47 protein-coding genes, 1 pseudogene and 1 riboswitch are annotated in these 53,438 nt (G+C 72.6%); of the genes and pseudogenes, 29 read left to right on the forward strand and 19 right to left on the reverse strand.

Going from position 1 to position 53,438, the window contains the following annotated elements:
• A pseudogene (locus tag ABT129_RS32490) lies at positions 1-829 on the reverse strand (hypothetical protein); the annotation flags it as partial.
• Entirely contained in the window at positions 826-1,695 is an 870-nt protein-coding gene (locus ABT129_RS32495) for an AAA family ATPase (protein ID WP_351908796.1), read from the reverse strand. The pseudogene ABT129_RS32490 and the gene ABT129_RS32495, both read right to left, overlap by 4 nt.
• Positions 1,696-1,875: 180 nt before the next feature.
• Here ABT129_RS32495 and ABT129_RS32500 point away from each other — a divergent pair, with 180 nt between their 5' ends.
• The gene (locus ABT129_RS32500; RefSeq protein WP_351908798.1) at positions 1,876-3,006 is read left to right on the forward strand and encodes a PP2C family protein-serine/threonine phosphatase; all 1,131 of its coding nucleotides are present in this window, start codon (positions 1,876-1,878) and stop codon (positions 3,004-3,006) included.
• 170 nt (positions 3,007-3,176) lie between these two features.
• Positions 3,177-3,509: a luciferase domain-containing protein gene (locus ABT129_RS32505; protein ID WP_502981976.1), complete on the forward strand. Its 333-nt coding sequence runs from the start codon at positions 3,177-3,179 to the stop codon at positions 3,507-3,509.
• Between the two features lie 138 nt (positions 3,510-3,647).
• Here ABT129_RS32505 and ABT129_RS32510 read toward each other — a convergent pair whose 3' ends face one another.
• A complete protein-coding gene (locus ABT129_RS32510; protein WP_351908802.1) occupies positions 3,648-4,163 on the reverse strand; it encodes a PaaI family thioesterase in 516 nt (171 codons plus the stop codon).
• Between the two features lie 112 nt (positions 4,164-4,275).
• Here ABT129_RS32510 and ABT129_RS32515 point away from each other — a divergent pair, with 112 nt between their 5' ends.
• The 5 genes from ABT129_RS32515 to ABT129_RS32535 all read left to right on the forward strand — a co-directional run bounded on the left by ABT129_RS32515 (position 4,276) and on the right by ABT129_RS32535 (position 8,399).
• Positions 4,276-4,749, forward strand: a complete 474-nt coding sequence (locus ABT129_RS32515) for a winged helix-turn-helix transcriptional regulator (RefSeq protein WP_351908804.1) — start codon at positions 4,276-4,278, stop codon at positions 4,747-4,749.
• Positions 4,750-4,864: 115 nt separating this feature from the next.
• Positions 4,865-5,734, forward strand: a complete 870-nt coding sequence (locus ABT129_RS32520; RefSeq protein WP_351908806.1) for a YhjD/YihY/BrkB family envelope integrity protein — start codon at positions 4,865-4,867, stop codon at positions 5,732-5,734.
• A gap of 76 nt (positions 5,735-5,810) precedes the next feature.
• Complete coding sequence (locus ABT129_RS32525; RefSeq protein WP_351908808.1) at positions 5,811-7,070, forward strand: sensor histidine kinase; 1,260 nt, start codon at positions 5,811-5,813, stop codon at positions 7,068-7,070.
• On the forward strand, positions 7,067-7,747 hold the full coding sequence (locus ABT129_RS32530; protein ID WP_351908810.1) for a response regulator: 681 nt from the start codon (positions 7,067-7,069) through the stop codon (positions 7,745-7,747). The genes ABT129_RS32525 and ABT129_RS32530 overlap by 4 nt, the downstream gene beginning before the upstream one ends.
• Positions 7,748-7,895: 148 nt before the next feature.
• Positions 7,896-8,399, forward strand: a complete 504-nt coding sequence (locus ABT129_RS32535) for an NUDIX domain-containing protein (protein ID WP_351908812.1) — start codon at positions 7,896-7,898, stop codon at positions 8,397-8,399.
• Positions 8,400-8,461: 62 nt separating this feature from the next.
• Here the strand turns inward: ABT129_RS32535 and ABT129_RS32540 are convergent, their stop codons facing one another.
• Positions 8,462-8,986, reverse strand: a complete 525-nt coding sequence (locus ABT129_RS32540) for an AMIN-like domain-containing (lipo)protein (RefSeq protein WP_351908814.1) — start codon at positions 8,984-8,986, stop codon at positions 8,462-8,464.
• Between the two features lie 99 nt (positions 8,987-9,085).
• Between ABT129_RS32540 and ABT129_RS32545 the strand changes: the two genes are divergently transcribed.
• The 3 genes from ABT129_RS32545 (at position 9,086) to ABT129_RS32555 (ending at position 10,561) form a co-directional block, all read left to right on the forward strand.
• Positions 9,086-9,694, forward strand: coding sequence for a DUF6629 family protein (locus ABT129_RS32545; RefSeq protein ID WP_351908816.1), 609 nt, complete (start codon positions 9,086-9,088; stop codon positions 9,692-9,694).
• A 30-nt stretch (positions 9,695-9,724) separates the two neighbouring features.
• Positions 9,725-9,940, forward strand: a complete 216-nt coding sequence (locus ABT129_RS32550) for a hypothetical protein (protein WP_351908818.1) — start codon at positions 9,725-9,727, stop codon at positions 9,938-9,940.
• A 123-nt stretch (positions 9,941-10,063) separates the two neighbouring features.
• Entirely contained in the window at positions 10,064-10,561 is a 498-nt protein-coding gene (locus ABT129_RS32555) for a peptidylprolyl isomerase (RefSeq protein ID WP_351908820.1), read from the forward strand.
• A gap of 122 nt (positions 10,562-10,683) precedes the next feature.
• On the opposite strand, the gene ABT129_RS32560 is transcribed toward ABT129_RS32555, so the two are convergent.
• The 3 genes from ABT129_RS32560 to ABT129_RS32570 form a co-directional block, all read right to left on the reverse strand.
• Positions 10,684-11,520 (reverse strand): SDR family oxidoreductase, encoded by an 837-nt coding sequence (locus tag ABT129_RS32560; protein ID WP_351908822.1) that lies wholly within the window; start codon positions 11,518-11,520, stop codon positions 10,684-10,686.
• Positions 11,521-11,671: 151 nt separating this feature from the next.
• Positions 11,672-11,920 (reverse strand): type B 50S ribosomal protein L31, encoded by a 249-nt coding sequence (locus tag ABT129_RS32565; protein ID WP_351908824.1) that lies wholly within the window; start codon positions 11,918-11,920, stop codon positions 11,672-11,674.
• A 114-nt stretch (positions 11,921-12,034) separates the two neighbouring features.
• Complete coding sequence (locus ABT129_RS32570) at positions 12,035-14,617, reverse strand: SpoIIE family protein phosphatase (RefSeq protein WP_351908826.1); 2,583 nt, start codon at positions 14,615-14,617, stop codon at positions 12,035-12,037.
• Between the two features lie 199 nt (positions 14,618-14,816).
• Here ABT129_RS32570 and ABT129_RS32575 point away from each other — a divergent pair, with 199 nt between their 5' ends.
• From ABT129_RS32575 to ABT129_RS32585, 3 genes are all read left to right on the forward strand, one after another.
• Positions 14,817-15,581: an alpha/beta fold hydrolase gene (locus ABT129_RS32575; protein WP_351908828.1), complete on the forward strand. Its 765-nt coding sequence runs from the start codon at positions 14,817-14,819 to the stop codon at positions 15,579-15,581.
• A gap of 158 nt (positions 15,582-15,739) precedes the next feature.
• Entirely contained in the window at positions 15,740-16,336 is a 597-nt protein-coding gene (locus ABT129_RS32580) for an LURP-one-related family protein (protein ID WP_351908830.1), read from the forward strand.
• A 116-nt stretch (positions 16,337-16,452) separates the two neighbouring features.
• The gene (locus tag ABT129_RS32585; protein WP_351908832.1) at positions 16,453-17,742 is read left to right on the forward strand and encodes a phosphoribosyltransferase family protein; all 1,290 of its coding nucleotides are present in this window, start codon (positions 16,453-16,455) and stop codon (positions 17,740-17,742) included.
• Here the strand turns inward: ABT129_RS32585 and ABT129_RS32590 are convergent.
• Positions 17,736-18,599 (reverse strand): LysM peptidoglycan-binding domain-containing protein, encoded by an 864-nt coding sequence (locus ABT129_RS32590; protein ID WP_351908834.1) that lies wholly within the window; start codon positions 18,597-18,599, stop codon positions 17,736-17,738. The genes ABT129_RS32585 and ABT129_RS32590 overlap by 7 nt on opposite strands.
• A 5-nt stretch (positions 18,600-18,604) precedes the next feature.
• A riboswitch (cyclic di-AMP (ydaO/yuaA leader) is annotated at positions 18,605-18,786 on the reverse strand.
• Positions 18,787-19,131: 345 nt separating this feature from the next.
• Between ABT129_RS32590 and ABT129_RS32595 the strand changes: the two genes are divergently transcribed.
• On the forward strand, positions 19,132-19,773 hold the full coding sequence (locus tag ABT129_RS32595) for a DUF6197 family protein (RefSeq protein ID WP_351908836.1): 642 nt from the start codon (positions 19,132-19,134) through the stop codon (positions 19,771-19,773).
• 74 nt (positions 19,774-19,847) lie between these two features.
• Here the strand turns inward: ABT129_RS32595 and ABT129_RS32600 are convergent, their stop codons facing one another.
• Positions 19,848-21,872, reverse strand: coding sequence for a phosphocholine-specific phospholipase C (locus ABT129_RS32600; RefSeq protein WP_351908838.1), 2,025 nt, complete (start codon positions 21,870-21,872; stop codon positions 19,848-19,850).
• A 177-nt stretch (positions 21,873-22,049) separates the two neighbouring features.
• Positions 22,050-22,871 carry a DeoR/GlpR family DNA-binding transcription regulator gene (locus ABT129_RS32605; protein WP_351908840.1) on the reverse strand — a complete coding sequence of 274 codons (822 nt, stop codon included), beginning with the start codon at positions 22,869-22,871 and terminating at the stop codon, positions 22,050-22,052.
• A 148-nt stretch (positions 22,872-23,019) separates the two neighbouring features.
• On the opposite strand from ABT129_RS32605, the gene ABT129_RS32610 reads away from it, so the two are divergent.
• Positions 23,020-23,943: an SIS domain-containing protein gene (locus tag ABT129_RS32610; protein WP_351908842.1), complete on the forward strand. Its 924-nt coding sequence runs from the start codon at positions 23,020-23,022 to the stop codon at positions 23,941-23,943.
• A gap of 41 nt (positions 23,944-23,984) precedes the next feature.
• On the forward strand, positions 23,985-24,821 hold the full coding sequence (locus ABT129_RS32615; RefSeq protein WP_351908844.1) for a class II fructose-bisphosphate aldolase: 837 nt from the start codon (positions 23,985-23,987) through the stop codon (positions 24,819-24,821).
• Between the two features lie 26 nt (positions 24,822-24,847).
• On the opposite strand, the gene ABT129_RS32620 is transcribed toward ABT129_RS32615, so the two are convergent.
• Positions 24,848-25,726 (reverse strand): LysR family transcriptional regulator, encoded by an 879-nt coding sequence (locus tag ABT129_RS32620; RefSeq protein ID WP_351908846.1) that lies wholly within the window; start codon positions 25,724-25,726, stop codon positions 24,848-24,850.
• A gap of 72 nt (positions 25,727-25,798) precedes the next feature.
• Between ABT129_RS32620 and ABT129_RS32625 the strand changes: the two genes are divergently transcribed.
• Positions 25,799-26,728: a DMT family transporter gene (locus ABT129_RS32625; protein ID WP_351908848.1), complete on the forward strand. Its 930-nt coding sequence runs from the start codon at positions 25,799-25,801 to the stop codon at positions 26,726-26,728.
• Between the two features lie 22 nt (positions 26,729-26,750).
• Here the strand turns inward: ABT129_RS32625 and ABT129_RS32630 are convergent, their stop codons facing one another.
• Positions 26,751-27,188 carry a nitroreductase family deazaflavin-dependent oxidoreductase gene (locus tag ABT129_RS32630; RefSeq protein ID WP_351908850.1) on the reverse strand — a complete coding sequence of 146 codons (438 nt, stop codon included), beginning with the start codon at positions 27,186-27,188 and terminating at the stop codon, positions 26,751-26,753.
• A gap of 172 nt (positions 27,189-27,360) precedes the next feature.
• Here ABT129_RS32630 and ABT129_RS32635 point away from each other — a divergent pair, with 172 nt between their 5' ends.
• From ABT129_RS32635 to ABT129_RS32650, 4 genes are all read left to right on the forward strand, one after another.
• Complete coding sequence (locus tag ABT129_RS32635; protein ID WP_351908852.1) at positions 27,361-28,146, forward strand: alpha/beta fold hydrolase; 786 nt, start codon at positions 27,361-27,363, stop codon at positions 28,144-28,146.
• A gap of 227 nt (positions 28,147-28,373) precedes the next feature.
• Positions 28,374-29,588: a S8 family peptidase gene (locus ABT129_RS32640; protein WP_351908854.1), complete on the forward strand. Its 1,215-nt coding sequence runs from the start codon at positions 28,374-28,376 to the stop codon at positions 29,586-29,588.
• A 138-nt stretch (positions 29,589-29,726) separates the two neighbouring features.
• On the forward strand, positions 29,727-30,749 hold the full coding sequence (locus ABT129_RS32645; protein ID WP_351908856.1) for a serine/threonine dehydratase: 1,023 nt from the start codon (positions 29,727-29,729) through the stop codon (positions 30,747-30,749).
• A gap of 214 nt (positions 30,750-30,963) precedes the next feature.
• Positions 30,964-31,497, forward strand: coding sequence for a GNAT family N-acetyltransferase (locus ABT129_RS32650; RefSeq protein ID WP_351908858.1), 534 nt, complete (start codon positions 30,964-30,966; stop codon positions 31,495-31,497).
• A 32-nt stretch (positions 31,498-31,529) separates the two neighbouring features.
• Here the strand turns inward: ABT129_RS32650 and ABT129_RS32655 are convergent, their stop codons facing one another.
• Complete coding sequence (locus ABT129_RS32655; RefSeq protein WP_351908860.1) at positions 31,530-32,807, reverse strand: serine hydrolase domain-containing protein; 1,278 nt, start codon at positions 32,805-32,807, stop codon at positions 31,530-31,532.
• Between the two features lie 273 nt (positions 32,808-33,080).
• The gene (gene katG, locus ABT129_RS32660) at positions 33,081-35,300 is read right to left on the reverse strand and encodes a catalase/peroxidase HPI (protein WP_351908861.1); all 2,220 of its coding nucleotides are present in this window, start codon (positions 35,298-35,300) and stop codon (positions 33,081-33,083) included.
• A 176-nt stretch (positions 35,301-35,476) separates the two neighbouring features.
• Between katG and ABT129_RS32665 the strand changes: the two genes are divergently transcribed.
• Entirely contained in the window at positions 35,477-35,887 is a 411-nt protein-coding gene (locus tag ABT129_RS32665; RefSeq protein WP_351908862.1) for a Fur family transcriptional regulator, read from the forward strand.
• Positions 35,888-36,045: 158 nt separating this feature from the next.
• Here the strand turns inward: ABT129_RS32665 and tpx are convergent, their stop codons facing one another.
• Positions 36,046-36,546 (reverse strand): thiol peroxidase, encoded by a 501-nt coding sequence (gene tpx, locus ABT129_RS32670; RefSeq protein ID WP_351908864.1) that lies wholly within the window; start codon positions 36,544-36,546, stop codon positions 36,046-36,048.
• 272 nt (positions 36,547-36,818) lie between these two features.
• On the opposite strand from tpx, the gene ABT129_RS32675 reads away from it, so the two are divergent.
• The 5 genes from ABT129_RS32675 to ABT129_RS32695 all read left to right on the forward strand — a co-directional run bounded on the left by ABT129_RS32675 (position 36,819) and on the right by ABT129_RS32695 (position 42,783).
• Entirely contained in the window at positions 36,819-38,042 is a 1,224-nt protein-coding gene (locus tag ABT129_RS32675) for an alginate lyase family protein (RefSeq protein ID WP_351908866.1), read from the forward strand.
• A 148-nt stretch (positions 38,043-38,190) separates the two neighbouring features.
• A complete protein-coding gene (locus ABT129_RS32680) occupies positions 38,191-39,489 on the forward strand; it encodes a ricin-type beta-trefoil lectin domain protein (RefSeq protein WP_351908868.1) in 1,299 nt (432 codons plus the stop codon).
• Positions 39,490-39,601: 112 nt separating this feature from the next.
• Positions 39,602-40,561: a GlxA family transcriptional regulator gene (locus ABT129_RS32685; protein WP_351908870.1), complete on the forward strand. Its 960-nt coding sequence runs from the start codon at positions 39,602-39,604 to the stop codon at positions 40,559-40,561.
• A gap of 119 nt (positions 40,562-40,680) precedes the next feature.
• Positions 40,681-41,676, forward strand: coding sequence for a type I glyceraldehyde-3-phosphate dehydrogenase (gene gap / locus ABT129_RS32690; RefSeq protein WP_351908872.1), 996 nt, complete (start codon positions 40,681-40,683; stop codon positions 41,674-41,676).
• Between the two features lie 219 nt (positions 41,677-41,895).
• Positions 41,896-42,783, forward strand: a complete 888-nt coding sequence (locus ABT129_RS32695; RefSeq protein WP_351908874.1) for a poly(ethylene terephthalate) hydrolase family protein — start codon at positions 41,896-41,898, stop codon at positions 42,781-42,783.
• A gap of 22 nt (positions 42,784-42,805) precedes the next feature.
• On the opposite strand, the gene ABT129_RS32700 is transcribed toward ABT129_RS32695, so the two are convergent.
• The 4 genes from ABT129_RS32700 to ABT129_RS32715 form a co-directional block, all read right to left on the reverse strand.
• Positions 42,806-43,360 carry an HAAS signaling domain-containing protein gene (locus tag ABT129_RS32700; RefSeq protein ID WP_351908876.1) on the reverse strand — a complete coding sequence of 185 codons (555 nt, stop codon included), beginning with the start codon at positions 43,358-43,360 and terminating at the stop codon, positions 42,806-42,808.
• The gene (locus ABT129_RS32705; RefSeq protein ID WP_351908878.1) at positions 43,357-43,728 is read right to left on the reverse strand and encodes a PadR family transcriptional regulator; all 372 of its coding nucleotides are present in this window, start codon (positions 43,726-43,728) and stop codon (positions 43,357-43,359) included. Before ABT129_RS32705 ends, ABT129_RS32700 begins: the two co-directional genes overlap by 4 nt.
• A gap of 83 nt (positions 43,729-43,811) precedes the next feature.
• Positions 43,812-46,889, reverse strand: coding sequence for a glycoside hydrolase family 3 protein (locus ABT129_RS32710; RefSeq protein ID WP_351908880.1), 3,078 nt, complete (start codon positions 46,887-46,889; stop codon positions 43,812-43,814).
• 66 nt (positions 46,890-46,955) lie between these two features.
• Entirely contained in the window at positions 46,956-48,917 is a 1,962-nt protein-coding gene (locus ABT129_RS32715) for a lectin (protein WP_351908882.1), read from the reverse strand.
• 209 nt (positions 48,918-49,126) lie between these two features.
• On the opposite strand from ABT129_RS32715, the gene ABT129_RS32720 reads away from it, so the two are divergent.
• Both ABT129_RS32720 and ABT129_RS32725 read left to right on the forward strand, forming a co-directional pair.
• Entirely contained in the window at positions 49,127-50,137 is a 1,011-nt protein-coding gene (locus ABT129_RS32720; protein ID WP_351908884.1) for a LacI family DNA-binding transcriptional regulator, read from the forward strand.
• Positions 50,138-50,465: 328 nt separating this feature from the next.
• Positions 50,466-53,438: CARDB domain-containing protein (locus tag ABT129_RS32725; RefSeq protein WP_351908886.1), on the forward strand; the 2,973-nt coding region annotated here is incomplete at its 3' end.

Below are 53,438 nucleotides of genomic sequence, written 5' to 3' on the forward strand. Positions count from 1 at the left end.
TGCCCCTACCCTCCCCCGGCCCGGGGCCCCGCCCCCCCCCCCCCACCCCCCCCCCCGCCCCCCGCCCCCCCCGCCCCCCGAGCCGGGTGGCCAGCTTCCGCGCCAGCGGCCGTACCGTCCGCCGCAGCTCGTCCAGCTGCGCCCGCCCGGCCAGGAGGAAGTCGACGGAGTCCGCCGTCCCCGCGACCGCCCGGCGCGCGACCAAGTCACGGCCCTGCCGCTCGGCGACGCGCCGCCGGGCCTCCGTCCGCACCCGCTCGCGGAAGGCCTCGATCAGGCGCCGGATCTCGTCGTCGAGGAGCCGCTCGGCGAAGTCGGGTTCCGCCGCCCCGGGGGCCGCCCTCAGCCGTTCCCGTACGCGGGCGAGCAGCGTCTCGGGGCGCAGCCTGGAGAGCGTCTGGTACGAGGACCAGCCGTCCGACTCCGGCCCGGAGCCGTACCCGCCGAAGCCGCCCACCGCCTCGGCGGCCAGCCGGTCCAGAGCCGCGCCGTCACCGGCGGTGAGGGCCTCCGCGAGGCGCTCGCGGAGCGCGGCGAGATCCGCCGGGGTGTTCTCGTACGCCCCCGCCGCCCCGGTGTGACCGAGCGGGAAGTACAGGTCGAAGACCCGGTCGAACACCGGGCGCTGTCCCTCGCCGTGGAGCAGGGTCGCCGCCAGCGCCTCCCTCACCCGAGCCCGGTCCGTGAACCCCACCGCCTCCAGGGCCTGCCCGGCGTCCACGGTCTCGCCCGTCCCGATCCGGAAGCCGTGGGCGCGCAGCGCCCCCACGAGGCCGGTGAGCCGTCCGGCGGGCGCCGCCGGTGCGGCCGGGGTGCCCCCGGGGCTCACACCGCGTCCAGATCGAGCTTTGCCGCGGCCTTCACGATGTCCTCCTGGTGCTTCAGGAGGACGCCCAGGGTCTCCCGCACGACCCCTTCGTCGAGGCGGTCCGCACCGAGCGCGAGCAGGGTGCGGGCCCAGTCGATCGTCTCCGAGACGGACGGCACCTTCCGCAGGTCCATCGCACGCAGCGCCCCCACGACCCGCACGACGGACCCGGCGAGTGCGGCGTCGAGGCCGGGGACCTTGAGGGTGACGATCCGGCGCTCCAGCTCCTCCTCGGGGAAGCCGATGTGCAGGAAGAGACAGCGCCGGCGCAGCGCCTCGGAGAGTTCGCGGCTCGCGTTCGAGGTGAGCACGGTGAACGGCCGCCGGGTGGCCGTGATCGTGCCGAGCTCGGGCACCGTGATCTGGAAGTCGCCGAGGACCTCCAGGAGCAGGCCCTCGATCTCGACGTCGGCCTTGTCGGTCTCGTCGATCAGGAGCACGGTCGGCTCCTCGGAACGGATCGCGGTGAGCAGCGGCCGGGGGAGCAGGAACTCCTCGCCGAAGATGTCGGTCCGCGTCTCGTCCCAGGACTCGCCCCGGCCGGCCGTGATCCGCAGCAGCTGCTTGGCGTGGTTCCACTCGTACAGCGCGCGGGACTCGTCGACGCCCTCGTAGCACTGCAGCCGGACCAGGCGGGCGCCCGTCGCCTCGGTGACGGCCTTGGCGAGCTCGGTCTTGCCGACGCCGGCCGGGCCCTCGACGAGCAGCGGCTTGCCGAGGCGGTCGGCGAGGAAGACGGTGGTGGCGACGGCGGGTGACGCGAGGTAGCCGGTCGTGGCGAGCCGTTCGGCGACGTCGTCGACGGAGCTGAAGAATCCGGTCGTCATGGCGGTCCCCCCGGGGAGCGGAATCTCTTACTGGCCAGTAGCCTCTGCTGTACTTGATCAGATCGAGCACCGTCGCACAACCGTCCCGCGCGAGCTCCGTACCGTGCGCGGGGCGCCACCCGCTGGTGCAATGGGGGGACCGGGTACGCCACCCGGGGACCGCGCGGCGGTGGAGGTGTCGTGGCGGAACGGGACACGGAGCGGGACGAGGCCCTCCTGACCAGGGTGAGGGCCATGGAGCAGGCGATCGGCGAGATCGGCACGACGCTCGACGAGACGAGCACCTGCCGGGAACTCGCCGCCTTCGCCGCCCGCCACCTGCGCGCCTCCACGACGGTCGACCTGCTGACGACCCCGGGCACCCCGCCCCGCCGCGCGGCCCGCGCGGATCCCCCGGGCCGGGACCCCGCCCCGCCCGCCACCACCCACCGCCTCTCCGTCCCGCTCGCCGTGCACGACGGGGAGGAGCCGCTCGGGGCGGTCGGCCTCGTCCGGGCCGGCGGTGACCCCTTCTCCACCGACGAGACGGCCCTCCTCCGCCAGGCCGCCCGGCTCGCGGCCCGGCACCTCGAACACGCCCGCCGTCTCGCCGCCACCGAGGACACCGCCCTCCACCTCCAGCGCGCGCTCGTCGCCGAACCGGGCCGGCCGCACCCCAACCTGGAGATCGCCGGCGGCTACCTCCCCGCCGGCCCCCGCGCCCTCGTCGGCGGCGACTGGTTCGAGACCGTGCGGCTCCACTTCGGGCGGAGCCTCCTCGTCGTCGGCGACGTGATGGGCCACGGCCTCGACGCCGCCGTCGACATGAACGCCTACCGCACGGCCCTCCGGGAGGTCGCCGCGACCGACCTGCCGCCCCACCGGGTGCTGCGCCACCTCGACTCCGTGGTCGCCGAGGACGAGTCCCGCCGCCCCGCCACCTGTCTCCTCGTCCGGGTCGACCCGGCCCGCTCCGTCGCGACCTTCGCCAGCGCCGGGCACCTGCCGCCCGTGGTGTTCGGCGCGGACGGCTCGGCGGAACTCGTCGACCTCCCGGTGGGCCCGCCCCTGGGCACCGGGGTCGGAGGCTACGAACCGACCACCCGCCCGCTCGCCCCCGGCGACACCCTGCTGATCTTCACCGACGGGCTCGTCGAGCGGCGGGGGGAGGACATCGACGTCTCGCTCGCCCGCCTCGCCGCCCTCCGGCTCCCGCCGGACTCCGGCCCCCGTCAGGTCGTCGACGAGGTGCTCAGCCGTCTCGGCGCGCACGGAGCCGAGGACGACGTGGCCGTGCTCGCGGCCCGCATCCGCGCGCGTGCACCGCAGTGACATCGCGTCACATCGTCCCCACCCGCCGCCGTGACGAACGGTCACAGCCCCCCTGCCCGCGTCACGTTTCGGCTCTGCGCGGGATTCTTCGGCAGGATGCTTGTGCACGGGGCCCCGGGCCCGGCACGCTCCTCCGTATGAACACGGCCAGGCATGCCAGTGAACGCTTGATGAGCTGGCCCTCGCTGACCCCCGGCCGCGCCCACTGCGGCGCCGAGCTCGGACTGGGCACCGCGACGCAGGAGATCGTGCATTTCCACGGTGAACACGAGGCGGACGTCCATCTCACCCGCGCCATGGTCGCGAAGCTGCGCCCGGCGCTCCTCGGGTCGAGCGCGGTGCGCCTGCGCGCGGGTTCCGGCTGGGTGACGGTCCGCCTGGACATGGGTTCGGACATCGACCTGCTCGCGACCCTGGTGAGCGCGGCGCTCCAGGCCAACGGCGTCCCCGACGTGGCGCCGGACGGCTGCACCCGCACCCGTCCGGTCACCGGGATCCGCTGAGCCGGGATCCGCTGAGCCGCACGGTGACCGAGCCGGACGGCAGCCGAGCCGGACGGCACCGGGGGCGCCGGTCCTCCGCGCGCGCGTGCTTCCGGCGTACCCGAGCGTGAGCCCGGCGTACGCGGACGCCGCCCCGGCCTAACCGCGCGTGCTCCCGGCACCCTCCGCGGGCAGGGGGAACAGCATGCACGTGCTGGTCGCGTGGGCGAGCAGCCGGTCCTCCGCGTCGTACAGGCCCGCCTCGGCGAGCGCGGTCCTGCGCCCGCGCGACAGCACCGTGCCGATCGCGCGCACCGTGCCGGTGGCGGTGGTGACGGGCCGGAGGAAGCGGGTCGACAGGTCCAGCGAGGTGTACGCGGTGCCCTTCGGCAGCGTCGAGTGGACCGCGCAGCCGGCCGCCGAGTCGAGCAGGGTCGCGTACACACCGCCGTGCACGCTGCCGATCGGGTTGTAGTGCTCCTCGCCCGGCTCCAGGACGAACACCGCGCGCCCGTCCTCGACCTCCTCCAGTCCGAAGCCGAGCAGTGCGGCGATCGGGGGTCCGGGCAGCCGTCCCGCCACCATCTCCCGCAGGAAGTCGAGGCCCGCCATCGAACCCGCGGCCCGCGCGGTGGCTCCGGGGTCCTCCCACTCGACCGTGCGCGACCGCCCCATGACCACTCTCCGCCCGCCGAGGCCGGCTGACTCCCAGCTGGCTCTGTACGGCGAAGCTAGCCTTCGTGACAGCTGACTGTCAACGACAGAGTCAGGTGGCTACAGTGTGACGATGAAGTGGCTGGAGACGGACACGGAGAACTGCTCGGTCCGCCGCACCCTGGACCTGGTGGGCGAGAAGTGGACCCTGCTGATCCTGCGGGACGCCTTCAACGGCGTCCGCCGCTACGACGACTTCCGCCGCCACCTCGGGCTGTCCGAGGCCGTCCTCGCCGACCGGCTGCGCAAACTGGTCGCGGCCGGCGTGCTGCGGGCGGAGCCGTACCGCGAACCCGGCGCCCGGACCCGCTCCGAGTACCGGCTCACCCCCAAGGGCCTCGACCTCTGGCCCGTGCTCCTCGCCCTCAAGCAGTGGGGCGACACCCACACGGGGGACCCCGACGGCCCCGTCCTCGACATCCGGCACACCGACTGCGGAGCGCCCGTGCGCGTCGCCGTCCTGTGCGAGGGCGACGAACAGGCCACCCTGACCACCCGTGACGTCACCGTCCGCCCCGGCCCAGGAGCCCGCCCGCTCCGTCCCTGACCCTGGGGACGGCCGGGTGGCCGGGCGAGCCCCCGCCGCCCTCCGCGCCCCGCCCGGCACCCGTTCGGCGGCACCCCTGCGATGCCCCGGCGTCCGGGCGGGTACCTCACGAGGCATGCCCTCCACACCCGGTCCGCCGCACGACGGTGCCCCCACCGAACACGGCCACTGGCTCCAGCGGTGGTACGCCCAGGTCCAGGCGTCGCCCGTCGGGCTCGCCTGGAACCGGGGCCGCGCCATGGAACTCATGCACCGCGCCATGGGCTTCGCGGCACTCAGCCTGCTCACCCTCGTGCCCCTGCTCATCGTCGTCGCCGCGGCCGACCTCGCCAGCGGCCAGGGATTCGCCCGCTGGCTCGTGCAGGGCCTCGGCGTCTCCGACGTCTCCGAGGAGCAGGTCGAGCGCCTCTTCGGGCAGCCGGGCGCGGCCCTGCAGCGCACCACCGCCTTCGGTCTCGCCGCCCTCGCCGCCTTCGGCGTCACCTTCGGATCCGCCGTACAGACCGGGTACGAACGGGTCTGGGACCTTCCCACGGCCCGCTGGCACACCATGTGGCGGCACGTCGTCTGGCTCGCCGTCCTCGTCGCCTGCCTGCTCCTCTTCGTCGCCACGCCCGCCCCCGCCGACTCCCCGGCCGCGACCACCGCCCTCGTCGCGACCGCCGACCTCATCGGCACGTTCTTCTTCTTCTGGTGGTCGCAGCGCTTCCTGCTCTGCGGCCGGATCCGCTGGCGCGCCCTCGCCCCGGGCGCCGCCCTCACCGCGCTCGGACTCCTCGGACTGCGGATCTTCTCCCAGCTGGTGTTCTCCCCGCTCATCGCCTCGAACGCGGTGACGTACGGTCAGTTCGGCACCGTCCTGGTCCTCCAGTCCTGGCTGGTCGGCGTCGGCTTCGTCGTCTACGGAGGAGCCCTGGTGGGGCGTCTGGTCCACGAGCACCTCATCCGGCGCCGCCTGCGCCGCGACCGTCCGGCGGCTCTCTGACCACCCGCCCTGTCACCCCCGGTCGTACACCCCGGGTCCGATGACCGCGGCCCCGCCCTCCCTCTACGATCACCGCATGTCCGCCACCCCGTCCGTACCGTTCCTCAGGAGGGTCACCCCCGGCGGGTGGACCGCGACCGCCTGGCTCGCGGGCCTGCTCTTCACCGCCCTGCTGCGGATCCGGCTGCCCGGCCAGGAGGAGGCCGACGTCCTGCCGGGGATCGTCATCCTGCGCTGGGACGGCCTCACCATGCTGTTGCTCGCCACCGCCCTCGCCCTGCGCGGCAGCGTGCTCCTGACCCGCCGTCCGGCGGCGGCACTCCGGTACCTCCTGGTCGCCGCGGTCATCGGCAGCACCCCGCTGGGCGTCACCGCCATCCCGTTCGCCCAGTACCTCGCCGTGGACGTCGCCCTCTACACGATCGCCGCCTCCCGCCCGCCCCGGGAGGCCGGCCGCGCGCTCCTGCTCGCCCTCGGCCTCGTCGTCGTCTACCTCGCGGTCCGGCTGCTCTCGGGGTGGAGCGTCGGCACCACCGGCGCGCTGGCCGTCGCCCTCACCGCCGCCGTCGCCTGGCTGCTCGGCCGCTCGGAACAGCAGAGCCGGACGTACGCCGAACGGACCCGCGCCCAGACCGCAGCCCGGGCCGTCACCAACGAACGGCTCCGCATCGCCCGCGAGATGCACGACTCGGTCGCCCACAGCATCGGCATCGTCGCCCTCCAGGCCGGCGCCGCCCGCCGCGTCATGGAGACGCAGCCCGAGCAGGCCCGGCAGGCCCTCGTCGAGATCGAGACGGCGAGCCGCGAGACCCTCGCCGGACTGCGCCGCATGCTCGGCGCCCTGCGCACCGAGGAGTCCGGCGCCGCCGGGGCGCGTCCCGACGAGGCCGCGGGGCTCCCCGAGATGCCCGGCCTCGCCGTCCTGGACCGGCTCGCCGAGGTCACCGCCGCCGCCGGGCTCCGCGTCGCCGTCCACCGCGTCGGAGCGCCCCGCGCCCTGCCGCAGGAGATCGACCTCTCCGCCTTCCGCGTCGTCCAGGAGTCCGTCACCAACGTCCTGCGGCACTCGGGCGCCGACTCCTGCACGGTCACCGTCGACCAGCGGGACCCCGAGGCCGTCGTCGTCACCGTCGAGGACCGGGGCCCCGCCCCCGGCAGGGACCGCGAGCAGAACCACGACCGGGCCCGTTCCGGTGACGGGTCCGGCTACGGCCTCGCCGGGATGCGGGAGCGTGTCGGCCTGCTGCACGGAGAGTTCACCGCCGGGCCCCGCCCCGGTGGCGGCTACCGCGTCACCGCCCGCCTCCCCCTTCCCGCAGGAGCCACCGTCCGATGAGCGACACCACCACCGAGCGGCCCGTCCGGGTCCTCCTCGCCGACGACCAGCCGCTGGTGCGCACCGCGCTCCGGATGGTCATCACCGACCTGCCCGATCTCGTCGTCGTGGGCGAGGCGGCGGACGGCGCCGAGGCCGTCCGGCTCGTCGAGGAGACCGGCGCGGACGTCGTCGTCATGGACCTGCGCATGCCCGGCACCGACGGCATCGAGGCGACCCGCCTCATCACCGAGGGCCCCACCGGCGCCCGCGTGGTCGTCCTCACCACCTTCGACGACGACGACCACGTGTACGGCGCGCTCCACGCGGGCGCCTCCGGCTTCCTGGTCAAGGACATGGCCCTGGACGACATCCTCGCCGCCGTACGCGTCGTGGCCTCGGGGGACGCCCTCATCGCCCCCAGCGTCACCCGGCGCCTCATCAAGGAGTTCACCGACCGCCCGAGGGCCGCCCCCGCCGCCCCCGGACGCCGAACCGACGGGATCACCGACCGCGAGCGCGAGGTGCTCACCCTGGTGGGCCGGGGCCTCTCCAACACGGAGGTCGCCGCCGAACTCCACATCAGCGTCGCCACCGCCAAGACCTACGTGACCCGGCTGCTCGCCAAACTGGGCGCCCGCGACCGCGTGCACCTGGTGATCATCGCGTACGAGGCGGGTCTGGTCTCCGCCGGCTGACCGGGGCGGTCCGGACGGCGGCGGCGCCGAGGCGCCCGGCCGGGAAGTGATCACACGATCCGGTGATGCGCCCCCGAGCGGTCGGTCGCGGCCTCCCGGACCGCTTGGATGGAGACGATCCCATCGGCCCGTCGAAGGAGAGCCGCCCATGGCGAACATCTGGCTGCCGCCCGTCGAGTACGTCGCGACCCTGCCGAGAGCGACGGCGTACGCCTGCCTCTACTTCACCGATACCCGGGGCCGCCCCTTCCAGCTCCGCGCCACCTACCGCACCGAGCTGTGGCAGTGGCCCGGCGGGAACATGGACCCGGGGGAGACCCCCTGGGAGACGGCCGTGCGCGAGTGCCACGAGGAGACCGGCATCACCTTCACCGGCGAGCCGCGGCTCCTGGGCACCCACTTCGTCACCGACCGGGGCGAGGACTGGCCCGCCAACCACATCGGCTTCGTCTTCGACGGCGGAGAGCTGACGGACGTGCAGATCGCCGGTGTCGTCCTCGACCCCGAGGAGCACAGCGAGTACAGCCTGCGCACGCTCGACGAGTGGGAGCGGGAGATGGAGCCGCGGGAGTTCGCCCGCCTCGCGGGGATCGACCGGGCCCGCAGGACGGGCACGCCGCTCTACCTGGAGATCGGCTCCGAGGGCGACTGAGCAAGGGGTACGGGGGTGGGGGCCGTCCGTCCGGACGGCCCCCACCCGTCGGTCGAGGCGGTTCAGGTCCGGCAGCCCACGGGATGGGCGACGTCCACCACGAGGCGCTCCGGGGAGTGCAGCCGGAAGGTCTTGTAGGCGGGTTCGGTGTCGAAGGCGGCGCCCACGGTGACCACGCCCTCGAAGTCGCCGGTCAGCGCGACCCCCTTGAGTGCGGGCAGATGGACCTTGAGCAGCCCGGGGCCCCGGTAGACGGACCTTCCGGCCTCGTCGTGGGCGGCGGCGGGGGAGAGGCGGACCTCCAGGAAGTACTTCCCCGCCAACGGGACCTTCTGCCCCGAACCGTCGTAGTGCAGCGCGGGGACCTGGCGCACGGTGACCGGGGGCAGTGCGGCACCCCGGACGTCGATCACGATCCGGTCGAAGCCCGCGTGCCCGCCCCAACGGGCGTTCACGACCAGGGCGGTGGCCGGGCCCGACGCGCGCGTGGACGGGGCGTTCGCGGCGCCCGCCGGGATCGTGGCGCCGATACCGGCGGTCAGAAGGATGCCCGCGGCGACGGCCGCGAGGGTGTGACGGTGACGCATGACGTCCCCCGTTTCTCCGGTGCGGGGACAGTGGTGTCACTGGGAGAGACATCACCCACAACCATACGGTTCCACCCTGAATAGGATAAAAAGTTCGCTATGTGCTGGAGTGCCACGGCCGACCTCTGGGCCGGCCTCGGGATCGGTGCCGTCGGCGTGGCCTCCCTCGCCTCCGTACGCCGGCCGGGGGACGCGCCCCTCGCCGCCCTGCCCCTGCTCCTCGGCGCCCACCAGGTCGTCGAGGCCGTCGTCTGGCACGGTGGCGGCGGAACGGGACCCGCAACCCTCGCCTGGGCCGTGATCGCCCTCCCCCTGCTGCCGCTCTGGGTCCCGGTCGGCGTCCTCACCGCCGCCCGCCCCGACGACCGGCCACGCCTCCTCGCCCCGCTCGTCGCGGGGATCGCGACCGCCGGCTTCCTCGCGTACCGGCTCGCCACCCGCCCCGTGACCGCCGAGATCCGCGGCCACACCCTCGGCTACGCCGTCGACCTGCCCCACGCGCCCCTGCTCCTCGCCGGGTACCTCCTCGCCACCGTCGGCGCGCTGCTCCTCGCCCGCGACCGGCTCCTGCGGCTCCTCGGACTCGTCACCGGGACCGGAGCGGTCGTCTGCGCGCTGCTCTGGAGCACCGAGTTCATCTCCACCTGGTGCGCCCTCGCCGCCGTCGCCTCCCTGCTGATCCTCGTCTGGATCCGGCGACGGCCGTAACTCCTCGGGCGTTCAGTAGTTGACCCGGTCATGAAGAAGCGCAGCATGCTCGCCATCGCCTCCCTCGCCGCAGGCGTCGTCACCGCCCTCGTCACTCCCGCGCCGCAGGCCAGCGCCACCGAGAGCCCCCTGGGCGGCGCGACCGGCCTCCTCCAGGAGGACCAGGGCGTCGAGACCGTCCTCCAGGACACCGTCGAGGGCGCCGGAGGCGCCCTCCCGGCCCCCGCGACCGGCGGACTCCTCTGACCCGTGTCCCACCCGGCGACCGGTGCCCCGCGCCCCCGAAGGGCCGCGGGGCACCGGCACGCTGTGACCCGGGAGGAGGCGGCCCGTGCGCGCGCCGTACGTGACTAATGACAGGATGTCCCCATGAGCGAGAACGTTTACTTCGACATCACCATCAACGACGAGCCCGCGGGCCGGATCACCTTCAAGCTGTTCGACGACGTCGTCCCGAAGACGGCGCAGAACTTCCGCGAGCTCTGCACCGGCGAGCACGGCTTCGGTTACGCCGGCTCCCCGTTCCACCGCGTCATCCCGCAGTTCATGCTGCAGGGCGGCGACTTCACCCGTGGCAACGGCACCGGCGGCAAGAGCATCTACGGCGAGAAGTTCGCCGACGAGAACTTCAAGCTGAAGCACGACCGCCCGTTCCTGCTGTCGATGGCCAACGCCGGCCCGAACAGCAACGGCTCGCAGTTCTTCATCACCACGATCGTCACCGACTGGCTCGACGGCAAGCACGTCGTCTTCGGCGAGGTCGTCGAGGGCCAGGACCTGGTCAAGAAGATCGAGGGCCTCGGCTCCCGTTCCGGCGCCACCAGCGCCACCATCAAGGTCGCCGATTCCGGCATCGTGAAGGCCTGATCGCCTTCCCGAGCTGAGCCGAGGGCGCCGAGCGCCCTCGCTCGACCCACCCGGCCGGGGCGGGGGACACCGTCCGCGCGACGCGCGTCCCCGCCCTCGCCGAGGGCTCCCGAGGCTCCGGATCAGGTGAAGGCGGGCGCGTTGCGCTCCGCCCACGCCGAGAACGGCCGCGGAGCCCGGCCGAGGACCCCCGCCACGTCGGGGCTCACCCGCTGCTCCTCGGCACTCGGCCCGCCCATCACCGACAGCATCCCGTCCACGGCGTCCTCGGGCAGGAACCGCACCAGCTGGGACCGTGCCTCGCCCGCGCTCTGCGCGACGAACGCGACCGGCTCGCCCACCGCTCCGGCGAGCGCCCGCACCTGCTCACGCGGTGATACCGCCACCGGTCCGGTCAGGACGTACGTCCGCCCCGCGTGCACCGGATGGCGCAGCGCCTCCGCCGCGACCCCGGCGACGTCCTCCGGATCCACCACGGGCAGGGCCACATCGGCGAACGGGGCCGCCACGGTACGCGCCGAGCGCACCTGACCGGCCCAGAGGAACGCGTTGGAGGCGAAGCCCCCGGGCCGCAGGACGGTCCAGTCGACGCCCGACTCCCGCACCGCCTCCTCGAAGCCGCGCAGGATCTCGTGCGACACGGAACCGGTCCGCGTCCCCACCAGCTGCGAGGACTGGAACACGATCCGCCGCGCCCCCGCGGCCACCGCCGCCGCCACGATCTCACGCGGCCTCAGCTCCTGCCCGAGGCCCGCGACCAGCAGATACACCGCGTCCGCACCCTCGAACAGCCCCTTGAGCCCCGCCACATCGGCCAGATCACCCGGCCGGTGCGTCACTCCGGCCGGCAGCCCGGTGGCGGGCCGACGGCTCACCGCCGTCACCTGCTCACCCGCCGCCGCCAGCAGCTCCACCAGCGGACGTCCGACGTTTCCGGTCGCTCCGGTCACCACGATCACAGCTGTTCCCCTCCAGGGAGTCCTCGGCGGAGCGCGAGCGCTCCGCCGTCTTCGTGACCTCATCCTGGAAGGCGAACTGGCCATCTCCTGGCCAGTTTCACCAGCGGATCCCGACCAGTGGCCTCAGGCCCCCCTCAGGCCCCCTCAGGACTCAGCTCTCCTCGCCGAAACGCCGCTCGAACCTGGCGATCCTGCCCTCCGAGTCCACCGTCCGCGCCGTGCCCGTGTAGAACGGGTGGCTCTCGGAGGAGATCTCCACGTCGACCACGGGGTACGTGTTGCCGTCGTCCCACTCGATGGTCCGGTCGCTGGTCGCGGTGGACCGGGTCAGAAAGGCGAACCCGGCCGAGCGGTCACGGAAGACCACCGGGCCGTACTCGGGCTGCTTGTCCTGCTGCACGTGTCCTCCTCGGGCTCACGCCCTGACTCGTCCGGCCGCCTGATCGGCACGGCACCCCCAGCCTCCCCGCGCCCCCGTCCGCCGACCAGCGCCACGGGACCGACCGGGTGACCCTCAGCCGTGCTCCGGCCAGCGCGCCGCGAGCAGCAGCGCGATGTCGTCCGGGCGGGCCGTGGCCTGCCGGGCCTCCCGGATCACCCGGTCGGCCGCCTCGGCCAGCGGCAGCGAACCGGTCGCGGCCAGCGCCAGGCGCAGCCGCTCGATCCCCTCGTCGATGTCCCTGCCCGGCCGTTCGATCAGGCCGTCCGTGAACAGGGCCAGCACCGAGCCGGGCGCGAGCCGCATCCGCGTCACCGGGTACGAGGCGCGGTCGTCGACCCCGAGGACCACCCCGCCCGCCAGGTCCAGGAGCTCCGTCGTCCCGTCCGCACGCAGCAGCAGCGGCTGCGGATGCCCGGCCCGCACCGCCCGGATCTCCCCCGACTCCGGGTCGAGCAGGACGTAGCAGCAGCTGGCGAACTGCCCCGGATCCAGGTCGATCAGCAGCCGGTTGGTGCCCCGCATCACGTCCTGCGGCCGGTGGCCGCCCAGGGCGAACGCCCGTACCGCGCTGCGCAGCTGACCCATCGTCGCGGCCGCCGCCACCCCGTGGCCCTGGACGTCGCCGATCACCAGGGCCAGCCGGCCCTGCCCCGTCTCGATCACGTCGTACCAGTCGCCGCCCACGTCCATGCCCTGGGTGCCCGGCAGGTAGCGGCCCACCGTGTCCACCCCGTCCCGCACCGGCAGCCGGTGCGGGAGCAGCGCGTCCTGGAGCCCCCGGGCGACCTTCGCCTCCGTGTCGTACCGCTGCGCCCGCTCCAGGGCCTGCGCGATGAGCCCCGCGAGCGCCGTGAGCACCGTCCGTTCCTCCGGGCTGAAGCCGCGCGGCTGGTCGAAGCCGAGGATGCAGGAGCCCACCGGCCGGCCCGAGGCGATCAGCGGCAGGAAGGCCCTGGCCCCCCTCTCCGCGTCCAGCGGCAGGTCAGGGTACGAGCGTCCCAGCTGCTCCATCGACTCGAAGAAGAGCGGTCTGCCGGTGGTGAGCGTCTCCACGCCCGGCACCCGGGCGTCCAGTGCCACCCCGTCGAAGGGTTCGAGGAAACCCTGCGGGAATCCGGTCTCCCAGGCGAGGTAGAGGCGCCGGTCGCTCAGCAGGTAGATCGCCAGCTGCCGCCCGCCGAAGGCCGGCAGCAGCTCCTCCGTCACCACCGCCGAGACCTGGCGCGCCGTCATCGCCTCCGTGAGCGCGATCGCCAGCGCCACCGGCCGGTACAGGGCCGAGGCCCGGTCACCGGGGGAGGAGAGGTCGTCGTCCGGTTTCCGTCCGGTCCCGGACTTGTGCGCCAGAGCCGCCGGATCCTCCTCGGGGACCAGCACCATCGTGACCCCGTCCCGCCCCGGGTGCAGCGAGACCGACAGCCACCGGCCCTGATCCGGACGGGCCAGGAAGCGGATCGGCTCGCCGGACAGGAGCGCGGCGCGCAGCTGTTCGTCGTGGAAGGGGTGGTCGAACCAGGGCAGCGCCTCCCAGAGCGGCCGCCCGGCCAGCGCGCCGCGCGTCCTGCCGAGCAGTCGTTCGGTGCGGTCGTTGACGTAGGTGATCCGGCCCAGCCGGTCCATGGCCAGAATCGCCCGTGGCAGCCGGTCCGTGGCGTCCGAGCCGACCAGCCCGGTCCCCAGGTCGACGAGCGTTCCCATCAGGTGCCCCGCGCCGAGGGGCCGGCGGACCCCGTCACGCGCGCGCGTGGGGCCGGGCGGGTCCGGGGCCGCCGTGGCCCCTGGAGGATCCCTCCTCGCCCTGGCGGACACCTCCAGGAGGTGCAGGCGGCCGTCGGGGCCCTTCAGCCGGATCCTGCGCACCGCCGTGCGTCCGTCCGGGCCCGTCGCCTGCCGGGCCGCCGCCCACAGCGCGTACCCGTCCTCCGGTTCGAGGAGCGAGGTCAGCACCTCGATCGGACAGGGGGAGCGCACGTCCGGACCGAGGATCCCGAGGAGCCCCTCGTCCAGCGTGACCACGTTCGAGTCCAGGTCCCAGTCGAAGGAACCGAACCGGACCGGCGGCCCGGAGCCGGTGGACAGCTGGACGCAGACGGGATCACCGGGCCACTCGACCGGCGTCCCCTGGTGGACCAGACCGGACAGGGCCCCACCGAGGCGGAGCGCCTCCCGGGTCATCCGGTTCCGGTCGCGCGCGTCCACCGGGACCCCCGGAGTCGGAGCCCGCAGCGCCACGAGCACCCCGTAGCGCTCGCGGCCGGCGACCACCGGCGCGTACAGCGAGGCGAAGGGGAACGGCAGGCTCGCCACCAGCTGCGGGAAGGACCGCATCGCCTCCTCGACGTCGGCGAGGTGGACGGGCTGCCCCGAGCGGTGCACCTCCGCCACGGGGAACGGCCGGTTCGTGTGCATCCGCCACCAGGGGCGCATCAGGGGGCCCGGCAGCCCCACGAGGACCGCGAGCCGCAGCAGCCCGGGGGTTCCCGAGCGCAGGTACACCCCGCCCGCGTACCCCCCGACCTCCTCCACCGCCCGCAGCGCGGACTCCGCGAGCGCCCACGTCAGCGCGCCCGAAGCGAGGCCGTCGACGGTTCCCTTCCCGGACGGACGCCCGGTACCGTCCGCCGGTCCGGGGCCGTACGAGCCGTGCGAGGTCACACAGCAAGGATGCCCCTGACGGGAACGGCCCCGCATCCCGACCCGACGGCCCTCCGCCTTTCTCCGCCGGTCCCCGCGCCGACGAAGATCTCTCCCCCGTCCGACGACGGTGTTGACCGCACGCGTCCGCGCCGTCACACTCGGTCGTCGTCCGGTGTCGCGCGTGCGTGGCGCCATCACCACATGACCAGGGAGCACGATGACGGGCCGGGTTCTTCCGTACGACGTACAAGGCGACGGCCCCCGGCGGGCCCTCGTGCTGCACAACTGGTTCGGCGACCGCACCAGCTTCGCCCCGCTGCGCGCCCATCTGGACGACACCACCGGCTCCTACGCCTTCGTCGACTGCCGTGGCTACGGCGAGGCCGTCGACCACCCGGGGGCCTACACGATGGAGGAGGTCGCGGCCGACGCGCTCGCCGTCGCCGACGACCTCGGCTGGGACTCCTTCTCCGTGATCGGCCACTCGATGGGCGGCAAGGCCGCCCAGCTGATGCTCCTCGACGCCCCCGAACGCGTCCGGTCGATCATCGGCATCTCGCCCGTCTCGGCGGCCGGCTTCCCCCTCGACGGCGACACCTGGGAACTCTTCGCCGGCGCCGCCGAGGAACCCGCCAACCGGCGGGCCATCATCGACAACACCACCGGCGGCAGGTACGACGACTCCTGGCTGAGCACGCTCGTCGATCGCTCCGTCGGCCGCTCCTCGGCCACCGCCTTCCGCGCCTACCTGGACTCCTGGTCGCGCACCGACTTCCACGAGCGCGTCCGTGACAACCCCGCCCCCGTGCTGCTCGTCGTCGGCGCCCACGACCCCGCGCTCGGCGCCGAGGCGATGGAGGCCACCTGGCTGCGCTGGTACCCCAACGCGCGCCTCGAAGTCCTCAAGGACGCCGGTCACTACGCGCCCGAGGAGACCCCGCAGGCCCTCGCCGAGGCCATCGAGGCCTTCCTGGCCGCCTGACGGCGGCTTCGGCCGGGTCGCCGTATCTCATCCGAACGTCGTCGGCGGCGACGACTTTCGAGGACAGCGGTGCGGCCCCCCGCCGCCGGATCATCGTGCTCACGACCTCAGGGGGCGGTCCTTCGACGGACCGCCCACGACCGGCAGGAGCACGTTCGATGGGCCTCGCGCAGACGCAGCACCGCTTTCTCGTCCGGCAGAAGGTGACGCTCATGGCCAACCGCTACCTGGTGCACACCGTCGGCCCGGACGGGGAGGAGGCCGAACTCGTGGCCTTCGCCCACCAGAAGAGGATGGCGCTGAAGGAGCAGTTCACCTTCTACACCGACGAGTCCCAGCGCCAGGTCCTCTTCACCGTCAAGGCCCGCCAGGTCATCGACCTCGGCGCGACCTACGACGTGCACGGCGCCTCCGGCTCCCGGCTGGGCGCCTTCCGCAAGAACTTCGGCGCCTCCCTGCTGCGCAGCACCTGGCACCTGAGCCGGGAGGGAGCCGCGGGGGAGACGACCGGTCAGGAGCGGAGCGAGCTGCTCGCGCTGCTTCGCCGCGCCTGGGAGTTCCTGCCCTTCACCGACCTGCTCCCCTTCATCGTGCCGTACCACTTCGACTTCACCGACGAGGAGCGGACCGTCATGACCGTCGACAAGATCTTCGGTCTGCGCGACCGGTACGTGCTCGACATAGCCGACCCGGAGCTCGACCGGCGTCTCGCGATAGCCCAGGCCGTCGCCCTGGACGCCCTGCAGTCCCGCTGACCTCCGCTCCACCCGACCGCCGCGGGAGAGGCGACCTACCCTGGAGAGGCGGGCAGGGGACAGGACACGCCGTCCCGCCCTCGTCCGGAGCCGTGCGTGCGGATGGGCGGTGGGCCATGTTCTTCAGCGATCGCACCGACGCGGGTCGGCAGCTGGCCGGCCTGCTCGATCGCCTCAAGGGCCATGACGTCGTGGTTCTCGGCCTGCCCCGGGGCGGGGTGCCGGTGGCCGCCGAGGTCGCGGACGCCCTGGACGCCCCGCTCGACATCTGCCTCGTGCGGAAGCTGGGCGTGCCCCGGCAGCCCGAACTCGCGATGGGCGCGCTCGGCGAGGGCGGTGTGCGGGTGCTGAACGAGCGGGTGCTGCGGGAGTCCGGGGTGACCGAGCGGGATCTCGCCGAGGTCGAGCGGCGCGAGCACGTCGAACTCGAACAGCGGACCCGCCGCTACCGGGGCGGCAGACCGTCCGTCCCGGTGGAGGGCCGGACGGTCCTCGTCGTCGACGACGGTCTGGCCACCGGTGCCACGGCACTCGCCGCGTGCCGGGTGGTCCGTGCCAAGGGTGCCGCGCGGATCGTGCTGGCCGTCCCGGTCGCGCCACGGGGCTGGACGGCCAGGCTCGGCGGCGAGGCCGACGAGACCGTGAGCGTCCACGCGCCGGAGCGGTTCTTCGCGATCGGACAGTTCTACCGGGACTTCTCACAGACCGCCGACGCCGAGGTCGTCGCCTGTCTGGACCGGAACCGGGCCGCGCACGACCCGGTCGTCCAGGACTCGGACGTACGGATCCCCACGGCCGCCGGAGTGACGCTCGCCGGGCGGCTCGCCGTGCCCGAGGGAGCCCTCGGCATCGTCCTGTTCGCCCACGGCAGCGGCAGCGGCCGGCACAGTCCCCGCAACCGGGCGGTCGCGGCGGCGCTCAACCGGGCGGGACTCGGCACCCTCCTGTTCGACCTGCTCACCGAGGCGGAGGCGGTCGACCGGGCGCATGTCTTCGACACCCCGCTGCTCGCCGGCCGGCTCACCGACGCGACGGAGTGGCTGGCCGGGCGCCCGGAGAGCGAGGGCCTTCCGCTGGGATACTTCGGGGCGAGTACGGGAGCCGCCGCCGCGCTGTGGGCGGCGGGCGATCCCGCGTCCCCGGTGACCGCCGTCGTCTCACGCGGCGGCCGGCCGGACCTCGCGGCCGACCGTCTGGCCCGGGTCCGGGCTCCCACGCTCCTGGTGGTGGGAGGCCGGGACACGCCGGTCCTGGACCTCAACCGGCGGGCCGGCTCCCTGCTGCGCTGCGAGAGCCGGCTGGCCGTCGTCGACGGCGCCACGCACCTCTTCGAGGAGCCGGGCGCCCTGGAGGAGGTGGCGAAACTCGCCACCTCCTGGTTCAGCGGGCACTTCCGGGGTCAGTAGGCCCCGTTGACCTGGTCCATCGAGCCGTACTTGTCGGCCGCGTAGTTGCAGGCGGCGGTGATGTTGGCGACCGGGTCGAACGGGTCCATCGACGTGCCGGGCACGTGATAGGCCCGGAAGGTCGGGTCGATCACCTGGAGGAGGCCCTTCGACGGGGTACCGGCCACCGCGTTGGAGTCCCACAGGTTGATGGCCTGCGGGTTGCCCGAGGACTCACGCATGATGTTGCGGTGGATCCCTTCGTAGGAACCGGGGATGCCGTGCTGGGCCATGACGGCGAGCGACTCGCGGATCCAGCCGTCGAGGTTGTTCGCGTACTGGGTGACGGCGACCGGGGCGGCCTGGACGGCACCGGCGGCGGAGGCCCCCGCGCCGGTGGCGGCGGGCGCGGCGGCCCGGCGCTCGGAGCGGCTGGCCCGTTCGGTCGTGGAGGCCTTCTTCGCCTGGGCGGGAGCCGCCTTCGCGGAATCCTTACGAAGCGTCAGTTCAAGACCCGGGTGAATGAGTGACGGATTGTCACCCACCGCGCTCATGTTGGCCCGGTAAAGGCCCTTCCAGCCGCCCTGAATTCCCTTCTTCTTGGCGATCAGGGAAAGCGAGTCGCCGCTCACGACGGTGTAGGTGCGGGCGGCGGCCGGGGCGGCGGGAGCCTTGGCGGCGACCGGGGCCGCGGCAGGAGCGGCGGGGGCGGCGACGGCCCGGGCGGTGAATTCCGGGGCGCCGGAGACGGGGGCGGCGCCGGCCGCCGCGGGGGCGATCAGCGGGAGGGCAAGGGCGACTCCACCTGTGCCGACCAGCGCGAGTCCATGGGAGACGGCGCGGCGTCGGGGGCGGCGGTGCTTACCGTGAGCAGGCATGACGGGATTCCTCTCCGGCGCCTGCGGGGTGAGCTGTCGGGTTCGGACGGGAGATGTCCGGCCGCGCGCACGCGGCTGCACCCCGAGCCGTCCCGGATTCCGGGCCGGCGTATTCGTGGGTCCCCCGCTCCTGCCGTCGGGTGAAAAGGGAGGTATTTCGAGCGGTGGCAGGATTCGGCGATCCGCTCGAATGGAGGTGACCGTAGGCCAGTAATGCGACAGAGAACAAGAGGACCGGAGTCCCGGGCCCGGGAATTGGATCACCGAATTCGATGAATTCAAGATCGAACGCGCCGAAGGCTCCTCGAACTTCCTTGTCCGGCCCGGCCTGCGCGGAGTTCTGCCCCGAGGGCCGTGCCGGGAAAGTGAGTCGCGTCACCAGCGCCCTTATGTCCGAATAGGGCTTTTGGCTACGTAAATTCGGTAGTGGGCGGTAAAGGCCGTATCGAAGAGGTGGACACTCGACCCTAAAAGTCGCAAAACCGACATTCGTCGTGAAAGATGAGGTGACCCCGACCGAGGAGCTGCCCGGATGTCCCCCTCCGCCGCCCTGCTCACCCCCGACGGACTCGACCGCGAGGCCGCCGAGCTCTACGAGAGCGCCGCCTGGCAGCGTGCCGTCACGGACTTGACCACCGCTCCGCCGCCCCTGACTCCGTCGCGGCCCGCGACCGTACTGCCGCCCGCGCCCCCGCCCGACGAGAGCTGGCGGGCTCTGCTCACCGTGCCGGTGGACCGCCTCGTCGCGGACGCGCTCGACGCGCTGCCGCCGGCCCCGCCCTCCGAGCACCGCCTCCCCGGCCGGATCGGGGCCGTCCTGCCCGACCGGCTGCACGCCTGGCGCCGTATCGGCCGTCCGGATCTGCGCCCTTCGGTCCACCTCGGCTACGCGCGCCTCGTCCTGACGGAGTGGGGCTGGCAGAACGCCCCGTACAAGCTGCGCGACGCGCGGGGGGCCCGGTGCGTCTGCGGCGCGCTGCTCGCCGCGCACCGGCTCGGCCACGGCAGCGCCACGACCATGAACGAGGCGGCCGCCTGGATCATGGCCGAGCTCCGGTCGCGGGGCTGGAGCGAGCTGATCGGGCCCTGGAACCGGGCCCCGGGCCGTACGGCCGCGGACGCGGTCGCCCTGCTCGACGCCACGATCCACCGCGCGGCGCACGCGGGCCGCTGACGGCCGTGCCGATGAGCCGGGCGGCCCGGAAGCCGCCCCCGGCTCATCGGCGCGGGACGCCCGCCCGGCGTGCCTCAGCCGGTGACGCTCGCGGCGCCGGTCTCGATGTGGCCGGTGTACCGGCGCGACCAGGTCCCGTCGATGTCGACGACGATCGTGAAGTCGTACCAGCCGTTGTGGAGGGCCACCGCGTTGAAGAAGTCCTCCCGCGTGGAGTTCGCCGGCACCGTGTACGTCCACGGGCCGTCCGTGCGATAGGCGTTCGAGCGGATCGTGAAGGTCACCGGTCCCGCCGAGGTGTTGCTCATCCGGAACCAGAGCGCCGTCCGGCCCGAGCCCGCCTCGGGGGCGAACCGGGCCGCCACCTCGACGGCTCTGCCCGCCTTGGACGCGTCCCCGAGGAAGCGGCGCAGGAAGCGGTTGGGGCCCATCATCGAGATGTCGTACTTCCCCGATCCCGACCCCGTGCCGATGTTGAAGTAGTCGGTCGCCGTGGCGCCCGGGTCGACCGTGTACTGCCAGGCGGCCGTGTCGCGGTGCTGGTGCGGGTGGATCGAGAAGTGGGCCGCCCGCCTGGCCTCCGCTCCCTGGTTCGCCATCGAGAACCAGGCCAGGATCTTCCCCGCGGACCCGAACTCGAAGCGGTCGAGGTTGCCGTTCACCTGGTACGGCAGGGCGCGGGCCGGACGGGTTCCCGACTCCTGCGCGGGCAGGGCGTTGTTCTGCGGGGCCGGGTTCGGCAGCGGTTTGCAGGTGGCCTGGCCGATCACCTTCGCCGTGGACGGAAGGCCGGCCGGCACGCCGTACACGGGGTGGGCGAAGTCGAAGACGCCGGTCAGGTCGCCCGTCACCTTCCGCCGCCAGGCGCTGATGTGGGGGCAGGCGGCCGGGGTGCCGAGCGCGGCCGTCCAGGTCTCCATGAAGCGCAGCACGGAGGTGTGGTCGAAGACCTCGGAGCTCACCCAGCCGCCCCGGGTCCACGGGGACATGACAAGCATCGGGACGCGGAAGCCGAGCCCGATCGGAACGCCGTCGAGGTACTCGCCCGGGGTGCCCGGGGGAGCGACCGGCGGCGGCACGTGGTCGAAGAAGCCGTCGTTCTCGTCGTAGTTGAGGAAGAGCACCGTCGAGTCGAACACCTCGGCGTCGGCCGCCAGGGCGCGGTAGACGAGATCGACGAAGTGCGCGCCGTCCCCGGGCGGCGCGTACGGGTGCTCCGAGAACGCCTCGTTCGCGACCACCCACGAGACCTGCGGCAGGGTGCCCGCGACGACGTCGGCGCGGATGGCCGCGGCGATGTCGTCCGGCGTCGACCCGGTGACCTTGGGGACCGATCCCATCCCTCGGTCGTACAGCGGGTCGCCGGGGCGGGCGTCGGTGAACCTCTTGAAGTACGCGAGGCCGTTGTCGCCGTAGTTGTCCTGGGCGTTCTGGTAGAGCTTCCAGCTCACCCCGGCGCGCTGCAGCGCCTCGGCGTACGTCTCCCAGGTGAGGCCCGACTCGTCGCCCCCGTCCTTGCTGGAGGCGTCGATCCTCCCGCTCCACAGGAAGGTGCGGTTGGGGCCCGTGGCGCTGAGCGCCGAGCAGAAGTACGCGTCGCAGATCGTGTAGTGGTCGGCGAGCGCGTGGTGGAAGGGGATGTCCCCGCGGTCGAGGTGGCCGAGGGTCCGGTTGTTGCCGACTCCGGTGACCCAGTTGTCCAGGCGCCCCTTGTTCCAGGCGGCGTGCTGCGAGGTCCAGCTGTGCGGCAGGTCGCCGTTGCACTGGGCGAGGGTCTCGCCGTCCACGCCGCCGGCGGGCGGGGTGTCGCTGAGCTTCCAGGGGTACCGGCGGCCGCCCCGGTCGGGCTGGTTGAACATCCCCCAGCCGCCGGGCAGGTTGCCCGCCGCGCGGTCGCCGAAGCCCCGGACGCCGCGCAGGGTGCCGAAGTAGTGGTCGAAGCTGCGGTTCTCCTGCATGAGGATCACCACGTGCTTGACGTCGGTGAGGGTGCCGGTGGCCGCCCGCGCGGCGGCGGACGCCCGGGCCGTCGGGAGCGCCGCGCCCGCCACGAGCCCCGCGCCGATACCGACGAATCCCCTGCGGCTGATGGGAATCATGCTCCGCCTCTCCTGTCGCGCTGTGCCCCGGCGGCACGTGCGAGACATGATGGGGGAGGGGAGCTTAAAGGTATACATCCGTGCGGTAATTAATGGATTAACTCCGCAGGACACCCCAGGGGCAAGGGAAATAGGGCTTCTGATTGGTCCGACTGCATACCAATGTGAACCGGCGGCTCAGACGGCGAGTACCTTCACGCCGGCCTCGGTGAGCTGCGCGACCGCCTCCGGAGCGATGCCCGTGTCGGTCACGAGGAGGTCGATCCGGTCCAGACCACAGATCCGCGCGAACGCCCGGCGGCCCATCTTCGAGGAGTCGGTCACCACGACGACGCGGCTCGCGCGCTCCGCGAAGAGCCGGCTGATGCTCGCCTCGTCCTCCTGGTGGGCCATCACGCCGAGCGCCGCGTCCACCCCGTCGACGCCCAGCACCACCACGTCGAGCACGACCTCGTTGAGCACCCCGACCGTCAGCGGGCCCACCAGCTCGTACGTCTGGGGCCGGGCCACCCCGCCGGTGGTGACGATCTTGATCTGCGGGCGCACCGCCAGCTCGCCCGCGATGTTGAGCGCGTTGGTGACGACGGTCAGGGCGGGTCCGGACGTCGCGGCTCCCCCCGCTCCCGCCGTCCCCGCCGTGTCCGCGCGGCCGCTCGCGAACCGCAGGGCGAGGGCGCGGGCCACCTCCGTGGTCGTCGTGCCCCCGTTGAGCCCCACGACCTCTCCCGGTGCGATCAGATCGGCGGCTGCCTCCGCGATCCGCCGCTTCTCCGCCGCGTGCCGCGTCGACTTGTAGCGCAGCGGCAGCTCGTAGGAGACACCGTGCGCCACCGCCCCGCCCCGTGTCCGTATCAACAGCTGCTGCTCGGCGAGCTCGTCGAGGTCCCGGCGGATCGTCGCGGCGGAGACGTCGAGGGCGGTCGCCGCCTCCTCGACCTCCAGCTTCCCCGAGGCCGCCAGTAGTTCAAGGAGCGTGTTCCACCGCTCGTGCTTGGACATGTGTCCCTCCCTCGGGCTCGTGCGCGCGTCCGATTCTATCCGTCGGAGGGCGCGGGACCTGGAAAGCTGCTGCATGTTTCTGCTTGAATGTCATCGACTTCAAGCATCTTCCATCATTCCTGTGCACTCTTCTTGCAAGGAGACCGGCATGAGCACCACCCGCACCGCCGTGGAGATCGCCTCCCAGCCGACGACCTGGCGACAGGCTGCCCGCACCCTGCCCCAGCACACCTCCGCCCTGCCCCGGCGGGGCGAGCGGGTCGCGGTCATCGGCTGTGGCACCTCCTGGTTCATGGCCCTGGCCTACGCGGAACTGCGCGAGTCCGGCGGTCACGGCGAGACCGACGCCTTCGCGGCCTCGGAGTTCCCCTACGGGCGCCGGTACGACCGGGTCGTGGCGATCACCCGCTCCGGCACCACCAGCGAGGTCCTTGCCGTCCTGTCCAAGCTGCGCGGCACGATCCCCACGGGCGCCGTCACCGCCGATCCGACGACCCCGGTCATGGACCTCGCCGACGAGGTCGCCGTCCTGGACTTCGCCGACGAGGAGTCGGTGGTCCAGACCCGCTTCGCGACCACGGCGCTCGCCCTGTTCCGCGCGCACCTGGAGTCCGAGGACGCGCTCCCCGAGGGCGTGGCCACCGTCGAGGAGGCCGCCCGGGACGCCGAACTGGCCCTCACCGCCCCCCTGGACGAGAGCGTCCTGACGGCGGAGCAGTTCACCTTCCTCGGCTCGGGCTGGACCTACGGACTCGCCCTGGAGGCCGGACTGAAGATGCGTGAGGCGGCCGGCGCCTGGACGGAGGCGTACCCGGCGATGGAGTACCGCCACGGCCCCATCAGCATCACCGGACCCGGCCGGGTCACCTGGGGCTTCGGCGTCCTCCCGGCCGGCCTCGCCGACGAGGTGCGCAAGGTCGGCGGCACCCTCTCCGAGAGCGACCTCGACCCGCTGGCGGAGTTGATCAGGGCCCAGCGGCTCGCCGTGGCGGTCGCCGAGGCCCAGGGCCTGAACCCGGACACGCCCCGCAACCTGACCCGTTCGGTGGTCCTCACCGACGTCCCCGCCTGACCGCCACCCCGCTCCGCCCACTCCCCGGGAGAAGAACGACCATGCCGTTGACGCCGACCGATGAGATCGTCCGCCGCGCCCGCGCGGCGGGCACCGGTGTGGGGGCGTTCAACGTCCTCCAGCTCGAACACGCCCAGGCCATCGTGGCCGGCGCGGAGCAGGCCGACCGACCCGTCGTGCTCCAGATCAGCGAGAACACCGTCCGCTACCACGGCGCCCTGGAACCGGTCGCCCTCGCCTCGCTGGCCATCGCCCGCGCCGCGAAGACCTCCGTCGCCGTGCATCTGGACCACGCCGAGAACCCCGACCTCGTCCGCGAGGCCGTCGTACTCGGCCTGGGCTCCGTCATGTTCGACGCCTCGAAACTGCCCTACGCCGAGAACGTCGCCGCGACCCGCGAGGTCGTGGAGCACTGCCACCAGCACGGCGTCTGGGTCGAGGCCGAACTCGGCGAGGTCGGCGGCAAGGGCGGCGCCCACACCCCGGGCGTCCGGACCGACCCCGACGAGGCCCGCGCCTTCGTCGAGGCCACCGGCGTCGACGCCCTCGCGGTCGCGGTCGGCAGCTCCCACCAGATGCTGACCCGGGACGCCGTCCTGGACTTCGAGCTCATCGCCCGTCTGCGTGCCGCCGTGGACACCCCGCTGGTCCTGCACGGCTCGTCCGGCGTCTCCGACACGGACCTCACCGCGGCCGTCGCGGCCGGCATGACCAAGGTGAACGTCTCCACCCATCTCAACAAGGCCTTCACCCGGGCCGTCCGCGAACACCTCGGCGAACACCCCACCGCGGTCGACCCGCGCCACTACCTCACCCCCGCCCGCGCGGCCGTCGCCCGCGAGGTCGCCCACCTCCTGGCCGTCCTGTCCCCGGCCTGACCCGGAGCGGCCCGGGGCCGGGCCGCTCACACCTCCTGAAGCGCCCTGAGCAGACCGCGCACGGCGGGCAGGGCCAGTGAGGACTCTCGCACCGCCGCGTGGATGGCACGGACCGGCTCCGGCCCCCGGACCTTCCGGACGACCACGTGCGGGTGCCGGCCGCCCAGGCCCGTCAACGGGATCAGGCTGACACCGAGACCGGCCGCGACGAACCCCTGCGCGGTCGCGTACTCCTCGCACTCCACCGCGATGTCCGGGGTGAACCCGGCGGCCGCGCAGGCGTCGAGGACGGCGTCGAGGCAGGGGCCGGGACGCTCGCTGCCCACCCATGGTTCGGCGGCGAGCTCCGCGAGGTCGACGGCGGTCCGGCGCCCCGCGAGCGGATGGCCCCTCGGCAGCACCGCGCGGTAGGGGTCGTCGAGCAGATGGACCAGACGGAGGCCGTCGCCGAGCCCGCCCGGGCCGCCGCCCCGGGGCCGTACGACCAGGGTGAGGTCGGCCTCCTCGTCGGGCGCGCCGTCGGCGATCCTCAGATCGACCCGAACCCCCGGGTGCTCGGTACGGAACCGGGCGAGGGCGGGGGCGACGAGGTCGGCGCCCGCCGTGGCGAAGTACCGGACCACGATCCGCCCGGTGCGCCCCGCCCGCAGATCGGCGAGGGCGGTCTCCGCCTCGGACACCTGACGTCCGATGACGGCGGCGTGCTCGGTGAGCAGGCGTCCGGCGGCGGTCGGCCGCACACCACGCCCGAACCGTTCGAGCAGCGCGATGCCGGCCTCCTTCTCCAGGACACCGATCTGCTGACTCACGGCGGAGGGGGTGTAACCGAGGTTCGCGGCAGCGGCGGTGACGGAGCCGCTGGTCACCACCGCCCGGAGCACCTGCAGGCGTCTCACATCCAGCATGTAGCAGAGCTTAACGCCGCATGCATGATCCTTCGCTTGTCCTGTCGGATCGCGCGGAGGACGGTGGGTGACATGACATCGGCGATACGCATGGGTGTCCTCGCCCTGCTCTGGGGCTCGGGCTTCCTCTGGATCAAGATCTCCCTCAACGAGGGCCTCACACCGGGGTGGATCACCTTCGTACGGTGTCTGCTCGGCGCCGCGGTGCTCCTCGCGCTGGCGTTCGGCGCGGGGCAGCGACTGCCGAGGGACCGCGCCACCTGGGGGCGGCTCGCCGTCGCCGCCTTCTTCTGCAACGCCCTGCCGTTCCTGCTCTTCTCCATCGGCGAGCAGACCGTCGACAGCGGAGTGGCCGGCGTCCTCAACGCCACCACCCCGCTCTGGGCCCTCCTCATCGGTCTGGCCCTGGGCTCGGAACGCCCCCTGAGCGTCCCCCGCCTGGCCGGCCTCGGGCTCGGCTTCGCCGGAGTCCTGCTGATCTTCGCGCCCTGGAGCCACGGCTCCGGCCTGATGAGCTGGGGCGCCCTCGCCCTCCTCGGCGCCTCCGCGAGCTACGCCGTGGCCTTCGCGTACATGGCCCGCCACCTCACCGGCCGGGGCACCGCGCCGCTGGCGCTCTCCGCCGCGCAGCTGACCACCGCGACCGGCCTGAGCACGCCCGCCCTGGCGGCCGGCGGAGCGGCGACGGTGACCTGGGCGGGCGTCCTCGCGGTGGTGGTCCTCGGGGTGTTCGCCACCGGGCTCACCTTCCACCTGAACTACCGGATGATCGCGGAGGAGGGCCCGACCGCCGCCGCCACGGTCGGCTATCTGCTGCCCGTGGTGTCCGTGACCCTGGGCGCCGTGGTCCTCGGCGAGCCCCTGACGGCACGGGTGGTGGCGGGGATGGCGGTCGTCCTGGTGGGGGTGGGCCTGACGCGATCGAACCGGACGCCGCCCGCCGGCACGGAGCCGCGCCCCGTCGCTCCCCCGTCCGCACGCGATCGGCTCGGCACCCCCTAGGGCGCGTCCTCCGGGTGGGCCCCTAGCCGACCCGCTCGACGACGAAGACGGGGATCTCCCGGTCGGTCTTGCGCTGGTAGTCCGCGTAGTCGGGGAACGCGGCGACCGCGCGTTCCCACCAGGCCGCGCGCTCCTCGCCGGTGACCAGACGGGCGTCCATGTCCCAGACCTCCGTGCCGTCGCGCAGTTCGACGAGCGGCGCGGCGACGAGGTTGTGGTACCAGACGGGGTGCTTCACCGCCCCGCCGTTCGAGGCGACGAGCGCGTACGCCCCCTCGTGCTCGACCCGCATGAGCGGGGTCTTGCGGATCTTGCCGCTCTTCACGCCGACGTTCGTGACCAGGACGACCGGCATGCCTCGCAGGGTCGTGCCCTTGGTGCCGCCGGACGACTCGTACAGCTCGACCTGGTCACGCACCCACTTCGTCGTGCTGGGCTCGTACTCACCTTCGAGTGGCATGGGATGTCCTTTCGGTGGTGTGCGGTGGCACCGGCGGACGGCCCCGTCCGTTCGGCGCCGTCCGGGTCCGTCCCTCGGAAGGCGGCCGGGACCGGTGCGTTGTCAGTGCCGACTCCTAGGGTGGCAGCTGACGTGACGACAGCGGTGTGTGACACAGGGGAGAGCGGGCGGCATGCGGGAATTGTTCCTGACGGACCAGCAGGCGTACATCCGGTGGATCGACCTGCCCGGAGACGGGCCCGTGCGGGTGTTCGTGCACGGGCTCGGCTGCACCGCGGCGTCGGACTTCGCCCACATCGCCGCCCACCCCGCCCTCGGCGGCGGCCGGGCGCTGCTCGTGGACCTCCTCGGCCACGGGCTCAGCGACCGGCCCGCGGAGTTCGACTACCGCATGGAGTCCCAGGCGGCGGCCGTGGCCGCCGTCCTCGACCACCTCGGTCTCACGGGCGTCGACCTCGTCGGGCACTCCATGGGCGGCGCGGTGACGATCCATCTGGCGGCCGCGCGCCCCGAGCTGGTGGGGAGGCTCGTGGTCGCGGAGCCGAACCTGTACGCGGGCGGGGGCGCGTTCAGTTCCCCGGTGGCCGCCCAGGACGAGGAGGCGTTCGTGGCGCGGGGGTTCGCCCGGATGCTGGCCGTCGCCCAGCGCGCCGACTACGCGGCCCGGCTGCGCCTCGCCGACCCGCTGGCCGTGCACCGCAGCGCGGTCGCCCTGGTCGAGGGCAGCACGCCCGCGCCCGGCGACCTCCTCGCCGCGCTGCGGGCGCCCAGGGCCTTCCTGGTGGGGGAGTCGAGCCTGCCGGACGCCGACGCGGAGAAGGTGGCCGCCTTCGGCGTTCCGGTGATCGAGGTCCCGCGCGCGGGGCACAACCTGATGCTGGACAACCCGGAGGGGTTCGCCCTGGCGCTCGCCCAGGCCCTCGCGACCGCCCCGGCTTCCGGCCACGACGGAAGCTGATCCGGCCACTTCGGGTGGGTGGGACGGGGGTTCGATTGCAAGCGTATGGCAGATGCATGACAAAGCCTCAACTTCCTTGAGCCACGCCCGTGGAGCGGCCAGGCTGCTGAGCACGCCAGGACCGGACCCACCCGTCCCGGCCGTGCGCGTGGCCCCACGCGCACCCCCACTGTCGTGCCGCCCCACCCCCCACCCGGCACGACGCTCATGAGGAGGACTCCCTCGCCATGGCACTCCCGCAGAGCACCAAGACCCGCTTCGCCGTGACGGCCTCCGCCGTGACCGCCGCCGCCCTGCTCGGCACCTTCGCCGCCGTCCCCGCGCAGGCGGCCCCGGCCGAAGGCGTCGTCCTCGCGGCGGGTTCGGCCGACGCGGTACCCGGCAGCTACATCGTCACCCTCAAGCAGGGCGCGGGCTTCAAGGCCGCCTCGGCCAAGGGGCGGAGCCTGATATCCGGCTACGGCGGCACGGTCCGCACGACCTTCGGCTCCGCCGTCAACGGCTACACCGCCGCCCTCGACGAGAAGGCGGCCCGCCGCCTCGCGGCCGACCCGGCCGTCGCCTCCGTCGAGCAGAACCGGATCGTCCGCGCCGACGCGACGCAGACCAACGCCCCCTGGGGCCTGGACCGCATCGACCAGGCGAACCTGCCGCTCTCCGGGACGTACACCTACCCCGACACCGCCGGCGGCGGCGTCACCGCGTACGTGATCGACACCGGCGTCCGGATCAGCCACTCCCAGATCGCCGGGCGCGCCGTCAACGGGTACGACGCCGTCGACGGCGACACGGTCGCCCAGGACGGCAACGGGCACGGCACGCACGTCGCCACGACGATCGCGGGCTCCACCTACGGCGTGGCCAAGGCGGCGCGGATCGTGGCGGTCCGCGTGCTCGACAACAACGGCTCCGGCACCACGGCAGGCGTCATCGCGGGCATCGACTGGGTCACCGCCCACCACACCGCCGGCGCCCCGGCCGTCGCCAACCTCTCCCTCGGCGGCGGCGCCTCGACCGCTCTCGACAACGCCGTGAAGAACTCCATCGCCGACGGCGTCACCTACGCGGTCGCCGCCGGCAACTCCGGGGTCAACGCCTCCTCCACCTCGCCCGCCCGGGTCCCGGCGGCCATCACGGTCGGCGCCACGAGCAACACCGACGCCAAGGCCAGCTGGTCCAACTACGGCTCCGTCCTCGACCTCTTCGCCCCCGGCGTGTCCATCACCGCGGGCTGGAACACGAGCGACACCGCCACCAGCACCATCTCGGGCACCTCGATGGCCACCCCGCACGTCGCCGGCGCCGCCGCGATCTACCTCGCGGGCCACCCCTCCGCGACCCCCGCCCAGGTGGCCACCGCCCTCGTCAACGGAGCCACGACCGGCAAGGTGACCACCCCGGGCAGCGGCTCCCCGAACCGGCTCCTGAGGATCGTCCCGTAACACCGTCCGGCGGAACCGTGCGATGACCGCACCGCCCCGGAGGCAGCCGGCGCCTCCGGGGCGGAGTCACGCCCGGGCCCGGCGACGGAGGCGGGCCCCCGCGTCCCGCGAGCCCCCGGCGCTGAGAGGATCGACCACATGACCGATCCGTTCCGCCAGGAGTCCCCGGTGACCAGCCTCCTCACCTACGCCGACATCAAGACCGCCGCCGACCGGATCGGCGGCCACGTCCGCCCCGTCACGATCGCCCGCGCCGACACCGGCGACGAACCGTACGCACTCCACTTCGCCCTGGAGCTCATGCAGCACACCGGCTCCTTCAAGGCGCGCGGCGCGCAGAACTTCCTCCTCGCCCACCGGGAGGAGGGCACCCTCCCCGACGCCGGCGTCACGATCGCCTCCGGCGGCAACGCGGGTCTCGCGTGCGCCTGGGCGGCCCTCCGGCAGGGCGTCCGCGCCACGGTCTTCCTGCCGACGACCGCACCGAAGGTGAAGGCCGACAAGCTCCTCGGCTACGGCGCCGACGTCCGTCTCGTCGGCACGGAGTACGCCGAGGCGCTCGCCGCCTGCGAGGCCTTCGCCGCCGAGACCGGGGCGCTCGCCTCCCACGCGTACGACCATCCCCTGATCGCCGCCGGGGCCGGCACGCTGCTCGACGAGATCCAGGAGCGGATCCCGGACCTCGACACCGTCGTCGTCGCCGTCGGTGGCGGCGGACTCTTCGCCGGTGTCGCCACCGCCGCCCGGCACCACGGCATCAGGACCGTCGCCGTCGAACCCGAGAACTGCCGCGCCCTCGACGCCGCCCTCCGGGCGGGACACCCGGTCGACGTGACCGTCGACTCCGTCGCCGCCGACTCCCTGGGCGCCCGCCGCGCCTCCGCCACCGCCGTCGCGGCCGCCCGGGAGGACGGTGTCCGCACCGTCCTCGTCACGGACGCCGAGATCACCCGCGTCCGCCGGTTCCTCTGGGACGACCGCCGTCTCGCCGTCGAGCACGCGGCCGCCACCGCCCTGGCCGCCCTGACGTCCCCGGACCCGTCGGACGGGACGGGGCGCGGCTACCGCCCGGCCCCCGGTGAGAAGGTCTGCGTCGTCCTCTGCGGCGCCAACACCGACCCCGCCGACCTCGTGCCCGCCCCGGCGGAGGGTGCGAGATGACCGGACCGACCCCTCCGGCCGCCGACGCCCGTCCGGCTGCTCTGCCCTGACCATCGCGTCGGCGTCCGCGCCCCCCCGGACCCCCACCGGACCGGCCCGGGTCTGCGCGGCCGGTGCCCTCGTGGTGGAGTGGTCGACGGACCGACCCCGCCGGAGGAAGGTGCGCAGGTGGCCGGTGGTGTGGAGGGGGCGTCCCGTGCGTCAGGATGGGGGCATGACCGAAATTCGTACCCCCCGTCTCCTCCTCCGACGCTGGACCGACGACGACCTCGTCCCGCTGTCCGAGATCAACGCCGACCCGGAGGTCATGCGCTGGATCGGTGACGGCTCGGTCCGGGACCTGGAGGAGACCGCGGAGGACATCGAGCGGTACGAGGAGGAGTGGGACGAGGAGGGCTTCGGCCTCTTCGCCGTCGAGCTCCTGGCCTCGGGCGAGCTGATCGGCTTCGCCGGCCTGTCCCTGCCGGAGTTCCTGCCCGAGGTGATGCCGGACGTCGAGATCGGCTGGCGCCTGGGCAGGCCCTTCTGGGGACAGGGATACGCCTCCGAGGCCGCCCACGCGGTCCTGGAGTTCGCTCTCCAGGACCGCGGTCTCGACCGGGTCGTCGCCATCACGCACATCAGCAACCAGGCCTCCGAGAACGTCATCGGCAAGCTCGGCATGTCCGAGGAGCGGGAGACGAACCACCCGGTCTTCGGCCTTCCCCTGCGCGTCTACGCGATCGACCTCACCGAGTACGAGGCCTGAGCCCCGCCGGCGACCCGGTCTCAGCGGGTCGCTCAGTGACGCTCGGGCAGGTCCCGCTCGGCCGGCAGCGACGTCAGGTCACGGGCCGCGGACGGGGCGGCGGCGCGGGAGGACGCGGCGGGCACGGGCTTCTTGCCGCAGAACGCGGCCTCCAGCACCCCGCCGAGCGCCGTGTTGGCGACACCGCGGTTCGAGGTGTTCGCCATGGCCGAGAGGCTGCGGCGGCCGTCACGGGTCGAGAAGGTGTACGTGTAGAAGCCCTGCACGGTGCCGGTGTGACCGAACACCTGCGTACCGCACGACAGGTTGTACCGGCGCAGGCCGAGCCCGTAGAACCGGGTGTTGGTGGCGTCGGTCGGCGTGACCGTCGTCATGGCCTCCATCATCGCCGGGGACAGCAGCCGACCGCGCAGCAGGGCGCTGGTGAAGGTGTTGAGATCGGCGGGGTTGGAGATGACCGCACCGGCGGACTGCGCCCAGGACACGGTCTGCTCCGTGGAGTCCACCAGCGCGCCGCCGGCCTCGTCGGGGTGCAGGTAGCCGCGGACGTGCGCGCCCTTGATCCGGGTATCGGGGTGCACGTACGAGGTGTTGCGCAGCTTCAGCGGCTTGAAGATGCGGTGCTCGTACGCCTTGGCCACGGGCTTGCCGGTGAGCTTCTCGATGAGCATGCCGACGACCACGAAGTTGGCGTTCGAGTACTGGTAGGAGACACCGGGCTGGGTGGTGCGGGGCTCGCTCAGGGAGAGGTCGACGAGCTCCTGGTAGCTGAACACCCGGTTCCGCACGGCCTCGAAGCCCGGCACGGTGTGGGCGAACATCGCGTTGGTGTAGTCGGCGAGACCGCTGCGGTGGGTCAGCAGGTGACGGACCGTGATGCGGTCGTCGGGAAGCAGGCCCGGGAGGTAGGTGTTCACCGGCTGGTCGAGCTCCAGCCTGCCCTCCTCCACCAGCTGGAGGAGCACGACGGTGGAGAACGTCTTGCTGACGCTGCCGATCCGGAAGCGCGACCGGATGTCCATGGGCGTGCCCGCGACACGGTCCAGGACGCCGGCGGTGCGGCTCTGGACCCCGGTGGGGCCGGAGAAGCGGGCCATCGCTCCCGGTGCCCCGTTGGCCATGGCCGCGTCGAGCGCTGCGGCGACGCCGTCCATGTCGGGCGCGGGGACGGCGGGCGTGGTGGTGGCCGGGGTCGCTGCGGCGGGGGTGCTGGGGGCGGCGAACGCGCTGGTGGCGGGAGTGATGCCGGCGGCGAGCGCGGCGATCAGGGTGGCGCTCACGGCCACACGGCGGTGCGACGACAGGGGCACGTTGGTTCCTCGACTTCTTCCGGGACGTTCGGCACGGCACACGGCAGAGGTGTGCCGAGGGGTACGGGAACACCCGGCCGCCCGGCCCGGTCCCCGGTACCCATGGATCATGAGTGCCAACGCGCGACTTCGGTTCCTGACACGGCACGCGCCTTTGCGGAACCCGCAGTTCCGGGGCGTGCGGGAACGACCGGGGGCCCGGCCGGCCGACGGGGTGTCGGCCGGCCGGGCCCCTGAGGGTCGACCGCGATCCGGACGGGGTCCGGAGGGGGATCAGACGGTGTCGAACCGGTCCAGGTCCATCACACGGCTCCACGCGGAGACGAAGTCGTTCACGAACTTCTCCTTCGCGTCGTCGCTCGCGTAGACCTCGGCGAGCGCGCGCAGCTCGGAGTTCGAGCCGAAGACCAGGTCGGCGCGGGTGCCCGTCCACCTGACCTCGCCCGTGGCGGAGTCGCGGCCCTCGAACGTGTTCGCGTCCTCGGACGTCGCCGACCAGGTCGTGCCCATGTCGAGCAGGTTGACGAAGAAGTCGTTCGTCAGGGAGCCCGGGGTCGTGGTGAGGACACCGTGCGCGGACTGCTGGTGGTTCGCGCCCAGGACGCGGAGGCCACCGACGAGGACCGTCAGCTCGGGCGCGCTCAGGGTCAGCAGGTTGGCGCGGTCGACGAGCAGGTACTCGGCCGGGAGGCGGTTGCCCTTGCCCAGGTAGTTGCGGAAGCCGTCCGCCTGCGGCTCCAGGGCGGCGAAGGACTCCACGTCCGTCTGCTCCTGGCTCGCGTCCACACGGCCCGGGGTGAACGGGACCTCGACGTCGAAACCGGCGTCCTTGGCGGCCTTCTCGACCGCCGCGGAGCCCGCGAGCACGACCAGGTCGGCGATCGAGACCTTCTTGGCGCCGGTGGCGTCGAAGGACTCCTTGACGCCTTCGAGGGTGCGCAGCACCTGCGCCAGCTCGTCCGGGTTGTTGACCTCCCAGTTGCGCTGGGGCTCCAGGCGGATGCGGCCGCCGTTGGCGCCGCCCCGCTTGTCGCTGCCGCGGAAGGAGGAGGCCGCGGCCCAGGCGGCGGAGACCAGCTGGGCGACGGTGAGGTCCGAACCGAGGATCCGCTCCTTGAGGGAGGCGACGTCCGCGGCGTCGAGCAGCTCGCCCTCGCGGGCCGGCAGCGGGTCCTGCCACAGCAGGACCTCGGAGGGGACCTCCGGGCCGAGGTAGCGGACGACGGGACCCATGTCACGGTGCGTCAGCTTGTACCAGGCGCGGGCGAAGGCGTCCGCGAACTGCTCGGGGTTCTCGTAGAAGCGCCGCGAGATCTGCTCGTACGCCGGGTCGAAGCGCAGCGACAGGTCGGTGGTGAGCATCGTCGGGAGGTGCTTCTTCGACGCGTCGTGGGCGTCGGGGATGATCGCCTCGGCGTTCTTCGCCACCCACTGGTGAGCACCGGCCGGGCTCTTGGAGAGCTCGTACTCGTACTCGAAGAGGTGCTTGAAGAAGTCGTGGCCCCACTGCGCGGGGGTGGTGGTCCAGGTGACTTCGAGACCACTGGTGATCGCGTCGGCGCCCTTGCCGGTGCCGTACGAGTTCGCCCAGCCGAAGCCCTGCGCCTCCAGGGGGGCGGCCTCGGGGTCGTCGCCGACGTTCTCCGCGGGGCCGGCGCCGTGGGTCTTGCCGAAGGTGTGGCCACCGGCGATGAGGGCGACGGTCTCCTCGTCGTTCATCGCCATGCGGCGGAAGGTCTCGCGGATGTCGCGGGCCGCGGCGACCGGGTCCGGGTTGCCGTTGGGGCCCTCGGGGTTGACGTAGATGAGGCCCATCTGGACCGCGCCGAGCGGGTTCTCCAGCTCGCGGTCGCCGGTGTAGCGGTCGTCGCCGAGCCAGGTGGTCTCGGGGCCCCAGTAGACGTCCTCGTCGGCCTCCCACACGTCGGCGCGGCCGCCGGCGAAGCCGAAGGTCTCGAAGCCCATGGTCTCCAGGGCGACGTTGCCGGTGAGGATCATCAGGTCGGCCCAGGAGATGTTCTGGCCGTACTTCTTCTTCACCGGCCACAGCAGACGGCGGGCCTTGTCCAGGTTGCCGTTGTCCGGCCAGCTGTTGAGCGGCGCGAAGCGCTGCTGACCGGCGCCGGCGCCACCGCGGCCGTCGCTGATGCGGTACGTACCGGCGCTGTGCCAGGCCATCCGGATCATGAGCGGGCCGTAGTGGCCGAAGTCGGCGGGCCACCAGTCCTGCGAGGTGGTGAGGACGTCGGCGATGTCACGCTTCACGGCCGCGAGGTCGAGGGCCTCGAACGCCTCGGCGTAGTCGAACTCCGCGCCGAGCGGGTTCCCCACGACGGGGTTCGTGGCGAGGATCTTCAGGTTGAGCCGCTCCGGCCACCACTGGCGGTTGCCGCCGCCCTGGGTCGGGTGCGCGGCACGACCGTGCGCGACCGGGCAGCCGCCCGTGCCCTCGGGGGCGGGGTCGGTGACGATTGCGTCGTGGTTCTCGGACATGCAAATCCTTCCGGACGGGGCGGATCGTGGTGCTGCTCGGCCGTGGCGGGCGCCGGCGGGGGGGTCTTGCGCCCGACCGGCACCGTGGTGTCCCTTGGCTACTGCCGGAACCGATCCTACGATGGACAGAGTCCAAGTCAAGAACCCCGCCAATTATCCGAAGAGGTGAGCCGGAAATGAGTGACCTGCTGGAGCGGCTGCGTGTGCGCGGCTGGCGGATGACGTCCCAGCGGCGTGTCGTCGCGGAGGTCCTCGCCGGCGAGCACGTCCACCTCACGGCCGACGAGGTGCACGCGCGTGCGGTGGCGCGGCTCCCGGAGATCGCGCGGGCGACGGTCTACAACACCCTGGGGGAGCTGGTCGCCCTGGGGGAGGTGGTGGAGCTCTCCACCGACGGCCGGGCGAAGCGGTACGACCCGAACGCGCACCGGCCTCACCAGCACCTGGTCTGCTCGAACTGCGGGATCATCCGCGACGTCCACCCGACCGGGGATCCGCTGGCGGTCCTGCCGCCCGCGGAGCGGTTCGGCTTCACCGTCGCGAAGGCGGACGTGACGTACCGCGGGCTCTGCCCCGCCTGCGCCTGAGTCGGCGGCGGGAAGCGGGAACGGGAAGAGCCCCTCCACCGGGTCGGTGGAGGGGCTCTTCCCGTGCGGCGTTCGCCGCGGGTGCTGTTCCGGGACGCTTCTCGTCCGGGGCGCCCCCCTGGCGGGGCGTCCTGGACCGGGGCGTCCCGCTCGGCGTCCTACTTCAGGACCGCGAGCGCGTCGTCGTAGCTGGGCTCCTCGGCGATCTCGCCCACGAGCTGCGCGTGCAGGACCGTGTCGTTCTCGTCGAGGACGACGACGGCGCGGGCGGTGAGGCCGGCCAGCGGGCCGTCCGCGATCTCCACGCCGTAGTTGGTGTGGAACTCACGGCCGCGGAGCGTCGAGAGGTTCTTGACGTTCTCCAGGCCCTCGGCGCCGCAGAAGCGCGCCTGGGCGAAGGGGAGATCGGCGGAGATGCAGAGCACCACCGTGTTGTCCAGCGCGCCGGCCTTCTCGTTGAAGGCGCGGACGGAGGACGCGCACGTCGGGGTGTCGACGCTGGGGAAGATGTTGAGGACCTTGCGCTGACCGGCGTAGTCCTTCAGCGACGTGTCCGCCAGACCCTCGGCGACGAGCGTGAAGTCAGGAGCCTGGCTTCCCGGGGTCGGGAGGGCGCCGTTGACCTGTACGGGGCTGCCCTTGAGCGTGACCTGGGCCATGGGGGATCTCCTTCGGGCGAAGTAAGTGACAACGGGGGGAATCGTACGGCGTGCGGACTCGTCCGCCGGACACGGCCGTCCGGAGGTCCGGGACGAGGCGGGCCTGAGGGGATTCATGGATATGAACATCAGGATCCTGGTGCAGGGCACCTGAGCTGCTGGAACCGTTCATTCGGCACCGAAATCGCCTTCTTGACGCGCCTGGTTCAGACCTTTAGGTTCCAGCCTCAAGGGTCACCGACCGTTCACATACATGAAGAAGGGGCACCCCCATGTCCTTATGGCGCGAAGGTTCCGCCGCCCGGCACTCGCGAAGGAGTGTGCCGCTCGCCGTCCCCCTGCTGCTCGCCGCTCTCCTGGCCACCCTCGTCGCCGGCCCCGGAGGCGGCCGAGCCGAGGCCGCCCCCGCCGCGTTCGTCCACCCCGGTGTCCTCGTCTCCCGGGGACAGCTCGACTTCGCCCGCGAGCAGGTCAACGCCGGGGCGCAGCCCTGGAAGGGTGCCTACGACCAGATGGCGGCCGGCAAGTACGCCTCGCTGTCGCGCGTTCCGAAGCCGCGCCCGGTCGTGGAGTGCGGCTCCTACTCGAACCCGAACAACGGCTGCACCGACGAGCGGGAGGACGCCATCGCCGCGTACACCCTCGCGCTGGCCTGGTACGTGACCCGGGACAGCCGGTACGCCCAGAAGGCGATCGAGATCATGGACGCCTGGTCCGGTGTGATCACCGACCACACCAACTCCAACGCGCCCCTGCAGACGGGCTGGGCCGGCTCCTCCTGGCCGCGCGCCGCCGAGATCATCCGGTACACCTACACCGGCTGGCCCCAGGCCCGCGTCGACCGTTTCAAGACGATGCTCCGCACGGTGTACCTCCCCGAGGTCGCCAACGGCTCCCACTCCAACGGCAACTGGGAGCTCAGCATGGTCGAGGCCGCGATCGGCATCGCCGTCTTCCTGGAGGACCGCGCCGCCTACGACAAGGCTGTGACCACGTTCCGCGGCCGTGTCCCCGCGTACATCTACCTGGCGAGCGACGGCGCGCTGCCGAAGGCCGCGCCGGGCAGCGGCCTCGACACGCGCGACGAGATCGTCCGGTACTGGCAGGGCCAGACCACCTTCGTGGACGGCCTCACCCAGGAGACCTGCCGCGACCTCACGCATACCGGATACGGTCTGTCGGCCATCTCGCACATCGCCGAGACGAGCCGCATCCAGGGCCAGGACCTCTACCCCGAGGTCGCCGACCGGCTGCGCCACGCCCTCGGCCTCCAGGCCAAGTACGAGCTGGGAACCGCCGTTCCGGGCTGGCTCTGCGGCGGCACCCTCAAGGATCACCTCGGACCGGTCACCGAGGTGGGCTTCAACGCGCTCCACCATCGCATGGGGTACGCGATGACCCACACGCAGAACCTCACCGAGTCCCGGCGTCCGGCCGGCACGAACAACCTCTTCGTCGCCTGGGAGACCCTCACCCACGCCGGCAACCCCCGCTGACCGGAGGGCGCGGGGGAGTCCGTACCTCTTGACGCCCCCTTACTTCACTTCTTAAATCATGGAGGCCAGCAAAGCGGTTCGCGCGGAGTCATGTCATGAGCATGGCATGACTCCGCGTCTCCCCCCACACCCGACGGAAGAGAGAGTCATGCCCTCCTCCCGCTCAACACGGCGCCCGCTGTTCACCGCCGTGACGGCCCTCGCCCTCGCCGTGGCCACCGCCGCCCTCGGCCCCGGCGCCCTCGCCGGTCCGCCCGGCGCGGGCGAGCGGCTCGCCGCTGTCCAGCCTGCCGTCCAGCCCGCCGCCGAGGCCGCCGCCGTCACCTTCTCCGACGACTTCGACGGCGCCGCCGGAGCCGCCGTCGACGGCGCGCGGTGGCAGATCGAGACCGGCGACAACGTCAGCAACCACGAGCGGCAGTACTACACGGCCGGCAACCGGAACGCCGCCCTCGACGGCCAGGGCCACCTGGTGATCACCGCCCGCAAGGAGAACCCGGGCAACTACCAGTGCTGGTACGGACGGTGCGAGTACACCTCCGCCCGGCTCAACACCGCCGGAAAGTTCACCACCCGGTACGGGCACGTCGAGGCCCGTATGAAGGTGCCGCGCGGCCAGGGCATGTGGCCGGCGTTCTGGATGCTCGGCAACGACCTCGGCCAGGTCGGCTGGCCCGCCTCCGGCGAGATCGACATCATGGAGAACGTCGGTTTCGAGCCGTCCACCGTCCACGGCACCCTGCACGGCCCCGGCTACTCCGGCTCCGGCGGCATCGGCGCCGGATACACCCTGCCCGGCGGTCAGGCCTTCGCCGACGCCTTCCACACCTTCGCGGTGGACTGGTCGCCCGGCAGGATCACCTGGTCGGTCGACGGGACCGTCTACCAGACCCGCACGCCCGCCGACCTCGGCGGCCGCACCTGGGTCTTCGACAAGCCCTTCTTCCTCATCCTCAACCTCGCGGTCGGCGGCTACTGGCCCGGCGACCCGGACGGCTCGACCACCTTCCCGCGGCAACTCGTCGTCGACCACGTCCGCGTCACCACCGCCGACGGCCCCACCACCGGCGGGCCGATCACCGGGATCGGCGGCAAGTGCGCCGACGTGGCCGCGGCGAACAGCGCGAACGGCACCCCCGTCCAGCTCTACGACTGCAACGGCACCGGCGCCCAGCAGTGGACCGTGGCGGCGGACGGCAGCATCCGGGCGCTCGGCAAGTGCCTCGACGTCACCTCCGCCGGAACCGCCGACGGCACCCCCGTCCAGCTCTGGGACTGCAACGGCACGGCGGCCCAGCGCTGGACCGCCAACGCCGCCCGCGACATCGTCAACACCGGGTCCGGCACGTGCCTGGACGCCACCGGCAACAGCTCCGCGAACGGCACCAGGCTGCAGATCTGGACCTGCGGCGGCACACCGAACCAGAAGTGGACGGTGACCCGCTGACGGGCTGCCCCGCTGACGCGCTGACCGGCCGGCTGACCGGCCGGTCGGCCCACCCCCCTCACCCGGACGAGTCGCCGGTCCCCGCGTCCGGCGGCCCACGTACGCTCGTCCCGTGCCACCCACCCTCCGCCTCCACCGCGTCGCCGTCCTCGTACTCGAAGGGGCGAAGCCGCTCGACGTCGGGATTCCCGCGCAGGTCTTCACGACCCGCGCGAGCATGCCGTACGAGGTGAGGGTGTGCGGCGCGGAACCCGGACTCGTCGCCGGGGGCGACGGCCTCTCGTACGCCGTCGCCCACGGCCTTTCCACGCTCGCGTGGGCCGACATCGTCTTCGTCCCCGGCTACCGCTTCCCCGACCGCGAGGACCCGCCGCGCGCGGTCGTCGAGGCGCTGATCGCCGCCCACGACCGGGGCGCCCGCCTCGCCGCGATCTCCACGGGCGCCTTCGCGCTCGCCGCGACGGGCCTGCTCGACGGCAAGCGCGCCACCACCCACTGGCACTACACCCAGGCCCTCGCGGCGAAACGCCCCCTCGTCCAGGTCGACGAGAACGTCCTCTTCGTCGACGAGGGCAGCGTGCTCACCTCCGCGGGCGCCGCCTCCGGCATCGACCTGTGCCTGCACATCCTGCGCGGCGACCTCGGGGTCGCCGCCGCCAACCACGCGGCCCGACGTCTCGTGGCCGCCCCCTACCGCAGCGGCGGCCAGGCGCAGTACGTGCCGCGCAGCCTGCCCGAGCCGCTCGGCGAACGGTTCGCCGCCACCCGCGAGTGGGCGCTCCACCGGCTCGGCGAACCGCTCACCCTCGACGTCCTGGCCCAGCACGCGGCCGTGTCGGCGCGCACCTTCTCGCGCCGCTTCGTCGAGGACACCGGGTACACGCCCATGCAGTGGGTGATGCGGGCGCGCGTCGACCTCGCCCGCGAGCTTCTGGAGCGCTCGGAGCGGAGCGTCGAGCAGATCGCCGCCGACGTCGGGCTCGGCACCGGCGCGAACCTGAGGATGCACTTCCAGCGCATCCTCGGCACCACACCGAGTGACTACCGGCGGACCTTCACCAAGGGCGAATAGCGCGCTCCGGGACCGTCCCGGAGACGCTTGGCGCGATCCTTGCGGACCGTGGCGATCCCGCCTCTGTCGAGACCCGTCCCACGGAGCGAACCTGGTGGCGACGCAGAAAGGGACACCTCATGACTCGCATCGCCATCAACGGATTCGGCCGCATCGGACGCAACGTGCTGCGCGCGCTCCTGGAGCGCGACACCGACCTGGAGGTCGTGGCCGTCAACGACCTGACGGAGCCGGCCGCCCTCGCGCGGCTGCTCGCCTTCGACTCGACCTCGGGTCGCCTGGGCCGTCCGGTGAGCGTCGACGGGGACACCCTCGTCGTCGACGGCCACCGCATCAAGGTCCTCGCCGAGCGCGAGCCGGCGCAGCTTCCGTGGGCCGAGCTCGGCGTCGAGATCGTCCTTGAGGCGACCGGTCGCTTCACGTCCGCCAAGGCCGCCCGCGGCCACATCGACGCCGGGGCCAAGCGCGTGCTGGTCAGCGCGCCCGCCGACGGTGCCGACGTCACGCTGGCGTACGGCGTCAACACCGACGCGTACGACGCGGACCTGCACACCATCGTCTCGAACGCCTCGTGCACGACCAACGCGCTCGCGCCGCTCGCCAAGGTCCTCGACGACCTCGCCGGCATCGAGCACGGCTTCATGACGACCGTCCACGCCTACACGCAGGAGCAGAACCTGCAGGACGGTCCGCACCGCGACCCGCGCCGCGCCCGCGCCGCCGGCGTCAACATCGTCCCGACCTCGACGGGTGCCGCCAAGGCCATCGGCCACGTGCTGCCGAACCTCGACGGCAAGCTGTCGGGCGACTCGATCCGCGTACCGGTCCCGGTCGGCTCGATCGTCGAGCTCAACACGACGGTCGCCCGTGACGTGACCCGCGAGGACGTCCTCGCGGCGTACCGTGCCGCGGCGGAGGGCCCGCTCGCCGGCGTCCTGGAGTACTCGGAGGACGCTCTCGTCTCCTCCGACATCACGGGCAACCCGGCCTCGTCGATCTTCGACTCGGAGCTGACCCGCGTCGAGGGCCGCCACATCAAGGTCGTCGCCTGGTACGACAACGAGTGGGGCTTCTCGAACCGCGTGATCGACACGCTCCAGCTGCTGGCCCGCTGACCCGGACGCCACCACCCGCCCACCGCCCTCGCCGAACCACGGATTCGGCGGGGGCGGCGTGCGTGCGCGCGGGCCGGGGAGCGCGGTCGTGGGCAGGTGCCCAAGCCGGCCCCGGAAGGTCTGGGCTCCTGCGGACAGACAGCCGCCCCGGCGCGCTCGATCATGGCCTGGTCACGCTTGCGAGGACGCGCAACGTGCCCGATCCGTGAAGGAGTTCGTATGCCAGGGAGAATTCCGGGGAGAACGAGCCGTGTGTTCGGCGGTCTCCTGCTCGCCGCTCTGATGGCCGTGTGCGCCGCACCGGGCACCGCCCGCGCGGCGGTCGACGAGGGGGCGGCGGGGAGTGTCCCGTCCGTCGGCACCGACTGGGGCCGGCCGGGCCCGTACGAGGTGGGCGTCGACATCGAGGCGGTGCACACCTTCTACTACCCGAAGGACATGGGGCGGTCGGGGGAGCGGCACCCGGTGATCATCTGGGGCAACGGTACGGGCGCGGTGCCCGGGTTCTACGGCTCGCTGCTGCGGCACTGGGCGAGCCACGGTTTCATCGTCGCCGCCGCCAACACCCCCACGTCGAACTTCGCGATCAGCATGCGCGCCGGGATCGACGTCCTGGAGCACCGGAACGCGGACGGCTCCAGCCGGTTCCACGGCAAGGTGGACCTCGACCACATCGCCTCCGCCGGGCACTCGCAGGGCGGTGCGGCCGCCGTCAACGCCGCCGTCGACCCCCGGGTCGACACCGCCCTCCCCATCCAGCCGGGCCCGCTGACCGATCCGGACCTGATGGACGAGCCGGTCTTCTACCTGGCGGGCCAGCGCGACCTGACGGTCTGGCCGGCCCTGGTGAAGGCCCTGTACCGGGATTCGGACCACGTGCCCGCCGTGTACGGCGAGGTCCGTGGCGCCGGGCACCTCAGCTCCATCGGGGACGGTGGGGACTTCCGCGCCCCGACCACCGCGTGGCTGCGCTTCTGGCTGCTCGGTGACGAGAACGCGCGGGGCGTGTTCTTCGGCCCGGGGTGCGGTTACTGCGCCGACGACGACCTGTGGTCCGGCTGGGACCGCAACTCCGGGGCCCTCCGGATCCCGGGCCCCACGAGCTGACGCCACCCCCGCGGGTACCCGTTCAGCGGCGGGCGGCGCGCACGAGCAGGGTGCCGCCCACCGCCGGGACGACCAGGGCGAACGCGAGGATCAGCAGGAGCTCCGTCGGGCCGAGCCGGGACGAGGCCCCGAGCAGGCCGCCCGCCAGGACCAGCACCGGCACGGCCACGGCGGTGACGGTCCCGAGGAGCTTGTGGCGCGTCTCCCACTGGGGGGCGGCCCACAGCAGCGCCAGGCCGGCGATCAGGGCGATCGTTCCCACCACGGAGCTGAACAGGATCAGCACGCCGGAGACGGCGAGCAGGACCGCGGTCAGCTTCGTGCGGCCGGGCGCGGTCGTGGCGGCCGTCCCGGCGGGCGCCTCCTCGGCGAGCGCGGAGGCGGCCACGGTCCGGGGCTCGCCGAGCCCGGCCAGGACTGCGCGGAGCCGGGTGTCGTCCTCGGCCCCGCTGACCTCGATGTGCTCGCGGAGGTCCGCGAGGAGCTCGGCCCGGCGCTCGGCGGGCAGTTCGGCCGTCTCGCGCGCGACGGCGTCGAGGTAGGCGGTGACGAGCGGGTGCCGGTCGGTGGTGTTCATGCGGAATCCTCCTGTGGGTCGGTGAGGAAGTGGTCGACGGCGTCCCGGAACAGCGGCCACGCCCCGGCGAACTCGGCGAGCGAGGCCCGGCCGACGCGCGTGAGCGTGTAGTAGCGGCGTGGCGGCCCGCTGGGCGACTCGCGGAGTTCGGTGTCGACGAGCCCTTCGCGCCGCAGTCGCGACAGCAGGGGGTAGATCGTGCCCTGACTGGTGGTCATGACGCTGACCGCGGAGAGCTCGGCGACGAGTTCGACGCCGTACTTCGGCTCGTCCCTGAGCAGCGCGAGGACGCAGTACTCCAGCACTCCCTTGCGGAGCTGACTGGGGACCCTGTCGCCCCCGCCGTTCATTGCGTTACCAGGAACCATGCAATGCAAGATACCCACGGAAGTGATCTCCGACAAGACCGGCTCCCGGGGACGTCCCTCCCCGGGAGCCGGTCTTGAACGCGTCAGCGTGCGGCCCGGTACGCCTCCGTCAGCTTGCCGACCGCGCCCGCCGGATCACCCGTGAGCAGCAGATGGTCCGCGTCGGCGAACGGCTTGGCCGTGGCCTCCGTGATGTTCTGGCCGATCTTCCTCTGCACGATCTCCCGCGCCACCGCGACGAGCTTCCGGCTCTCGTACGACCCGCCGAGCCCCGCCGCCCCGAGCGCCTTCGCGGTGACCCGCAGTCCCCACAGCGCCGCCTCGCCACCGGACGGGGCCGGGGTGAGAGTGGTCAGACCCCAGCCGTACGGGTACTGCGGGTCGTAGCGACCGTCCCCCACGTTGAGCGGGAGCTGCGCCTCCGACCTGGGCCAGGTGACCGGCAGCTGTCCGGTGAACGGCCGCTTGCCGTAGAGGACGTCGGCGACGCCGTCGCCCTCCGTGCCGGGCAGCCAGGACGCCACCAGGGCGTCGACGGCGGGCAGCCGGTCGCCGATGAGCTGCGGCCGGCCGGACACGACGAGCACCGCGCAGGGCATCGCCGCGCAGACCCTGTCGACCGCCGCCCTGTCGGCGGCCGTCAGTTCGAGGTCGTTGCCGTTGCCGACGTCACCGAACCCCTCGGCGTACGGGGTCTCGCCGACCACCACCACGCCCACGTCGTAGCCGTCGACCGGGGCGGAGGCGTCCTTGGACCAGGCGATGTCCGCCCCCGGCGCGGCCTTGCGCATCCCTTCGAGGATCGTCGTCCCCGTCGTCGTACGTCCCGAGGCGCCCTGCCAGCTGATGGTCCAGCCACCGGCCTGGTTGCCGAGGTCGTCGGCGTTCGACCCGGCCACGTACACCTTCTGGGACGGCTTCAGCGGCAGGACCGGGCCCTCGTTCTTCAGGAGCACCTGGGACTTCGCCACGGCCTCGCGCGCCACCGCGCGGTGCGCGGGCGAGCCGATCGACGGCAGGTTCGTGGTGTCCGCGTACGGCTTCTCGAACAGGCCGAGGCGGAACTTCTGGGTCAGGACGCGGGACACGGCGTCGTCGATCCGCGCCGTGGGGATCCGGCCCGCCTCGACCTCGGAGGTGAGGGTCCGGGTGAACTCCTGGTAGTTCGTCGGCACCATGATCATGTCGAGGCCGGCGTTGACCGAGGTGCGGACGTCGCTCGGGTAGTCGCCGGGGATCTGGTCGATGGCCTGCCAGTCGCTGATCACGAAGCCCTCGAAGCCCATCCGGTCCTTGAGGACGCCGTTGATCATCTCGGCGTTGGCGTGCATCTTCACCGGACCCCGCTCGTCACCGAGCACGTCCAGGGAGGAGTACGAGGGCATGACGGTGCCGGTGCCGCGCTTCACGGCCTCGGCGAAGGGCGCGAGGTGCACCGCCTCCAGCTCCGCCCGGGTGACCTCGGTGACACCCTGGTCGATGGTGTACGAACCGGTGGTCGAGGAGCCGAAGGTGGTGCCGCCGTCGCCGACGAAGTGCTTGGCGCTGGTCAGGACCTTGTCGTTGCGGTCGAGGTCCTTGCCGCTGGGCGCGCCCTGCATGCCGTTGATGACCGTCTCCATGGCGGTCACGAGCGCCGGGTCCTCGCCGAAGGCCTCGTAGGAGCGGCCCCAGCGCTCGTCACGGGTCACGCACACGCACGGGGCGAAATCCCAGGGGACGCCGGTGGCCCGCACCTCCTTCGCGGTGACGGCGCCGGTCCGCGCGGCCAGCCCGGGGTCGCGGCCCGCGCCGATGCCGATGTTGTGCGGCATGATCGTGGCGCCGATGACGTTGTTGTGGCCGTGGACCGCGTCCACGCCGTAGAGCAGCGGGACCTGATAGCGGGTCGTCTGCGCGCGCAGCTGGTACGCGTCGACCATCGCGGCCCAGGCCTCGGGCGTGTTGGGGGTGGGGACCGAGCCGCCGCCGGAGAGCAGGGACCCGAGCGCGTACCCGGCGATGTCGCCCGGCGCCCGCAGCGCGTTGCGCTCGGCCTGCGTCATCTGCCCGACCTTCTCGGCCAGGGACATCCGGGAGAGCAGATCGGCGACCCGCTTCCGGACCGGCAGCCTGGTGTCGAGGTACGGCAGTCCGTGCGCGTTCACGACGACGACGGGGTTCTCGGCGGGCGCCTTGGCGCCGTCGACCGTCAGCCTGAGCGGAATGGTCTCGGCGGCCTCGGCCGCACCGTCCTTCAGCGTCCGCACGGTGATCGAGCGGGTCGTGCCGGAGGGCGTACCGGCGGGGAACACGACGCTGCCCGTGACCGGCAGGTAGTCCTTGCCCGGCTCGGCGCCGTCGCCGCTCTCCGTCTCGTACGCGACCGTGACGGGTCCGTCGGTCGGCCCCGAGCCCGTCGTGGCCACCGAGACGTCGACCCGGGCACTGCCCCCTTCGGCGACGGGGTGCACGACGGACTCCGTGACGACCTTCGTGTTCAGGGCGGGCTCCGCCCGGCCGTACAGCTCCACGCCGTCGAGGGCGAAGGCGCCCGGCCCGCCGGTCGGGAGCGTGACCGCGTACCCCCACATCCGGTCGAGCCCGAGGACCTGGTCGATGCCGCCGACGGGCTGGTAGTCGGTCCGGTACTGGAAGGTCGAGAACGGGATCTCGACGAGGTGCCAGCCCTCCCAGTCGTCGGTGAAGGAGGTCGTCCACAGCTCGGACGCCTCCCCGTTCGCACCGCCGTCCTTGATCTCCAGGGCGATCCGCTTGCCCGATCCGGGCGGCAGCGGCGCCGTGTTCTGGCCGTACCACCAGAAGCGGATGCCCCTGTACGCCGTCCAGTCGTGGGCCGGCCGGTCGAAGGCGAAGTCGTGGGTGAAGCCGCCCCAGCCGCTGATGTCGTAGCGGCCTTCGAGGACCTTGCCGCCCTCGGGGGCGTCGGCGCGCTCCCTGAGCTCCAGCCGGGGATGGGACTCGGTGGCGTTCCCCCAGGTGAAGATGCCTTCGGCGGGCGGCGGGGCGAAGGGGACCTCGCCCTCGAACCGGTCGACGGCTCGGGGAGCGGGTTCCTGGGCTGCGGCGGTCGGCAGACCGCCGGTGAGCAGACCGGTGAGTACGGCGGTGGCGGCGACGACCGCCGCGCTCACCGTCCTTCGGGGACGAGCGGGTGGCATGCGGGCTCCTTGGGACAGGTCATGGCCTGCCGGCGGGGTGCGGGGGAGGACGGACGGGGGCGGGGATCAGGCCGCGTTGTGGGTCCACTTCTGGTTGGCGCCGCCGGTGCAGCTCCAGATCTGTGCCCGGGTCCCGTCGGCGGAGGAGTTGCCGGTGATGTCCAGGCACTTGTTCGCACCGGTGTTGACCACGTCGTGCGTGGCGGCGTCGTAGGTCCAGCGCTGGGCGGCCGTGCCGTTGCAGGCGTACAGCTGGACCCGGGCGCCGTCGGCCGTGGAACCGCCGGTGACGTCGAGGCACTTGCCGAGCGCCCGGACGCTGCCGTCGGCGGCGAGCGTCCAGCGCTGCGCCGTGGTGCCGTTGCAGCCGTACAGCTGCACCGGCGTGCCGTCGGCGGTGGCGCCGCCGGCCACGTCCAGGCACTTCCCGGCCAGACCGGTCAGCGTGCCGGACCCGGTCCCGCCGCCCGTCGTACCGGCCCAGGTGAAGGTCGCGGTGGTCCGGGCGGGCAGGGTGTACGTGAAGGACTGGTCGCCCCACACCACCCGGACGGACTGCGCGGAGGCACCGCCGTTGTGGGCGATCAGCGCCTTCGAGCCGTCGGAGTTGCGCCAGGCCACGTTCTGCACCGTGCTGTTGGCGGTGGAGGCGATGCGGTACGCCCCGGGCCGGACGAACTTGGTCAGATGACCCGTCGTGTAGTACTCGACCGTGTAGTCGACCTGACCGGCCCGGGCGCCGCCCTCCTGCACGGTGATCAGTCCGGTGCAGGTGCCGCAGCCGCCGTTGTGCGGGCCCATGGTCTGGTTGAGCGCGAGGCTCCACTTGACCAGGCTGCCGCTCCAGTTGCGGGCGTAGTTCACGATGTCGGCGAGGTCCTCGTTGTGCTGGTTCCCGATCCAGGTGCCGCCCGAGTGCTCGGTGCTGAACTGCTTCACCGCCGGGTACCGGTCGTGGACCTGGGTGCCGACCGCCGGGTCGCCGAAGTAGCCGTGCCAGGCGATGCCGCCGAAGAGCGGGTCGTCGCGCACGCCCGCGTCGTTCAGGATCCCGGCGCCGAAGTTCGCGTAGTCGCCGTAGTTCCAGTCGTGGACGAGGATCTTGGTGGTGAGGCCCGCCGCCCGGAAGGCGGGGTAGACGTGGTTCTTGGTGAACTCGACGAGGCCCGCCGGGTTCCAGCTCATGCCCGGGTAGTTCATGGCGGTGGGATTGCCGGCCTGACAGCAGTTCGGCTCGTTCTGCACGGAGAGGTAGTCGACCTTCACCCCGGCGGCCTGGTAGCTCCGCACGTACCTGACCAGGTACTGGGCGTAGAGCGGGTAGTACTCCGCTTTGAGCCAGCCCATCTGGTCCATCCGGCCGTTGTCCTTCATCCAGCCCGGGGCGCTCCACGGCACGCCCTTGACGCGGAGGGCCGGGTTGAGCTGCTCGGCCTGGGCGGTCAGCAGCCGGACGTCGGTGTCGTAGCCGTTGGAGCCGAAGTCGTTCAGGTCGCAGCAGGTGTCGTCGAGGGAGACGTTCCCGGGCCGCGAGAGGTCGGAGGCGCCGATGGGGTTGCGGACGAAGGAGAGGCCGATGCCGTCGGTGGGCGAGAACAGCCTGCGCATCACCTCGTCGCGGGTGGCGGCGCTGATCGCACCCCCGCGCAGGAGGTGGGCGGTGGTGTCGGTGATCGACGCGCCGCCGCCCTCGAACTGCTGGTACGTGGTGTTCTCGTCGACGGTGATCGTGTGGTTCGCGGTGCCCCCGGCCGGGCCGAACGCCAGGGGTGTCTGCGGGGCGAGCCCGCGCGTGACGGTACGGCCGCCGGAATCGGACGTGGTGGTGAGCCAGACGTCGACCCGCTCGCCGGCGGCCTGTGCCGTGCCGGGCCCGGTGAGGAGCAGGCCGCCGGCGACGAGGGCGCCCGCGGTGAGGGCGGTGATCGGGCGGAGGCGGCGGGCGCGACGGGCGTGGCGGCGGGGCGGGGTGCCTCCACCGTGCGCCCCGGCCCCACCTCCTCGCCGGAGGAACGTACGTGCACGCATCAAGGTGTTATGCACCTGACAACCCTTTCGCCGTTTCGCGCCTCGACGGACAACAACAGCAAGCCTTTTATCAAGTCATGAAGTTATGAGGCACCCTCGGACCCGTCAAGCCTTCAGGCGTTGACGGCTAGGCGCGGGTTGCGTTCGCTCCTCGCAAGGGGATGAGAGCGACGCAACTCGCTTGCGAAGTTTGCGATACTCTTGCGCTCATGACGCGACGACTTGCTCAAGTGGCCAAGAAGGTGGGAGTCAGCGAGGCGACGGTCAGCCGTGTCCTCAACGGAAAGCCCGGTGTCTCCGAGGCGACACGGCAGTCCGTCCTCACCGCGCTCGACGTGCTCGGATACGAGCGCCCCACCCAGCTGCGCGGCGAGCGCGCCCGCCTCGTCGGCCTCGTGCTGCCGGAGTTGCAGAACCCCATCTTCCCCGCGTTCGCGGAGGTGATCGGCGGCGCCCTCGCCCAGCAGGGACTGACCCCGGTCCTGTGCACCCAGACCAAGGGCGGCGTCTCCGAGGCGGACTACGTGGACCTCCTCCTCCAGCAGCAGGTGTCCGGCGTCGTCTTCGCCGGCGGCCTGTTCGCGCAGGCGGACGCCCCGCACGACCACTACCACCAGCTGGCCGAGCGCAACATCCCGGTGGTCCTGATCAACGCCTCCATCAAGGGGCTCAACTTCCCCTGCGTCTCCTGCGACGACGCCGTCGCCGTCGAGCAGGCCTGGCGCCACCTCGCCTCCCTCGGGCACGAGCGCATCGGCCTGGTCCTGGGCCCCGGCGACCACGTCCCCTCCCGCCGCAAGCTCGAAGCGGCCCGTGCCGTGGCCGAGGCCGCCGGTGGAGACCTGCCGGACGAGTTCGTCGTGCGGTCGATCTTCTCGCTCGAAGGCGGCCAGGCCGCCGCCACCCGCCTCCTGGAGCGCGGGGTCACCGGGATCGTCTGCGCGAGCGACCCGCTCGCCCTCGGCGCCATCAGGGCGGCCCGCCGGCGCGGACTCTCCGTCCCCTCCCAGGTGTCGGTCGTCGGCTTCGACGACTCCGCCTTCATGAACTGCACCGAGCCGCCGCTCTCCACCGTGCGCCAGCCCATCGAGGCGATGGGCCGCGCTGCCGTCGAACTGCTCTGCGCCCAGATCCAGGGCACCCAGACCGACCCCGGTGAGCTGCTCTTCGAGCCCGAGCTCGTGGTGCGCGGGTCGACGGCGCCGCCGCCGGCCGGCTGACCCCCGGGGGGCGTCGGACCCCTCCGCCCCCGACCCCCTCTCCTGATCGTTCCTCGGCTCCGGGCCGGGGAGGCCACACGGCCTCCCCGGCCCGGAGCCGTTTCTCGTTGACCTGCGCGGATGTGACACCCCAAGTGCCGGTTCTGCCGGGGCTGTTGACAAAGCGGTGACCTGATAGAAACCTGACACCCCGGCGGCGCAAAAGATTAACGAAAACGCTCAATAAGTCTGTATCCAGCCGTCATTCGTTGTCAGAGTTCCGCTGGGTTCCTGGCGAGAGTCACTGTGCCGGTGCCGAGCCGCGGCCCCAGCAGTCGGAGAGGCTCCTATGAGAGGCAAAATCCTGAGCTGGCGGCTGACCGTCGGCGTGCTGATAGCCGGACTGATCGCCGTCGGACTGATGCCGGTCACCGCCTACGCGGCGGCCGGACCCAACCTGGCCCTCGGCAGGACCGCCACGGCGAGCGCCGCCCACGGCGCCTACCCGGCCGGCAACGTCACCGACGGCGGCCAGCAGTCCTACTGGGAGGGACCCGTCGGTTCGTTCCCGCAGTGGGTGCAGATCGACCTCGGCGCGGCGACCCGCGTCGACAGCGTCGTCCTCAAGCTCCCCACCACCTGGGAGGCCCGCTCCCAGACCGTCGCCGTGCTCGGCAGCACCGACGGAGGCAGCTTCACCTCCCTCGCCGCCGCTCAGTCACGGGCGTTCAACCCCTCGGCGGCGAACACCGTCACCATCGGCATCACCCCCGCCACCACCCGGTACGTCCGTGTCCAGGTGACGGCCAACACCGGCTGGAACGCGGCCCAGCTCTCCGAGGTCGAGGTGTACGGCGACGGCGGTCAGGGACCGGTCGACCCGCCGCCCACCGGCACCAACCTCGCGCGCAACAAGCCCATCGAGGCCACCTCGACCGCGCAGACCTATGTCGCGGCCAACGCCAACGACGACACCACGGGCAGCTACTGGGAGTCCGCCGGATTCCCGTCCAGCCTCACGGTGAAGCTCGGCGCCAACGCCGATGTCACCGGAGTCGTCGTCAAGCTCAACCCCGACCAGATCTGGGGCCCGCGCACCCAGGCGATCCAGGTCCTCGGGCGCGAGCAGGCCGCCTCCGGCTTCACCTCGCTCAAGGCGCGCGCCGACTACGCCTTCAGCCCCGGCACCGGACAGAACACCGTCACCATCCCGGTGACCGGGCGCTACGCCGACCTCCGGCTGACCTTCTTCTCCAACACCGGCGCCCCCGGCGCCCAGGTCGCGGAGTTCCAGGTCGTCGGCGCGGCCGCGCCCAGCCCCGACCTCACCGTGACCGACCTGAACTGGACCCCGTCCTCCCCCTCCGAGACGGACTCCGTGACGGTCGACGCGACCGTGCGCAACGCGGGCACCGCCGCGTCCCCCGCCACCACCGTCGAGGTCAGCGTCGAAGGCGCCGTGGCCGGCTCCGCCCCGGTCGCCGCGCTCGCCGCCGGCGCCTCGGCGACCGTCCCGGTCACCGTGGGCAAGCGGCCCATGGGCTCGTACACCGTCTCGGCGGTGGTCGACCCGACCGACACCGTCCCCGAGGGGGACAACGGCAACAACAGCCGTACCGCCACGGCCAAGCTGGTCGTCGGCCAGAGCCCCGGGCCCGACCTGCGGGTCACCGGGATCGCCACCAACCCGACCAGCCCCGCCGTCGGCTCCGCCGTCACCTTCACGGTCACGGTCCACAACCGTGGCACCAGCGGCGTCGCCGCCGGCACCGTCACCCGGCTGACCGCCGGGGGCACCACCCTCAACGGCACCACCGGAGCGATCGCCGCCGGCCAGACGGTCACCGTGCCGATCTCCGGCAGCTGGACCGCCACCACCGGCGGCGCCACCCTCACCGCGACCGCCGACGCCACCGGCACCGTCGCCGAGACCGACGAGACCAACAACGTCTTCTCCCGGTCGCTCGTCGTCGGCCGGGGCGCGGCCGTTCCGTACACGGAGTACGAGGCGGAGGACGCCCGCTACCAGGGCACCCTGCTCACGGCCGACCAGAAGCGGACCTTCGGGCACACCAACTTCGCCACCGAGTCCTCCGGCCGCAAGTCGGTGCGTCTCAACTCCACGGGCGAGTTCGTCGAGTTCACCTCCACCAACCCGTCCAACTCCATCGTCGTGCGCAACTCCGTGCCCGACGCGGCGGCGGGTGGCGGCGCCGAAGCCACCATCAGCCTCTACGCCAACGACGTCTTCGTCCGCAAGCTGACGCTGACCTCCAAGCACAGCTGGCTGTACGGCAGCACCGACGACCCCGAAGGGCTGACCAACCGGCCCGGCGGTGACGCCCGGCGCCTCTTCGACGAGTCCCACGCCCTGCTCGCCCAGTCGTACCCGGTGGGCACGAAGTTCCGCCTCCAGCGCGACGCCGACGACCGCGCCTCCTTCTACATCGTCGATCTCATCGACCTGGAGCAGGTGGCGCCCCCGGCCGCCAAGCCCGCGAACTGCGTCTCCATCACGAACTACGGCGCCGTCCCCAACGACGGCATCGACGACACCGACGCCCTCCAGCGCGCGGTGACCGCCGACCAGAACGGCCAGATCCCCTGCGTCTGGATCCCCGCCGGACAGTGGCGCCAGGAGCAGAAGATCCTGACCGACGACCCGCTCAACCGCGGTCAGTTCAATCAGGTGGGCATCAGGGACGTGACGATCCGGGGCGCGGGCATGTGGCACTCCCAGCTCTACACCCTCACCCCGCCGCACCAGGCGGGCGGCATCAACCACCCGCACGAGGGCAACTTCGGCTTCGACATCGACCACAACACCCAGATCTCCGACATCGCCATCTTCGGTTCGGGCGCGATCCGCGGCGGTGACGGCAACGCCGAGGGCGGCGTCGGCCTCAACGGCCGCTTCGGCAAGGACACCAAGATCAGCAACGTCTGGATCGAGCACGCCAACGTCGGCGTCTGGGCCGGCCGCGACTACACCAACATCCCCGAACTGTGGGGGCCCGGCGACGGCCTGGAGTTCACCGGCATGCGGATCCGCAACACCTACGCCGACGGCATCAACTTCGCCAACGGCACCCGTAACTCCACCGTCTTCAACTCGTCCTTCCGCAACACCGGGGACGACGCGCTGGCGGTCTGGGCGTCCAAGTACGTCAAGGACACCTCGGTGGACATCGGCTCCAACAACCACTTCCGCAACAACACCATCCAACTGCCCTGGCGGGCCAACGGCATCGCGGTCTACGGCGGCTTCGGCAACACCATCGAGAACAACATCATCTCCGACACGATGAACTACCCCGGCATC

The organism is Streptomyces sp. NPDC002057 (assembly GCF_040296665.1).
Taxonomy (GTDB): domain Bacteria; phylum Actinomycetota; class Actinomycetes; order Streptomycetales; family Streptomycetaceae; genus Streptomyces.

What these genes read in the sequence shown, in the direction of transcription:
- ABT129_RS32495 (WP_351908796.1), bottom strand. Translation starts at nt 1,695, where the DNA reads ATGACGACCGGATTCTTCAGCTCCGTCGACGACGTCGCCGAACGGCTC.
- ABT129_RS32505 (WP_502981976.1), top strand. Translation starts at nt 3,177, where the DNA reads ATGAGCTGGCCCTCGCTGACCCCCGGCCGCGCCCACTGCGGCGCCGAG.
- ABT129_RS32510 (WP_351908802.1), bottom strand. Translation starts at nt 4,163, where the DNA reads ATGGGGCGGTCGCGCACGGTCGAGTGGGAGGACCCCGGAGCCACCGCG.
- ABT129_RS32515 (WP_351908804.1), top strand. Translation starts at nt 4,276, where the DNA reads ATGAAGTGGCTGGAGACGGACACGGAGAACTGCTCGGTCCGCCGCACC.
- ABT129_RS32520 (WP_351908806.1), top strand. Translation starts at nt 4,865, where the DNA reads ATGCCCTCCACACCCGGTCCGCCGCACGACGGTGCCCCCACCGAACAC.
- ABT129_RS32525 (WP_351908808.1), top strand. Translation starts at nt 5,811, where the DNA reads ATGTCCGCCACCCCGTCCGTACCGTTCCTCAGGAGGGTCACCCCCGGC.
- ABT129_RS32530 (WP_351908810.1), top strand. Translation starts at nt 7,067, where the DNA reads ATGAGCGACACCACCACCGAGCGGCCCGTCCGGGTCCTCCTCGCCGAC.
- ABT129_RS32535 (WP_351908812.1), top strand. Translation starts at nt 7,896, where the DNA reads ATGGCGAACATCTGGCTGCCGCCCGTCGAGTACGTCGCGACCCTGCCG.
- ABT129_RS32540 (WP_351908814.1), bottom strand. Translation starts at nt 8,986, where the DNA reads ATGCGTCACCGTCACACCCTCGCGGCCGTCGCCGCGGGCATCCTTCTG.
- ABT129_RS32545 (WP_351908816.1), top strand. Translation starts at nt 9,086, where the DNA reads ATGTGCTGGAGTGCCACGGCCGACCTCTGGGCCGGCCTCGGGATCGGT.
- ABT129_RS32550 (WP_351908818.1), top strand. Translation starts at nt 9,725, where the DNA reads ATGAAGAAGCGCAGCATGCTCGCCATCGCCTCCCTCGCCGCAGGCGTC.
- ABT129_RS32555 (WP_351908820.1), top strand. Translation starts at nt 10,064, where the DNA reads ATGAGCGAGAACGTTTACTTCGACATCACCATCAACGACGAGCCCGCG.
- ABT129_RS32575 (WP_351908828.1), top strand. Translation starts at nt 14,817, where the DNA reads ATGACGGGCCGGGTTCTTCCGTACGACGTACAAGGCGACGGCCCCCGG.
- ABT129_RS32580 (WP_351908830.1), top strand. Translation starts at nt 15,740, where the DNA reads ATGGGCCTCGCGCAGACGCAGCACCGCTTTCTCGTCCGGCAGAAGGTG.
- ABT129_RS32585 (WP_351908832.1), top strand. Translation starts at nt 16,453, where the DNA reads ATGTTCTTCAGCGATCGCACCGACGCGGGTCGGCAGCTGGCCGGCCTG.
- ABT129_RS32590 (WP_351908834.1), bottom strand. Translation starts at nt 18,599, where the DNA reads ATGCCTGCTCACGGTAAGCACCGCCGCCCCCGACGCCGCGCCGTCTCC.
- ABT129_RS32595 (WP_351908836.1), top strand. Translation starts at nt 19,132, where the DNA reads ATGTCCCCCTCCGCCGCCCTGCTCACCCCCGACGGACTCGACCGCGAG.
- ABT129_RS32600 (WP_351908838.1), bottom strand. Translation starts at nt 21,872, where the DNA reads ATGATTCCCATCAGCCGCAGGGGATTCGTCGGTATCGGCGCGGGGCTC.
- ABT129_RS32605 (WP_351908840.1), bottom strand. Translation starts at nt 22,871, where the DNA reads ATGTCCAAGCACGAGCGGTGGAACACGCTCCTTGAACTACTGGCGGCC.
- ABT129_RS32610 (WP_351908842.1), top strand. Translation starts at nt 23,020, where the DNA reads ATGAGCACCACCCGCACCGCCGTGGAGATCGCCTCCCAGCCGACGACC.
- ABT129_RS32615 (WP_351908844.1), top strand. Translation starts at nt 23,985, where the DNA reads ATGCCGTTGACGCCGACCGATGAGATCGTCCGCCGCGCCCGCGCGGCG.
- ABT129_RS32620 (WP_351908846.1), bottom strand. Translation starts at nt 25,726, where the DNA reads ATGCTGGATGTGAGACGCCTGCAGGTGCTCCGGGCGGTGGTGACCAGC.
- ABT129_RS32625 (WP_351908848.1), top strand. Translation starts at nt 25,799, where the DNA reads ATGACATCGGCGATACGCATGGGTGTCCTCGCCCTGCTCTGGGGCTCG.
- ABT129_RS32630 (WP_351908850.1), bottom strand. Translation starts at nt 27,188, where the DNA reads ATGCCACTCGAAGGTGAGTACGAGCCCAGCACGACGAAGTGGGTGCGT.
- ABT129_RS32635 (WP_351908852.1), top strand. Translation starts at nt 27,361, where the DNA reads ATGCGGGAATTGTTCCTGACGGACCAGCAGGCGTACATCCGGTGGATC.
- ABT129_RS32640 (WP_351908854.1), top strand. Translation starts at nt 28,374, where the DNA reads ATGGCACTCCCGCAGAGCACCAAGACCCGCTTCGCCGTGACGGCCTCC.
- ABT129_RS32645 (WP_351908856.1), top strand. Translation starts at nt 29,727, where the DNA reads ATGACCGATCCGTTCCGCCAGGAGTCCCCGGTGACCAGCCTCCTCACC.
- ABT129_RS32650 (WP_351908858.1), top strand. Translation starts at nt 30,964, where the DNA reads ATGACCGAAATTCGTACCCCCCGTCTCCTCCTCCGACGCTGGACCGAC.
- katG (WP_351908861.1), bottom strand. Translation starts at nt 35,300, where the DNA reads ATGTCCGAGAACCACGACGCAATCGTCACCGACCCCGCCCCCGAGGGC.
- ABT129_RS32665 (WP_351908862.1), top strand. Translation starts at nt 35,477, where the DNA reads ATGAGTGACCTGCTGGAGCGGCTGCGTGTGCGCGGCTGGCGGATGACG.
- tpx (WP_351908864.1), bottom strand. Translation starts at nt 36,546, where the DNA reads ATGGCCCAGGTCACGCTCAAGGGCAGCCCCGTACAGGTCAACGGCGCC.
- ABT129_RS32675 (WP_351908866.1), top strand. Translation starts at nt 36,819, where the DNA reads ATGTCCTTATGGCGCGAAGGTTCCGCCGCCCGGCACTCGCGAAGGAGT.
- ABT129_RS32680 (WP_351908868.1), top strand. Translation starts at nt 38,191, where the DNA reads ATGCCCTCCTCCCGCTCAACACGGCGCCCGCTGTTCACCGCCGTGACG.
- gap (WP_351908872.1), top strand. Translation starts at nt 40,681, where the DNA reads ATGACTCGCATCGCCATCAACGGATTCGGCCGCATCGGACGCAACGTG.
- ABT129_RS32695 (WP_351908874.1), top strand. Translation starts at nt 41,896, where the DNA reads ATGCCAGGGAGAATTCCGGGGAGAACGAGCCGTGTGTTCGGCGGTCTC.
- ABT129_RS32700 (WP_351908876.1), bottom strand. Translation starts at nt 43,360, where the DNA reads ATGAACACCACCGACCGGCACCCGCTCGTCACCGCCTACCTCGACGCC.
- ABT129_RS32705 (WP_351908878.1), bottom strand. Translation starts at nt 43,728, where the DNA reads ATGGTTCCTGGTAACGCAATGAACGGCGGGGGCGACAGGGTCCCCAGT.
- ABT129_RS32710 (WP_351908880.1), bottom strand. Translation starts at nt 46,889, where the DNA reads ATGCCACCCGCTCGTCCCCGAAGGACGGTGAGCGCGGCGGTCGTCGCC.
- ABT129_RS32715 (WP_351908882.1), bottom strand. Translation starts at nt 48,917, where the DNA reads ATGCGTGCACGTACGTTCCTCCGGCGAGGAGGTGGGGCCGGGGCGCAC.
- ABT129_RS32720 (WP_351908884.1), top strand. Translation starts at nt 49,127, where the DNA reads ATGACGCGACGACTTGCTCAAGTGGCCAAGAAGGTGGGAGTCAGCGAG.